This is a genomic window from Paracidovorax anthurii (assembly GCF_003269065.1).
GTDB classification, from domain to species: Bacteria; Pseudomonadota; Gammaproteobacteria; order Burkholderiales; family Burkholderiaceae_C; genus Paracidovorax; species Paracidovorax anthurii.
On record NZ_QLTA01000004.1, the window covers coordinates 1 to 54987 of the forward strand.

General features: G+C 68.9%; 52 protein-coding genes, 1 tRNA gene and 2 pseudogenes (1 of these 55 only partly in view). 29 read left to right on the plus strand and 26 right to left on the minus strand.

The genetic code is table 11. From position 1 onward, the window contains the following. From AX018_RS03175 to AX018_RS24580, 3 genes are all read right to left on the minus strand, one after another. The coding region (locus tag AX018_RS03175; protein WP_146749206.1) for a helix-turn-helix domain-containing protein at positions 1–271 on the minus strand (271 nt) is incomplete at its 3' end. Positions 272–359: 88 nt separating this feature from the next. Then, on the minus strand, positions 360–728 hold the full coding sequence (locus AX018_RS24575) for a hypothetical protein (protein ID WP_146749207.1): 369 nt from the start codon (positions 726–728) through the stop codon (positions 360–362). Positions 729–950: 222 nt separating this feature from the next. Beyond that, positions 951–1538 carry a hypothetical protein gene (locus tag AX018_RS24580; protein ID WP_146749208.1) on the minus strand — a complete coding sequence of 196 codons (588 nt, stop codon included), beginning with the start codon at positions 1536–1538 and terminating at the stop codon, positions 951–953. A 650-nt stretch (positions 1539–2188) separates the two neighbouring features. Between AX018_RS24580 and AX018_RS03180 the strand changes: the two genes are divergently transcribed. Continuing rightward, the gene (locus AX018_RS03180; RefSeq protein WP_111875877.1) at positions 2189–2407 is read left to right on the plus strand and encodes a hypothetical protein; all 219 of its coding nucleotides are present in this window, start codon (positions 2189–2191) and stop codon (positions 2405–2407) included. A 64-nt stretch (positions 2408–2471) separates the two neighbouring features. Here AX018_RS03180 and AX018_RS03185 read toward each other — a convergent pair. Continuing rightward, a tRNA-Arg gene (locus tag AX018_RS03185) sits at positions 2472–2548 on the minus strand. Positions 2549–2810: 262 nt separating this feature from the next. On the opposite strand from AX018_RS03185, the gene AX018_RS03190 reads away from it, so the two are divergent. Then, positions 2811–4562, plus strand: coding sequence for a cation:proton antiporter domain-containing protein (locus AX018_RS03190; protein ID WP_111875878.1), 1752 nt, complete (start codon positions 2811–2813; stop codon positions 4560–4562). A gap of 275 nt (positions 4563–4837) precedes the next feature. Here the strand turns inward: AX018_RS03190 and AX018_RS03195 are convergent, their stop codons facing one another. Both AX018_RS03195 and AX018_RS03200 read right to left on the minus strand, forming a co-directional pair. Continuing rightward, a complete protein-coding gene (locus tag AX018_RS03195; RefSeq protein WP_111875879.1) occupies positions 4838–6703 on the minus strand; it encodes a M14 family metallopeptidase in 1866 nt (621 codons plus the stop codon). A gap of 252 nt (positions 6704–6955) precedes the next feature. Further along, positions 6956–8749 (minus strand): DEAD/DEAH box helicase, encoded by a 1794-nt coding sequence (locus AX018_RS03200; RefSeq protein ID WP_111875880.1) that lies wholly within the window; start codon positions 8747–8749, stop codon positions 6956–6958. Positions 8750–9100: 351 nt separating this feature from the next. Between AX018_RS03200 and atpC the strand changes: the two genes are divergently transcribed. From atpC to AX018_RS03215, 3 genes are all read left to right on the plus strand, one after another. After that, positions 9101–9556, plus strand: coding sequence for an ATP synthase F1 subunit epsilon (gene atpC, locus AX018_RS03205; RefSeq protein WP_111875881.1), 456 nt, complete (start codon positions 9101–9103; stop codon positions 9554–9556). 145 nt (positions 9557–9701) lie between these two features. Further along, a complete protein-coding gene (ettA, locus tag AX018_RS03210; protein ID WP_111875882.1) occupies positions 9702–11363 on the plus strand; it encodes an energy-dependent translational throttle protein EttA in 1662 nt (553 codons plus the stop codon). A gap of 64 nt (positions 11364–11427) precedes the next feature. Continuing rightward, a complete protein-coding gene (locus AX018_RS03215; RefSeq protein WP_111875883.1) occupies positions 11428–13746 on the plus strand; it encodes a DUF1631 family protein in 2319 nt (772 codons plus the stop codon). 126 nt (positions 13747–13872) lie between these two features. Here the strand turns inward: AX018_RS03215 and AX018_RS03220 are convergent, their stop codons facing one another. From AX018_RS03220 to AX018_RS25140, 6 genes and pseudogenes are all read right to left on the minus strand, one after another. Next, positions 13873–14838 carry a DMT family transporter gene (locus tag AX018_RS03220; protein ID WP_111875884.1) on the minus strand — a complete coding sequence of 322 codons (966 nt, stop codon included), beginning with the start codon at positions 14836–14838 and terminating at the stop codon, positions 13873–13875. 54 nt (positions 14839–14892) lie between these two features. After that, on the minus strand, positions 14893–15642 hold the full coding sequence (locus tag AX018_RS03225; RefSeq protein WP_111875885.1) for a helix-turn-helix transcriptional regulator: 750 nt from the start codon (positions 15640–15642) through the stop codon (positions 14893–14895). Between the two features lie 75 nt (positions 15643–15717). After that, positions 15718–16653, minus strand: coding sequence for a sulfotransferase domain-containing protein (locus tag AX018_RS03230; protein WP_111875886.1), 936 nt, complete (start codon positions 16651–16653; stop codon positions 15718–15720). A 69-nt stretch (positions 16654–16722) separates the two neighbouring features. Further along, entirely contained in the window at positions 16723–17304 is a 582-nt protein-coding gene (locus tag AX018_RS25880; RefSeq protein WP_170146169.1) for a cytochrome P450, read from the minus strand. Positions 17305–17455: 151 nt separating this feature from the next. Then, positions 17456–18043: pseudogene (locus tag AX018_RS25980) on the minus strand (cytochrome P450); the annotation flags it as partial. A 142-nt stretch (positions 18044–18185) separates the two neighbouring features. Next, entirely contained in the window at positions 18186–18353 is a 168-nt protein-coding gene (locus tag AX018_RS25140) for a hypothetical protein (RefSeq protein ID WP_170146170.1), read from the minus strand. Positions 18354–18593: 240 nt separating this feature from the next. Between AX018_RS25140 and AX018_RS03245 the strand changes: the two genes are divergently transcribed. Beyond that, on the plus strand, positions 18594–19262 hold the full coding sequence (locus tag AX018_RS03245; RefSeq protein WP_111876001.1) for a class I SAM-dependent DNA methyltransferase: 669 nt from the start codon (positions 18594–18596) through the stop codon (positions 19260–19262). Between the two features lie 5 nt (positions 19263–19267). Beyond that, positions 19268–19948 carry a sulfotransferase family protein gene (locus AX018_RS03250; protein WP_111875888.1) on the plus strand — a complete coding sequence of 227 codons (681 nt, stop codon included), beginning with the start codon at positions 19268–19270 and terminating at the stop codon, positions 19946–19948. Positions 19949–19967: 19 nt separating this feature from the next. Here AX018_RS03250 and AX018_RS03255 read toward each other — a convergent pair whose 3' ends face one another. Both AX018_RS03255 and AX018_RS03260 read right to left on the minus strand, forming a co-directional pair. Beyond that, positions 19968–21401, minus strand: coding sequence for a TAXI family TRAP transporter solute-binding subunit (locus AX018_RS03255; protein ID WP_111876002.1), 1434 nt, complete (start codon positions 21399–21401; stop codon positions 19968–19970). Further along, positions 21398–22441 (minus strand): P1 family peptidase, encoded by a 1044-nt coding sequence (locus AX018_RS03260; protein ID WP_111875889.1) that lies wholly within the window; start codon positions 22439–22441, stop codon positions 21398–21400. The genes AX018_RS03255 and AX018_RS03260 overlap by 4 nt, the downstream gene beginning before the upstream one ends. 622 nt (positions 22442–23063) lie before the next feature. On the opposite strand from AX018_RS03260, the gene AX018_RS24590 reads away from it, so the two are divergent. Continuing rightward, a complete protein-coding gene (locus AX018_RS24590; protein ID WP_146749210.1) occupies positions 23064–23618 on the plus strand; it encodes a hypothetical protein in 555 nt (184 codons plus the stop codon). A gap of 62 nt (positions 23619–23680) precedes the next feature. Further along, positions 23681–24055, plus strand: a pseudogene (locus AX018_RS03265) (transposase); the annotation flags it as partial. Between the two features lie 523 nt (positions 24056–24578). Here the strand turns inward: AX018_RS03265 and AX018_RS03270 are convergent. The 9 genes from AX018_RS03270 to AX018_RS03310 all read right to left on the minus strand — a co-directional run bounded on the left by AX018_RS03270 (position 24579) and on the right by AX018_RS03310 (position 33415). Then, positions 24579–25073, minus strand: a complete 495-nt coding sequence (locus tag AX018_RS03270; protein WP_111875890.1) for a hypothetical protein — start codon at positions 25071–25073, stop codon at positions 24579–24581. A 175-nt stretch (positions 25074–25248) separates the two neighbouring features. After that, positions 25249–25602: a cupin domain-containing protein gene (locus AX018_RS03275; protein WP_111875891.1), complete on the minus strand. Its 354-nt coding sequence runs from the start codon at positions 25600–25602 to the stop codon at positions 25249–25251. A gap of 176 nt (positions 25603–25778) precedes the next feature. Beyond that, positions 25779–26297, minus strand: a complete 519-nt coding sequence (locus tag AX018_RS03280) for a DUF411 domain-containing protein (RefSeq protein ID WP_111875892.1) — start codon at positions 26295–26297, stop codon at positions 25779–25781. 186 nt (positions 26298–26483) lie between these two features. Continuing rightward, a complete protein-coding gene (locus tag AX018_RS03285) occupies positions 26484–27902 on the minus strand; it encodes a multicopper oxidase family protein (protein WP_111875893.1) in 1419 nt (472 codons plus the stop codon). Positions 27903–27904: 2 nt separating this feature from the next. Continuing rightward, positions 27905–29380 (minus strand): TolC family protein, encoded by a 1476-nt coding sequence (locus AX018_RS03290; protein WP_111875894.1) that lies wholly within the window; start codon positions 29378–29380, stop codon positions 27905–27907. Then, positions 29377–29781, minus strand: a complete 405-nt coding sequence (locus AX018_RS24595) for a hypothetical protein (RefSeq protein ID WP_146749211.1) — start codon at positions 29779–29781, stop codon at positions 29377–29379. Before AX018_RS24595 ends, AX018_RS03290 begins: the two co-directional genes overlap by 4 nt. 100 nt (positions 29782–29881) lie before the next feature. Continuing rightward, positions 29882–30313 (minus strand): hypothetical protein, encoded by a 432-nt coding sequence (locus AX018_RS03300; protein WP_111875896.1) that lies wholly within the window; start codon positions 30311–30313, stop codon positions 29882–29884. Positions 30314–30380: 67 nt separating this feature from the next. Then, entirely contained in the window at positions 30381–31010 is a 630-nt protein-coding gene (locus tag AX018_RS03305; protein WP_111875897.1) for a YitT family protein, read from the minus strand. 302 nt (positions 31011–31312) lie between these two features. Continuing rightward, entirely contained in the window at positions 31313–33415 is a 2103-nt protein-coding gene (locus AX018_RS03310; RefSeq protein ID WP_111875898.1) for a heavy metal translocating P-type ATPase, read from the minus strand. A 92-nt stretch (positions 33416–33507) separates the two neighbouring features. On the opposite strand from AX018_RS03310, the gene AX018_RS03315 reads away from it, so the two are divergent. From AX018_RS03315 to AX018_RS03330, 4 genes are all read left to right on the plus strand, one after another. Further along, positions 33508–33972, plus strand: coding sequence for a Cd(II)/Pb(II)-responsive transcriptional regulator (locus AX018_RS03315; RefSeq protein ID WP_111875899.1), 465 nt, complete (start codon positions 33508–33510; stop codon positions 33970–33972). Positions 33973–34078: 106 nt separating this feature from the next. After that, a complete protein-coding gene (locus tag AX018_RS03320; RefSeq protein WP_245951411.1) occupies positions 34079–34885 on the plus strand; it encodes an MlaE family ABC transporter permease in 807 nt (268 codons plus the stop codon). 25 nt (positions 34886–34910) lie between these two features. Continuing rightward, positions 34911–35927 (plus strand): MlaD family protein, encoded by a 1017-nt coding sequence (locus tag AX018_RS03325; protein ID WP_211322357.1) that lies wholly within the window; start codon positions 34911–34913, stop codon positions 35925–35927. Between the two features lie 47 nt (positions 35928–35974). Then, on the plus strand, positions 35975–36628 hold the full coding sequence (locus AX018_RS03330) for a hypothetical protein (RefSeq protein ID WP_111876005.1): 654 nt from the start codon (positions 35975–35977) through the stop codon (positions 36626–36628). A gap of 63 nt (positions 36629–36691) precedes the next feature. Here the strand turns inward: AX018_RS03330 and AX018_RS03335 are convergent, their stop codons facing one another. From AX018_RS03335 to AX018_RS03345, 3 genes are all read right to left on the minus strand, one after another. Further along, positions 36692–36874 carry a hypothetical protein gene (locus AX018_RS03335; protein WP_111875900.1) on the minus strand — a complete coding sequence of 61 codons (183 nt, stop codon included), beginning with the start codon at positions 36872–36874 and terminating at the stop codon, positions 36692–36694. A gap of 197 nt (positions 36875–37071) precedes the next feature. Beyond that, positions 37072–38610 carry an NAD(P)H-hydrate dehydratase gene (locus AX018_RS03340; protein ID WP_111876006.1) on the minus strand — a complete coding sequence of 513 codons (1539 nt, stop codon included), beginning with the start codon at positions 38608–38610 and terminating at the stop codon, positions 37072–37074. Between the two features lie 64 nt (positions 38611–38674). After that, a complete protein-coding gene (locus AX018_RS03345) occupies positions 38675–39922 on the minus strand; it encodes an FAD-dependent oxidoreductase (RefSeq protein WP_111876007.1) in 1248 nt (415 codons plus the stop codon). Positions 39923–40206: 284 nt separating this feature from the next. Here AX018_RS03345 and rpsB point away from each other — a divergent pair, with 284 nt between their 5' ends. The 16 genes from rpsB to AX018_RS03425 all read left to right on the plus strand — a co-directional run. After that, entirely contained in the window at positions 40207–40959 is a 753-nt protein-coding gene (rpsB, locus tag AX018_RS03350; protein WP_111875901.1) for a 30S ribosomal protein S2, read from the plus strand. 108 nt (positions 40960–41067) lie between these two features. Further along, on the plus strand, positions 41068–41991 hold the full coding sequence (gene tsf, locus AX018_RS03355; protein ID WP_111875902.1) for a translation elongation factor Ts: 924 nt from the start codon (positions 41068–41070) through the stop codon (positions 41989–41991). A 50-nt stretch (positions 41992–42041) separates the two neighbouring features. After that, positions 42042–42764, plus strand: a complete 723-nt coding sequence (gene pyrH / locus AX018_RS03360; protein WP_111875903.1) for a UMP kinase — start codon at positions 42042–42044, stop codon at positions 42762–42764. A gap of 69 nt (positions 42765–42833) precedes the next feature. Continuing rightward, positions 42834–43394: a ribosome recycling factor gene (gene frr / locus AX018_RS03365; RefSeq protein ID WP_111875904.1), complete on the plus strand. Its 561-nt coding sequence runs from the start codon at positions 42834–42836 to the stop codon at positions 43392–43394. Between the two features lie 37 nt (positions 43395–43431). Further along, positions 43432–44169: a polyprenyl diphosphate synthase gene (gene uppS / locus AX018_RS03370; RefSeq protein WP_415841991.1), complete on the plus strand. Its 738-nt coding sequence runs from the start codon at positions 43432–43434 to the stop codon at positions 44167–44169. A gap of 13 nt (positions 44170–44182) precedes the next feature. After that, positions 44183–45037, plus strand: coding sequence for a phosphatidate cytidylyltransferase (locus tag AX018_RS03375; RefSeq protein WP_111875906.1), 855 nt, complete (start codon positions 44183–44185; stop codon positions 45035–45037). Further along, positions 45034–46212, plus strand: coding sequence for a 1-deoxy-D-xylulose-5-phosphate reductoisomerase (ispC, locus tag AX018_RS03380; RefSeq protein WP_111875907.1), 1179 nt, complete (start codon positions 45034–45036; stop codon positions 46210–46212). The genes AX018_RS03375 and ispC overlap by 4 nt, the downstream gene beginning before the upstream one ends. A gap of 34 nt (positions 46213–46246) precedes the next feature. Then, the gene (gene rseP / locus AX018_RS03385; protein WP_111875908.1) at positions 46247–47614 is read left to right on the plus strand and encodes an RIP metalloprotease RseP; all 1368 of its coding nucleotides are present in this window, start codon (positions 46247–46249) and stop codon (positions 47612–47614) included. A gap of 43 nt (positions 47615–47657) precedes the next feature. Continuing rightward, positions 47658–49955: an outer membrane protein assembly factor BamA gene (gene bamA, locus AX018_RS03390; RefSeq protein WP_111875909.1), complete on the plus strand. Its 2298-nt coding sequence runs from the start codon at positions 47658–47660 to the stop codon at positions 49953–49955. Further along, positions 49955–50482, plus strand: coding sequence for an OmpH/Skp family outer membrane protein (locus AX018_RS03395; RefSeq protein ID WP_111875910.1), 528 nt, complete (start codon positions 49955–49957; stop codon positions 50480–50482). Before bamA ends, AX018_RS03395 begins: the two co-directional genes overlap by 1 nt. A 42-nt stretch (positions 50483–50524) precedes the next feature. Beyond that, on the plus strand, positions 50525–51526 hold the full coding sequence (gene lpxD, locus AX018_RS03400) for a UDP-3-O-(3-hydroxymyristoyl)glucosamine N-acyltransferase (RefSeq protein WP_111875911.1): 1002 nt from the start codon (positions 50525–50527) through the stop codon (positions 51524–51526). Then, the gene (gene fabZ, locus AX018_RS03405) at positions 51523–51963 is read left to right on the plus strand and encodes a 3-hydroxyacyl-ACP dehydratase FabZ (RefSeq protein ID WP_111875912.1); all 441 of its coding nucleotides are present in this window, start codon (positions 51523–51525) and stop codon (positions 51961–51963) included. Before lpxD ends, fabZ begins: the two co-directional genes overlap by 4 nt. Positions 51964–52010: 47 nt before the next feature. Beyond that, positions 52011–52832 carry an acyl-ACP--UDP-N-acetylglucosamine O-acyltransferase gene (gene lpxA, locus AX018_RS03410; RefSeq protein WP_111875913.1) on the plus strand — a complete coding sequence of 274 codons (822 nt, stop codon included), beginning with the start codon at positions 52011–52013 and terminating at the stop codon, positions 52830–52832. Next, positions 52832–54022 (plus strand): lipid-A-disaccharide synthase, encoded by a 1191-nt coding sequence (lpxB, locus tag AX018_RS03415; RefSeq protein WP_111875914.1) that lies wholly within the window; start codon positions 52832–52834, stop codon positions 54020–54022. The genes lpxA and lpxB overlap by 1 nt, the downstream gene beginning before the upstream one ends. Next, positions 53994–54650 (plus strand): ribonuclease HII, encoded by a 657-nt coding sequence (gene rnhB, locus AX018_RS03420; protein ID WP_111875915.1) that lies wholly within the window; start codon positions 53994–53996, stop codon positions 54648–54650. Before lpxB ends, rnhB begins: the two co-directional genes overlap by 29 nt. After that, positions 54647–54987, plus strand: partial view of a TrmH family RNA methyltransferase gene (locus tag AX018_RS03425; RefSeq protein ID WP_111875916.1) — the beginning only. The gene runs 478 nt beyond the window's last position; the window shows 341 of its 819 coding nt (coding positions 1–341); its start codon is at positions 54647–54649; the stop codon falls past the right edge of the window. The genes rnhB and AX018_RS03425 overlap by 4 nt, the downstream gene beginning before the upstream one ends.

A 54987-nucleotide genomic window follows, 5' to 3' on the forward strand; every position in this document is an offset into this window, starting at 1 on the left:
AGCCCAGCATGTGGGCTACCAGTGGCCACAGCGGCCCATCGGGATCGAGCTTGGCCGCAGGGCGTGTTGCTCGGCGTCGCGCCACACAGGCCGCTTGTGCCGTCTTCCATGCGTAGCCGCCATCGTGCTGGTTGCGCCGCAATTCACGGCTCAGGCTCGCCGCGCTGCGTCCCAAGCTCCGGCCGATGAATCGCACGCTCCGTCCTTGCTCTTTCAGCGTCTGCAGCATCACCCGCTCTTCAGGCTGCAACTGCTGGAATCTTCTCGTCATCTTCACACCCTACCTCATGGGCCAGGTGTTGCATTTCAGATTTGAGACCGCCTTCCATAACCAAAGCAATCATAGGTTGATTTTCCCTTTATCGGGCCTGCCTTAGCTGCTTTCTCGCTTCCAATCTTGCATACCAGTCCTGCCCTTTCGACCCCGTCCTATCACGAATGCTGGTCTTAAGGTCATGAGTTTTTGCATTAAGGTCTTTTACCTTGGCTTCAAACTGATTTCGCTGGACTTCTATTTCATCCCTATCACCGAACAGCTTTGCCCTCAATTCTTGAAGGCTTGATATTTCAGCCTGAATTTCAGACTTCTCACCAAAATCCCTAGATACCCTTTTCTTAGAAAAGAGTAGATCCAATTGCTCTTTTGTTTTTCTAATAGCTTCGCCTATTTTCCTTTGCGATACTCGTGCATCTTTTAGGAGTGAATATGCTTGGTCAGCAACCTTCATGCACGAAAAATGCATGTCGACGAGCACTTTGAAGTCGTATGAATTTCTGGCATCAGATAAGTGATTCTGAATCTGATTTTCATGCCACTCAATGCTCCGCTTAACCTCTTCCCGCTTTGACCGCCATCGTTCTCTTTCTGCTCCGGCTTGCTCTTGAAGCTCGTTGTAAATCCATACCCCAGCCCCAATGAGAGCCAATCCCGCTATTATTGGTAGCATAAATTATTGGCCGCCGTCGCTAAAGGTCAGTATCAACTCACTGCGAGGCATAGCCTCAAGAGCCTTCTGAGTGTTCTTCGCTATCAAATCTAATTTGACTATACTTTGCTCTCCAATATTCTTGAGTGACTCCGTGAACATCGCTATTGTTGTGTGCGAAAGCTGCTTTTCCTCAAGGGAAAGATCTGGATCCGATATATTCTTCACCAAATTATCAATGCAATCCAGAATTCTTTTCTTTTCAAGGTGTGAATTTTCCAAATCTCTACTAACAACCTGAAGAGCCATATGCAAAGCCACTCGCCGCTCTTCTAGCAATTGAAGCCCGGCACGTAGGGCGGCATCAATTTGGTGATGCCTAATTCCCGCTTCAGCCTCAATTCGCTCTTGTTCTGTCTCCAGGATTTTTACCTGGTGCTTGTAATAGACAAGCTGGGCAATTGTTTCAGATGCGAATTGCAAAGGATTTAGGCTTTTCATGAAGCCCATAAATCCGTTTCTATCAAATTCAAGTGGCTTGCTCTCTTTCACCTCTTGAATTAGCTTTCCGGGAAGTTTTTCTTGTTTCTGCGGAAGGTTCTTGCTCTTCATGTAAATTATCCTCTGATGGTTGGCTTGACATAAGAAGCGTATCAAAGTCCAGTTTCTGTGTCTGCTAACTATTCCTCGTTCACTTGCCACCCAACTTGATGAGTAGGGTTCCCACCTCTGCCGTAGGGTCGCCGTTCCTGAGACTCACATGCACCGTGCTTGTTCGTGGGAGTACGGTAGACTGCCTGTAGCACCTTCTAGGGCAGGGGGTGTAGCACTTTTTCTGTTGTTTTTCGTCCGCTCTGATTGGAAAACTCTTTTATAAACAATGGCTTGGCAACAATCTGGATTTACTCCCATCAGCCACCCCAGATCAGCAAAGGCGCTGCAACTTCCAAGGTTGCAGCGCCTTTTGTCTTTCATGCGTTGAAACAGCCTGGAGCGGGCAAGGTGCGGGGCATCGGCGGTCCCCGAAGGCCTGGCCGGCCCTGAGGCAGGCAAAGCTCCGCATCCTGGCCGCACAGACGGAGCGCCCGATGCTTGCCCATTCGCAGGGGAATGCACATGGCGTTCGGGCGCACCCTGCGGGATGCCTGCCATGCAGGACAGGGGCTTACAGCCTGTACCCGGTATGTCCCACTCCTGACAGAAGGCCTCGGGCTCCTAATAAAGCCCGAGGCCTTTCCATTTCATGAAAGCAGGAGTCCGCGATGCACGCCTATCCGTTTCTGTCCATGGCCATTCCTCCCGCGGAGCCTGCAGAGCAGGGCGGCATCCAGATGGGGCAGCACGACGTTCCCCTGGGGCCGATGCAGGCGGGCGATCGCGACCCTTGCCCCGACATGGGAGACATCCCGGACGGCCTGGAAAGATCGGATGTGCAGTTGTGCGATGCGGAGATCTTGATGACCCGCCAGTCGATGGGCTGAGGAGGGCGTGGGGCCGCCCTGCCGGAATCTTTTGATGCGGGAGGGCCTGCGTGGCGTGGCAGTGTGGCCTGCCCGGAGGGACTCGAACCCCCGACCTATTGCTTAGAAGGCAATTGCTCTATCCAGTTGAGCTACGGGCAGACGGCGTGGATGCGCGCCACGAAACGGCATCCATCGGCTGAGGCGGCGCTTGCCTTCCGTGCCGCGAAGGCCGCGGAGCGGTGCAGCGCCTCGATGCCCCGCCACTGCGGCAGGCATCGTGCTCAGGGGCTGAATCATACCCGGGCCACCACCGACCCAAGCGCGTGCCGCACTTTGCACGATGCCACCGCTTGCGGTTATAACGGGGTGGCCCGCCCTTGCCCGCGCTCCGTGCGCTGTCTGCCAAAGCCCCTTCTTTGACATGCCCCACAGCGTCTCCCTCATCCACACCATCGCCGTAGGCCTCGGGCTTGCGCTTGCCCTGGGTTTTCTCGCGACCCGGCTCCGCCTGCCCGCGCTGGTCGGCTACCTGCTGGCGGGCGTGGCGATCGGGCCCTACACCCCGGGCTTCGTGGCCGATGGCGCGATGGCCAGCCAATTGGCCGAGATCGGGGTGATGCTGCTCATGTTCGGCGTCGGGCTGCATTTCTCATTGGGGGATCTGCTGGCGGTGCGAAAGATCGCCTTGCCGGGCGCGATCGTGCAGATGGCCGTGGCGACGCTGCTCGGCATGGGGCTGGCTTCCTGGTGGGGCTGGGGCCTGGGGGGGGCCCTGGTGTTCGGCCTCTCGCTCTCGGTGGCCAGCACCGTGGTGCTGCTGCGCGCTCTGGAGTCGCTCGGCATCCTGGATTCGTACACCGGGCGCATCGCGGTCGGATGGCTGGTCGTGGAAGACCTGGCGATGGTGCTCGTGCTGGTGCTCCTGCCACCGCTGGCCGGATGGCTGGGCGGCACGGCTGCGGGTCAGGTCGTGGCGGGGCCTGCGCTCTGGAAGACCCTGGGCTGGACCCTGGCGCAGGTCGGAGGGTTCGTGGCGGTGATGCTGCTCGTGGGGCGCCGGGTGTTCCCCTGGCTGCTGTGGCAGGTCGCGCGCACCGGCTCGCGCGAGCTCTTCACGCTGTGCGTGGTGGCGGCGGCAGTGGGGATCGCCTTCGGCTCCGCGGCGCTGTTCGGGGTGTCCTTCGCGCTGGGGGCTTTCTTCGCAGGCATGGTGATGCGCGAGTCGGAGTTCAGCCACCGCGCCGCACAGGAATCGCTGCCGCTGCGCGATGCATTCGCGGTGCTGTTCTTCGTGTCGGTGGGCATGCTCTTCGATCCCTGGGTGCTGGTCCAGCGGCCGTTCCAGGTGCTGGCCGTGGTGGCCATCATCATCCTGGGCAAGACGTTCGCGGCCGCCGCGCTGGTGCTGGCGTTCCGGTATCCGCTGAACACGGCGCTGACGGTGTCGGCCAGCCTGGCGCAGATCGGCGAGTTCTCCTTCATCCTGGTCGGGCTGGGGGCTTCCCTGGGCATGCTGCCGCCCGAGGGCGCGAGCCTGGTGCTGGCCGGGGCGCTGATCTCCATCGCGCTCAATCCCGTGCTGTTCCGCGCGATCGCGCCCTTGCAGGACTGGCTGCGGGCCCGCTCGGCCTGGGCCCGCAAGCTGGAGCAGCGCGACGACCCGCTGGCGGAGCTGCCGGTCAGCACGCACCAGCGCTATCTGGCGCGCCAGGTGGTGCTGGTGGGCTACGGCCGGGTGGGGCGCCGGATCGCGGCGGCGCTCTCGGCCCGCGACATCCCCTTCGTGGTGGCCGAGCAGAACCGCGAAATCGTCGAATCGCTGCGGGAGGCCGGCATGGCCGCCGTCGCCGGGGACGCCGTGGACCCCGCCGTGCTGATCCAGGCGCACATCGCCCGCGCGCACATGCTGGTGATCGCCACCCCGGACACGCTGGACGTGCGGCAGATCGTGGAGACGGCGCGCACGCTCAATCCGGCGATCGAAACCGTGGTGCGCAGCCACAACGAGGAAGAGGCCCAATTGCTCGAAAAAGAGGGCGTGGGCAAGGTCTTCCTGGGCGAGGAGGCGCTGGCGGTGGCCATGACCTCGCACGTGGTGGCTGTGGCCGGATCGCAGGAGCGGTGGGGCACGACGGCGCCGGGCGCGCTGGATGAGCACCACGCGTCGGTCTGATCCGGAGCTGCCTCCGATCGGGTGCCGCCAGGGATCGCTGCGCCGTTGCGCTGGAAGGGCGCCCGGAATGGCCCTGGGGCATCTCGGGTGCCCTTTTCTTGGTCAAATCCGCTTCATGTCGCCGGATTTTCTACATAGTTCGCTATATTTTTAGGAGCATTGGGCTTCGCCTGCTTCCGGCGGGGGCTTGAGGGGCCACCGCCCGCGTGCGCCGTCGGCCCGGCCCGGGGCCGGGCCGTGGTGCCCTGCGCGGCGTCATGCCTGGCGGAAGGGCATCAATCGGGTTCCTCGAAGACCAGCGCCGGCGTGGACATCACCCGCGCGGTGTCGGCAAGGCCTTCGATGATCCGGTTCGCGAAATAGCTGTTCTGCGTGTCGGGTTCGAGTGCGGCCACGGCGAGGTTCGCGAGCGGCTGGTTGAGCGGCACGTAGTAGCTGCCCGCCGGCGCATCGATGGCGGTGCGCACGGGGGCGACCTGCACCCGCACGATGTCGGCCGGGCCGGCCACCGTGCCGCGCACGTCCTGGCGCGGGGCGGTGTCCCGCGCGGTTTCGCGGAAGGTGTCGGCCAGCAGGGAGCCCTGCTCGGCCACGCGCATCACCTGCAGGCCCAGCAGCCGCAGCCGCTCCACGGCGGTGGTGGCCGTGGGCGCGAGCCAGTAGCCGCAAGGGCGGGGCCGGGCGGAGAGCGTGCGCAGCTCCAGGGAGGAGTTCCAGTCCACGCGCACGGTCTTGTCCGCGCCCGTCTCGGGGTCGAGCATGAGCAGGTCGCGCTGGGTGGCGGTGGGGCCGGCTTCGATGGTGACCTCGCCGCGGCAGGCCTGGGCGGCGGTGTCGCGCGCCACGAAGGAGCGCACCTGCTCCAGGTTGGGCGCGCGCTCGGCCGTGCTGCGCAGCGCGCTCGTGACGGCGGTCACCTGCGTGTGCACGCGCCGCTGAATGTGCAGCCGGTCGATGCCCACGCCCCGGGTTTCGATGAGCAGGCTCACGGCGTTCTTGAGGCCATTGACGTTGCGGCCGGTGTCGGGCTGGGTGCCGCCCATGGACACGCGCCGGTCGGCCGGGTCGGTAGACGTGGTGTAGTACCACTCGCTGGTCAGGCCCTGGCCTTGCAGGGCCGCCACCATGGGCTGGTGGTACCACTCGCGCGAGGCCTTGGTGAGGAACTCGGGCATGTTGGCCGTGGTGGCGTATTGCAGCAGGGCGTCGTAGCGCTGGATGGCGCCGAACTTTTCAAGGAAGCGGCCCGCCACGGTGTATTCGTGCGCGTCGATGATGGCGATGGGGCGGTAGTCGCGCACCAGCCGCGCCAGCGCCTGGGCCTCCGGCGTGGAGAGCAGCAGGTGGTCGCGGTTCATGTCGGTGCCGTTGGCCGTCACCCGCGTGCCGGCTTCCGCGCCGTCCGGATTTGCACGCGGCACGACCACGACGTTGATGCGGTCGAGCAGGGGTTCGAGCAGGCCCTGGGTCAACTCGCGCGCGATGACCAGCAGCGCCTCGGCGCCCGCGGGCTCGTCGCCGTGCTGCTGGCCGATCAGCACCACGGTGGGGCGGCCGTTCGCATCCAGGTCCGCCAGTGCCGTGCCGGCGCCGTGCGTGGCGACCAGTGCCTCCAGGGGAGCCCCGCGCTGCGAGCGGCCCAGCTCGATCACGCTGGCCTTGGTGGCTCCACCCGTCGCCTGGGATGCCAGGCGGTGCAGCCACTGGGAGGCCTCGGCGTTGGTGGTGAAGGCGCGGCGGCCCTCCGCGAGGCCCGGGGTGTCGTAGCGCACGGCCGGATCGGGAAAGCGCGCGGCGACGGCGGCGCTGTAGGGCAGGGGGCCGGCGGGCGGCTGGGCCGCGGGAGCCGGCGCGGCGGCCGGTTGAGGGAGAAGGGGGCTGGACGTCACCGGCGAGGTGACGACCTCGGCGCGCGTGGTGCCCAGCGGGGGCGGCACGGCCCGCTCCTGCGCGGCGCGGGGAGCAGGCTGTGTGCCGGATGGCACCGGCGTGGGCGCGGTGGCGGGCCATGGAGGCAGCGGCGTGCTGCCGCAACCCGCCACCAGCACGGCGATGGCCAGTGCCATGCCCGCCCAGGCGCCGGGTCTGGCGGCGAGTGCGGAAGGCAGGAAGGGGCGGAGGGCAACGAGGGGCTGGTTCATGGGAATCGGGGCCGCATTCGGCCGGCTGTGGCGGGCGGGGCCGATGTTACCCGGCGTTGCAGCCGGTGCCTGTCGGCGGGAATCCCGCACGGGCCCATGGCCCGCGTGGCGGGGGATGTCCGACCGCCGCCGTGCGGGCCGGATCGATGCGGGGCACCCCGGAATGCACAACGGCGCGGTGCCGGCGGGTGAGCACCGATACCGCGCCGTGGGGCGCCACAGGTTGGACGGCCTGCAGACCGTTGCGTGAGATCAGCGGCCGAAAGAGCCGCCGCCGCGGGGGCCGCGTCCACCGCCGCCTCCGCCGCCGCTGCGGCCACCACCGTAGCCGCCACCACCACCGCCGCCGCTGCGGAAGCCGCCGCCGCGCCGGCCGCGGTCGGCCATGCTGTCCACGCTGGTGCGCATGGGGTCGGGCTGGCCTCCACCGCTGCCCTGGCGGCTGGGGCCGAGGTGCGTGCCGAGCTGGGTGCCCAGGTGTGCATTCTCGCGGCGCGGCTGCATGTCGTCGGAGCGGTAGCCACCGCCACCGCCTTCACTCCGGGCGGGGCGGTTGCCGCGCCCGGCGGGGGCGCCGCCGTTGCCGCGGGGCGGATGACCGCCATTGCCCGATCGCGCGGGGGCGCCGTTGGCATTCGCGTGGCCCTGCGGGCCGCCGCGGCCGCGCTGGGATTTGCCGCCGCCACCTGCGTTGCCACCATCACCCTGCGGGCCGCGCTGGCCGCCGGCCTTGCCGCCGCCCGAGCGTTCGCCCTGGGCGGCCTTGTTGGTGCGGATGCGCTCCATCATCTCGGTGCGCGCGGCCTTGGCGGCCGCCTGCATGACCTCGCGGCTCGGCGGCTTGCCGGCGCCGCCCCAGATGGTCTGGCGGCCCATGGCGATGGGCTCGGCCTTCTCGTCGGGCTCGGGGCCGAAGCCGTCGAGCAGCTGCACGGGGATCTCCTGCTTGGTGAAGCGCTCGATCTCCATCATGAAGCCTTCCTCGTCCATGCAGACCAGGCTCACGGCCTCGCCGCTCGCGCCCGCGCGGCCGGTGCGGCCGATGCGGTGCACGTAGTCTTCGGGCACGTTGGGGATTTCGTAGTTGACGACGTGCGGCAGCTCGTCGATGTCGATGCCGCGCGCGGCGATGTCGGTGGCCACCAGGGCGCGGATGTCGCCGGTCTTGAAGCCCGAGAGGGCCTGCGTGCGGGCGCTCTGGCTCTTGTTGCCGTGCAGCGCCATGGCGGTGACGCCGTTCTTGGTGAGGAACTCGGCCACGTTGTTGGCGCCGAACTTGGTGCGCGTGAACACCAGCACCTGGCTCCAGTTGTGCTGCTGGATGATGTGCAGCAGCACCTGCTTTTTCTTGCCGCGGCCCACGGGGTGGATCACCTGGGTGATGCGCTGCACCGTGGTGTTGCGCGGCGTGACCTGGATGCTCTGCGGATTGCGCAGCAGGCTGTTGGCGAGTTCGCGGATCTCATCGCTGAACGTGGCCGAGAACAGCAGGCTCTGCTTGTCGCGCGGCACCAGGGCCAGCACCTTCTTCACGTCGTGGATGAAGCCCATGTCCAGCATGCGGTCGGCTTCGTCCAGCACCAGGATCTCGACGGTGGACAGGTCCAGGAAGCCTTGCTGCTGCAGGTCCAGCAGGCGGCCGGGGGTGGCCACCAGCACGTCCACGCCGCGCTTGATGCGGTCGATCTGCGGGTTCATGCCGACGCCGCCGAAGACCACGGTGGAGTGGATGTCGAGGTACTTGCCGTAGGCGCGCACGGATTCCTCGACCTGGGCGGCCAGCTCGCGCGTGGGGGTCAGCACCAGCGCGCGGATGCCCTTGCCGCCGAACTTGGACCGGGGCACCGTGCCCTGCGAGAGGCGGTGCAGCATGGGCAGCGTGAAGGCGGCGGTCTTGCCGGTGCCGGTCTGGGCGCCGGCGAGCAGGTCGTGCCCTTCGAGGACCGCGGGGATGGCCTGTGCCTGGATGGGCGTGGGATTCTCGTAGCCCTGCTCATGCACGGCTTTCAGAATGGCGGGGGCCAGATTCAGTTCGTCAAAAGTCATTCAAGGAAACGCCCTCTCCGGGCGCGGGGGGCATCGGCCTGTCGCAAGGCCCGGAGGGATTGCGTCCAGTCAAGGCAGATGGGATTCACGAACGGGAGCCAGAACACCGCGTGGCGGCTTCCTCGTCCCCAGCAGGTTGCTGAGGCCGCCGGTCACTGGAGCCGACGGCTGGGTCGCTATTGTGGCATGAGATGTGATGCGTCGCAGAGCTTGGCCGCATGCATCGCTCGGCTGCCGCGCAGGGCCGAGGCAGGGGGGCGTAGACTGGCGCCTCGAATGAAACGATGTGGCGGGGCGGCGCCATCGGGGTTTTCCCGGCGCCATTCCGCCTGTGAGAACGGATCAAAAAAGATGTCTTCTGCGGAATCGAGCCCGGCACCCGGAGGCCAGGGCGGGGCACTCCATCTGGAGATCGCCCACATGGAGGGGCTGGTGTGGGCCGGGCCCGTGCGCGTGGCGAGCCTGCCGGGCACCGAGGGGGCGTTCGGCGTGCTGCGCGGCCACACGCCGCTGCTCACACGGCTGCGCGAGGGGTTCGTGCACATCGAAACGGCGGGTGGCGAGCATGTGCAGGTGTTCGTCTCGGGCGGCTATGCCGAGATCCAGCCCTCCCGCGTGACCGTGCTGGCGGATACCGCCGTGCGCAGCGCCGACCTCGATGCCGCGCGCGCGGAGGCGGCGCGGCAGGGGGCCGCAAGCATGCTGGGCGGCGAGCTGGCCCGGATCGACCATGCGCTGCTGCATGCCGAGCTGGCGCGCGCCGCCGCGCAGTGGACCCACGAAGCCCGCAAGCTCTCCGGGCGCTAGAGCGGCCGCCCGCCCCGGGGCCCGCGCCGGCCGACGCGGGCGAGGCAAAGCATCCGATAATCGTTGGTGACGCGCCCGCCGCGCGGCCCTCTGCCGGCCGCCCCGCGCACCGGCGGCGCAACCCCATCCCTAGGAAAGAAAGCCAATGGCCCAGTACGTTTATTCGATGAACCGTGTCAGCAAGACCGTGCCCCCGAAGCGGCAGATCTTGAAGGACATCTCCCTCTCTTTCTTCCCCGGCGCCAAGATCGGCGTGCTGGGCCTCAACGGCTCGGGCAAGTCCACCCTGCTGAAGATCATGGCCGGCGTGGACAAGGAGATCGAGGGCGAGGCCATCCCCATGCCGGGCCTGAAGATCGGTTATCTGCCGCAGGAGCCGCAGCTCAACCCGGACCACACCGTGCGCGCAAGCGTCGAGGAAGCCATGGGCGAGGTCTTCGAGGCCAAGGCCAAGCTCGAGGACGTGTATGCCGCCTATGCCGAGCCCGACGCCGATTTCGACGCGCTGGCCGCCGAGCAGGCCCGTCTCGAAGCCATCATCGCCACGGCCGGCACCGACTCCGAGCACCAGCTTGAAATCGCCGCCGACGCGCTGCGCCTGCCGCCCTGGGAAGCCACCGTGGGCGTGCTCTCCGGTGGTGAGAAGCGCCGCATCGCGCTGTGCCGCCTGCTGCTGTCCAAGCCCGACATGCTGCTGCTCGACGAGCCCACCAACCACCTGGACGCCGAAAGCGTGGACTGGCTGGAGCAGTTCCTGCACCGCTTCCCGGGCACCGTCGTGGCCATCACCCACGACCGCTACTTCCTCGACAACGCGGCCGAGTGGATCCTGGAACTGGACCGTGGCCACGGCATCCCCTACAAGGGCAACTACAGCACCTGGCTGGACCAGAAGCAGGCCCGCCTGGAGTCCGAGCAGAAGGGCGAGGAGGCCCGCGCCAAGGCCCTGAAGAAGGAACTGGAGTGGGTGCGCCAGAACGCCAAGGGCCGGCAGGCCAAGAGCAAGGCGCGTATCGCCCGCTTCGAGGAACTGAGCGACTTCGAATACCAGAAGCGCAACGAGACGCAGGAAATCTTCATCCCCGTCGCCGACCGCCTGGGCACGCAGGTCATCGAGTTCAAGAACGTCACCAAGTCGTTCGGCGACCGCGTGCTGATCGACAACCTCTCGATGAACATCCCGGCCGGCGCCATCGTCGGCATCATCGGCCCGAACGGGGCCGGCAAGTCCACGCTGTTCAAGCTGATCGCCGGCCGCGAGCAGCCCGACAGTGGCGACGTGGTGATCGGCTCCACGGTCAAGATGGCCTACGTCGACCAGAGCCGCGACGCGCTCTCGGACGAGAAGACCGTGTGGGAGGACATCTCCGGCGGCCTGGACATCATCAACATCGGCAAGTTCCAGATGGCGAGCCGGGCTTATGCGGGCCGCTTCAACTTCAACGGCGGCGACCAGCAAAAGCGCGTGGGCAGCCTGTCGGGCGGCGAGCGCGGCCGGCTGCACCTGGCCAAGACGCTGATCGCGGGCGGCAACGTGCTGCTGCTCGATGAACCCTCGAACGACCTGGACGTGGAAACCCTGCGCGCGCTGGAAGACGCGCTGCTCGAATACGCGGGCACCGTGCTGGTCATCAGCCACGACCGCTGGTTCCTCGACCGTATCGCGACGCACATCCTGGCCGCCGAAGGCGATAGCCAATGGGTGTTTTTCGATGGAAACTACCAGGAATACGAGGCCGACAAGAAGAAGCGCCTGGGCGAGGAGGGAGCCAAGCCCAAGCGGGTGCGCTACAAGGCACTGAAGTGAGCGCCGGCCGCCGCCGTTGACCTCCCCACCGTCCGATAGCGCCGCCACCTCCCTCCACCGCGCCATGTCCGCTCCCGCCTCCAGCGCCAAATCGGCGTTCCGTGCCTGTGTCGTCGCGGCCATCCGCGACGGCGAGACGCTGATGGGGGCGCTGCTCGACGCCACGCAGGCGGCGCTGGGCGCGCAGGAGTCGACCGCGCGCGATCTGCGGCGGCGCGACGCGCTGGCCGATGCGCAGCGCCTGCTCAAGCAGCAGGCCGCCGCCCTCGCCAAGGCGTACCCGATGGCGCTGCTGGAAATCTTCGCCGAAGGCCCCGCCACCGCGCGGCCGCGCCCGGTGGATGCCTCGGGCCTGGATTTCGGCGAGCTGTCGCTGATGGACGAGGCCGAGGTGCTGGCCCAGGTGGAGCTGTCGCGGGCGCAGCAGGCCGCGTTGCACGCCACGGAAGGCGTGCTGGCGGAGCTCAACACGCTGGTGAGCGCGGCTCAGGGCCTGCGCAGCGTGCAGCCCGACCGCAACCCGCTGCGGCCGGAGAACTACATCCGCGCACTGCAGCGGGTGGTGGGCGACACGGGCGTGGCGCCCGAGATGCGCGCGATCTGGATGGCGCCGATGCGCGATGCGCTCGGCACGTTGCTGCAGGGCGCCTACCGCCGCGCGGTGGAGCGCCTGCGCGAGGACGGGGTGCAGCCGGTGGGATACGCCGTCGCCGGCGGGGCCGGCACGGGCCGGGGCGAGGCATCGCGCTGGCAAGGCGCGCAGGCCAGGTACGACGCCGACATGCCGACACAGGCCGCCGCGTGGGACGGCCATGGCGTGGGGGCGGGCTGGAGCGCAGCGGCGGGCGCGTCCCTGCCGATGCCCCTGGCACCCGAAGCCGAAGAGGCCTTGCTCACCGTGGCGATGCTGCGGCAGATGCTGGTACAGCCGGTGTCCATGCCGGTGCCACTGGGCGTGATGGCGCGCGCGGCGCTGGCATCGCGGCCGGGGCCGCTGCCCTCAGGGGGCGCAGCCCCGGGCATGGCGCTGCCGCAGGGCGGCCATCTCATCGCTGCGGCGGCCGAGGCCATGGAAGACATCGCGGAGCTGGAGCGGATCGTGGGCCGCCTCTCCGGCAGTCTGCCGGCGCCGCTGGGCGCACCCGACAGCACCGGCATCGGTCCCGTGTCCATGCCGCAGGTCGCCGCTGCGCCCGGCGAGCCGGCCGCCCCCGCCCCCGCGCGGGCGCGCTCCCGCACGGCCAGCGAGGTGGTGAGCCGGATGATGGACAACATCTCGCGGGACGACCGGCTGCTGCCGCCCGTGCAGCGCGCATTGCAGAACCTGCGGCCCGCGCTCCAGCGGCTGGTGCGCCATGACCGCCGCTTCTTCACCGACGACCAGCACCCGGCGCGGCGGCTGCTCGATGCATTGACGCAGCGCGCGCTGTCCTTCGATTCGGAGGACACGGACGGCTTCAGCGGATTCGCGCGGCTCATGGAAATGGCCGTGGACCACCTGGCCAATGGCGACACGCGCCAGGCCGAGGCTTTCGAGGTGACCCTGGCGGGGCTGGAGGCCGGCTGGGCCGAGCAGGACCGCAAGCGCCGCGAGCGCGAGGAGGCCGCCCGCGCCGTGGCGCTGGAGCTGACCCGCCGCGAGGCCCTGGCGCGGCGCGTGGCCGCCGACATCCGCGCGCTGGCCGAGACGGACGACGTGCCCGCCGACATCGTGGATTTCGCGGCGGGCCCCTGGGCCGACGTCATCGCGCGCGCGCAGATGGCGCAGGCCGCCGGCACCCAGGGCGCGGAGCGAAGCGATCCGGGCGGCTATCTGGCGATGGTGCCCGAACTGTTCTGGCTCGCGCAGCCGGCCCTGGCGGCCCGCGACCCCGAGCGCCTCGCGGAGACCGCCCCGCGCATGCTGGGTACGCTGCGCCAGGGACTGGACAGCGTGGGCCACGCCGAAGACATGACCCAGGCCATCCTGGAGCGGGTGGCCGCAATGCACCAGTCGGCCGCCGACCATGCCGTGCGCCATGCGGCGGTGCCGGATTTCGGGCCCGACACGGGCGAAACCCTGTACGGGCCGGGTGCGGAGCCCGGCGAGGCGGAGCAAGGCTCCACGTCCGATGCCCCCGATGCCTCCGACGATTCCAGCGGCACGGCCCTGGCGCTGGGGACCTGGGTGGAGCTGGTCACCAACCACCGCGCGGTGCAGACGCAGCTCACCTGGGCCAGCCCGCACAACACGCTCTTCCTCTTCACGGCGCCCGATGGCAGCACGCAGTCGATGACGCGCCGCATGCGCGACAAGCTCATGGGCGAGGGGGCGCTGAAGGTGCTGCCCGGGCCGCCGCCATCGCTGCGCGGCAGGGGCGGCAAGGGCGGCAAGCCGCGTTGATGCCGAAAGGCATCGGGCGGCCGCTCGCCTGACTCTGGCCGCATTGGCATCCGGTGGCCTTGGCGTGGCCATCCCCACTCGCGGGGGATGCTGCGGCCCGGCGGGCTTGCGGGCGCCAGCCGGCCCTTACTGGGGATGGGGCTCGATGGCGCGCCGGGGCCGGTGCGCATGCACGCAAAGCAGCACGCTGGCCACCACGCAGCCCATGGCCAGCAACTCCCAGCGGGTGGGCAGGCGTTGCTCCCACAGGAAGCCGTACAGCAGCGCGAACAGCGTCTCGAACAGGATCATCTGCCCCACCATGGTCAGGGGCAGCAGCCGGCTCATGCGGTTCCAGAAGGCATTGCCGGCGATGGAGGCGGCCAGCGCCACGCCCGTCACCACCGCGGCCAGCCGCCACCACTCCGCCGCGGCATGGGTGGCGCTGTCCGTCAGCAGGGCGAGGGGCAGCAGCAGCAGCGCCTGGGCGCCGGTGACCACGCCGGTGGCGAGGTTCCAGTCCTGCACGGACACCTGGGGCAGGCGCGCCAGCTGGCGGCTGTTGCCCACGGCATAGCAGGTCCACGAGGCCAGCGCGCCGACCGCGCACAGCAGGCCCGCGAGCCCCCCGCCCGGTGCGTCGCCGCCCAGCGACTGCCAGGCAATGCACGCGATGCCGACCAGCCCGCACAGCAGCGAAGGCGCGAGCCGGCGCAGCGCGACGGCATGCTGCTCGCGGCTGCCGATCACGGTCACCGCCACCGGCAGGAAGCCGATCACCAGCGAGGTCATCGCGATGCCGCCGCGCTGCACGGCGCTGGCCAGCAGCACGTAGTACAGGGTGTTGCCCAGCAGGCTCAGCCGGCACAGCGTCCACCAGTCGCGGCGGCCCAGCCGGGACGAAAGCACCCTCCAGCGCGGCACCAGCAGCGCGGCGGCGAACAGGCCATAGGCCAGGAATCGCCCCACCGCCAGTTGCAGCGGCGTGAAGCCGCGCGCCAGCTCCGGCATGAGGAACACCAGGCCCCAGAGCGCGCCGGCGGCGACGCCGCAGCCGATGCCGACCAGGGTGCGGCGGTCCGTCGCCGCCGGGGAAACTGCAAGAGGGGTCATGTCCATAGTGTTGCCGCGCGGCCCGCCGGGCGTCTCGGCCCGGGCTGCCGTGTTTTAGGCCCGGTCTCTTGCCCGGCGCCGCCAGGCGGCCGGGGTCAGGCCGGTGGTGCGCCGCATCGCGCGGGTCAGCGCGTTCTGGTCGGAATAGCCGGCCGCCAGCGCCAGCTCGGCGATCGGGCGGTCGGTGGTGGACAGCCATTCGCGCACGCGCTGCAGCCGCAGCTGCGACAGCCAGGCCGCGGGCGTGGTGTCCAGCTCGGCGCGGAACAGCGCGTGCAGCCGGCTCACGCTCAGGCATGCTTCGCGCGCCATGTCCTCGTTCGTCCAGGGGCGCGCCGGGTCCGCCTGCATCCGCGCCATCAGCGCCGCCAGCCGCGTCTGCGGCCGGGGCGCCTCGCCGGCCAGCGCATCCAGCATCAGCGGTATCCAGTGCCGGGCCTGCCCGGCCGCGGCCGGGCCCGCCTGCAGCGTCAACCCCATGTAATCGATCAGCCGCTGCGCGGCCGGCGATACCGCCAGGAAGGGGCGGGCCGCCATGCGCTCGGCGTAGGCGCCGGGCAACTCCGTGCCGTCCAGGTCCAGCACCAGCGCGCGGTTGGCACCCTGGCCGGCCTGCGAGTGGCGCATGCCGGGCTCGACGAAGGCCGCGTGCCCTTGCTGCAGCAGCCCCTCGCGCCCGCCGATGTCCAGCTGCAGCCGCCCCGCCAGCGGCAGCACCAGCTGCGCGAAATCGTGGCGGTGCTCGTCAACCTGCGCGGCATAGCTGCGCAGGTTCAGGGCGAACGGGGGGCGGGAAGGCGGCATGGGCAAGATATAGCACAGGCCGGCGGCCGTGGTCTGCCGGGGAGGGCGGCAGCCTTTCAGATCATGAACACGTTCTCAGGCCCGTGCGGATGTGCTTCGCAGGTTTTCCGTGTCGCCGCTGACCAGCCAGTGGGCGCAATCGCTCCCCAACTCGGCCACGGCACGCCGTTCGTAGCGCTGGCTGGCTTCCGGCGGGAGGGTGCCGCGCCACCGCCCGTTCTGTCCTTGGTGGAAGAAGGCCTTGCCCCCGTCTTTCCAGAGGCCCGTACCCTGCGGAACATATCTGGCCGCATTTTCCTTCATGTATTGGAAACCGCAGTGCGACAGGATGCTGTCCCGCCGGGATTCTTCGATGGGGGTGCCGATGAATTCCGCGATTTTCCGGACTTCACCCGGCAAATCGTCGAGAAGGCGCGAGAAGTGGATGAATAGCACGTTGGGCAGATCACGGATGGCCCACCATGAACGGATATTTTCCCAGAAGGGCCAGAATGGATGCCCATTCTTTTCCAGCCAGTCATCGAAGTATTCGACGACGGAGGATGACGGGGGCTGAATGACCCGCAGGCGACCCGAGGGGTTTCCATCTTTGTCCAGCGTGGCCTGGGCATTCTGGCTGAGCGCCAGTTGGTGGGCGTACAGGCTCCACGCGATGTCGCGCCCGTCGCGGCCGATGTAGAGATACTTCGCCTGGCCGGAGAACACCAGGGACTCCGCGGGGAGGTGCGTCTTGATGAAGCGCCGGTGGTCCTGGGATTCGAAAAGCCGGATCTTGGTCGCCTTGTCCGGGTGCACGGAATCGAGCCAGGGCGATATTTTCGAGACGTCGATCTCCTCGGCCCCGTTGAATATCAACTGGGAGACGATCTGCTGCAAGAGCGTGGTTCCGGCCTTGGCATAACTGGCAATCACGATGTCGCCATCGCGGTATTTGAAATCATTCCAGGCGGTGGAGTCGAAGAATCGATTCTCATATTCCCGAAGCTTTCGGGGGAGATGGGTGCGGGTCATGGGGATTTCCTGCTGGGATGGGAGGGGCGATCGCCGGTCGTTGTGGGGAGGAGGGCCGAACCTGGGGAGTCAAGGCCTGGGGGTGACCCGTATTTGCACGCCCAGGGGGCGCAGGACCAGCGCCGGATAGGGGCGAACCTGCGTTCCGGGCTCCAGTTCCAGGCGGAAGGAATGGACGATGGCGGCAACGACCATGGTCATCTGGTGCATGGAGAAATGGTCCCCGATGCATTTCCGGGACCCGCTCCCGAATGGAAGGTAGGCATATCGCGATGACTCCTCCAGGCCGCCGTCCAGCCAGCGGTCCGGCAGGAACTCATCGGGATCGTGGAAGAACCGTGGGTCCCGGTGGGTCGCCCAGGGGCTGATGGTGAGCGTCGTACCCTTGGGTATGCGGAATCCGCCGAGCCGATCCTCGCGGATCGCAATCCGCCCGGTCATCCATGCCGGGGGGTACAGCCGCAGGGCCTCCTTCATGACCGCGTTCGCGCAGGCCAGCCGAGAAACGTCGAGGGCCGGGACGGAGAACGTGTCGCCCGCCGCCGCGCGGACCTCGTCGGCCAGTTTCTGCTGGGTGCCGGCATGGAGCGCAAGCAGGTAGAAAACCCAGGTCAATGCATCGGCCATCGGCTCCAGCCCCGACATGATCATGGTGGCCAATTCGTCGCGGAGCCATCCCGACCTTCCGCTGGCGTCGTGTTCCAGCAGGGTGCCCAGAAGGCAGGGCTGGTGGGGGGGCGGCATCGCGGTATCGCGCAATGATCCGGTCCATGGCCCGGTCCAGGTCGAGGCGTGCGCGGCGCAGGCGAAGGTTGTCGGGCGTGGGAACGAACGACGGGAACCTGATCTGGCTGCGCGTCAGGGCCATGATGGCGTCCACCGTTTGCACGACCTGGAGGGCCTCGCCCTCCTCGATCTGCGCTCCGAGCAGAAAAGTGCTGCCGGTCTTCATGCACAGGCGCTGCATCTCCTGCCGCATGTCGAGGCCAGGAGGCTCCTGGCGCCAGGCGTGGATGAACGAATGCAGCACGGCCGCCGTGCGTCCGATGCCGTCGTTGACCGGCGTTTTATGGAAGACCGGCTGCAGCGCGCGCTTCTTGTCTTGCCAGTCCGTGCCCGAACTGTTCATCACCGAGGCGGGAAATGCCGAATGGTTCTTGTGCCTGTCGCCGGGATCTGTCTTTTCGTAGGTGCCATCCTTGTTGTGGAGCACCTGCCGGATGAGGTCGGGGTGATTGACCAGATAGGCATCCTTGGACATCCGCACCACGTCGCCATATTCCCGCGAGCATTTCAGCAGGAATTTCAGCGGGTCCTCGGTGAACTCCACGATGTTGCCAATGAAGGGCTGGCCTTTGGGCCCTGGCGGAATATTCTTGTCGTTCTCCATGGGGCCATGGTCCCGCCGCGTTGTCGGGAGCGGAGATTTCTCGGAATCTTCAAGGAGGTTGCGGAGTGCCACGCAAGGGAATTGCGAAGAACTGGTAATGGTGTGCCCCAGGGGAAGTAATCTTCCCCTGGGTGGGCGAATATCAGTAGGTGTAGATATAGCCCATCTTGTTGCCGCGCAGGACGCGGGCCAGCTTGGCCAGCGTATAGATCATGGTCTTCATATTGAGTCCCTCGTGTGATTGAAATATGCGGATATGGCGCCAATGACGACGCCGCCGCGAGGCTACCACGGAGGTCGGTGGATTCAAGGTGTGGAGCTTTCCCCGCGGGCATGGGGTGATCAATAAGAATTTCTTGCTGATATAAATGAAAATTATCTGAACACACTGCGGGTTTGCATATTATTTTCCCCTCTCAATCGGACCATGAATGTCAAAGAGGGTTGAATCTTGCAGATTTCTCAAAAGGCCGGATACGATTCATTCGCGGATTTCTACGATGCCTGGCACGACCGGGCCCCCCAGAAAACCAAGGCCGATTGCGTGGAGATGCTCGCGGAGATCGCCGGGGACGGCCCCGCCCTGGAATTGGCGATCGGCACCGGCAGGATCGCGTTGCCCTTGGCCATGAAAGGCGTGCGGGTCTCCGGGGTCGATAACTCCCCTGGCATGCTCGAAAAGCTCCATGCAAAGCCCGGCGCCGACCAATTGACCACGACGGTGTGCGGGAATTTCGCGGATGTTCCCCTGGAGGGCCCCTTTGGCCTCATCTACGCGGTGTTCTCGTTCGGCTATCTGCTGACGCAGGCGGAGCAGGTGCGCTGTTTCATGAATGTGAAAAAGCGGCTGGCGCGCGGCGGGGCATTCGTGATCCAGACGGCCGTGCCCGGCGCCCGGATCTTCAGCGGATCGAGCAACGTGGACAACATCTTCGATGTGCCCTCCATGGAGGAGAGCGCGGGCCAGGACGCCACCGTGCTCCAGTGCTCGAAAGCGGATCTGGTCCAGCAGATCATCGACCAGCGGATGATCGTCCTGGGCGACGGGATGCCGAAGATCCACACCGATCGATGGAGGTACGTGTGGCCTTCGGAGCTGGACTTGATGGCACAGATCGCCGGGCTGACACTGCATGCCCGCTGGGGGGGATGGACGCGGGAGCCATTCACGTCGAAGAGCCCGACCCAGGTGTCCGTCTACCAGCGCCTGGACGCCTGAGCGGCATGACCCTGGAAATCATCGGCGCCGGCCTGGGACGCACCGGCACGCTGTCGCTGAAGCTGGCGCTGGAGCATCTGGGCTTCGGCCCCTGCTACCACGCCATGGAGGTCGCGGCCACCGCGAGGCGGTCCGTTCCGCTGTGGAATGGTGCGATACGCGGCACGCCCGATTGGGACGCTCTTTTCGACGGCTATGCGGCCACCGTCGATTACCCGGGCTGCTGCTTCTGGCGCGAATTGCTGGACCACTGTCCGCAGGCCCGGGTGATCCTGTCGGTGCGCGATCCGGACGACTGGTTCGATTCGGTGAGCGAGACGATCTTTTCCCAGGTGCGCGGCAATCCGCTGCTGGGCGAGCAGGGGGCGGAAATCAGCAGGTTCCTGAGGCGCGATTTCGGAGACCGCATCGGTGACCGTGCATTCATGACCCGCTATTTCGAGCGCTGGAACCAGGCGGTGATCGAGGCCGTCCCGGCGGGGCGCCTGCTGGTCTTCTCGGCGGGAGAGGGGTGGGAGCCCCTGTGCCGCTTTCTCGGGGTGCCGGTGCCCGGCGTGCCCTATCCCCGCGAGCACGCGCGCGGCGCAGCGAGCGGCGGCGACCGCCGCGTGCCATCGGACCCGGCCGAACTGGAAGTGCGCATGCGCGGCTATCTCGATCGGCTGAGCCACAGCGCCTTCGGTTGATCCGGCCCGGCCCGGTGCGCTATGCCCCTTCCCGGGCACCGGCTGCGGCCGGTGGCGGATCGGACACCCCGCCGGCTGCCGTGGCGGATGTGGCGGACGCTTTGGCCTGGAGCTTCTGCCGCACGATCTGCACGTGGTGCCTGAGCGCATACAGCTCGTCCGCATACGACAGCGGCACGCTCACCTTCTCCACCTGCGCTTCGAGCCGGTCGAGCTGGGCGTGCAGCTCCTGCGGCGGCGTGCTGCCGACTTCCATTTCGTCCTCGATCTCGCGCAGGCGGCCATACCAGCGGAAGACGCGCGAGCGCACGCGGAACTGGTAGAGCGGCGGCACCACGCGCGAGAGCGGCAGCATCGCGGCCAGCAGCACGCCCAGCACCAGCCACATGCGCTCGACGAGGTTGGCGATCCAGAAGGGCAGGTAGCGCTGCAGCAGCGGCGGCTGGCCGTTGATGGCGCGCTCGCCCTCGGCGGCGATGGGCAGCTCGCTGTGGCGCGTGTTCGGAAAATCCCGCGCGCGGTTGAACCAGCCGGCGCCGCCGTGCAGCGTCTGCGCGTTCTGCGCGAAGAGCTGCAGCAGCGCGGGGTGCGTACCCTCGCGCGCCAGCAGCGAGGTGGTGGAGGCGACGAGGCGCACGTCGGCGGGCGGCACGTTGGCCGCCAGATCGGCCACGCCGCGCGGCAGCGTCACGGGCGTGAGGAACGTGAAGAGCCGGCCATAGGCCTCGTTCTGCGGAAAGTCCAGCAGCCGCACGCCGGGGGTCTGCAGCAGCATCTGCACCATCAGCGATTCGGGCGCGGAGGCGAACACCAGCGCATCGAGCCGGCCCGCGAGGAACTCGACCGTGGCCGGCGTCTGGCCGAGCCGCGTGAGCGTGAGCTGGCGCGGCTCCAGATGGTTGGCTTCGAGCAGCTTTTCCATGAGCGTGGGCAGGCCGCTGCCCGGCGTGCCCACGTTCACGCGCAGGCCGCGCAGCTGGCCCAGGCCGTCTAGCCGCGCGCGGCCCGCGTGGCGGTGCACGGCGTCGGCGCGGTAGAAGATCCACACGGGTTCCACGAACAGGCTGCCCAGCGATACCAGGGCCTCGGCATCGCCCTCGCGCAGCTCGCCCGTGCCGCCCTGCACGAAGGCCAGATCGGCCTGGCCGTCGCGCAGCAACTGCAGATTGGCCGACGAGCCCTCGCTCTCCAGCAGCACCACCTCGATGCCCTCGGCCGCCAGCGCCGCCCGATAGCGCTGGCCGAATTCGGCATACGCGCTCTGCGCCGGCCCCGTGGCCAGCGTGACCCGGCGCGGCGGGTTGGGCTGCAGCCACCCATAGGCCAGCACCACCAACCCCACGGCCAGGAAGGCGAGCGGCCCGGCCGACAGCAGCAGGTCGCGCACGTTCAGCAAGGCGGTGCGCACGCGCCGGGCCGCGGTGCGCGACCGCGCGGCAAGCATGACGTTCATGGCCAGCCCGCTCCCCACGGCGCCGTGCCGGCCAGATCGGCCGCGCAGGGCAGGTGCAGCCCCTCGGGCGTGGTGAGCGCCCGGGCCGCCAGCACCGCGCGCAGCGTGGCGCGCGCCGTGGCCTCGGCCGCCATGGTGGCCAGCACCATCATGCCCAGCGGCTTGCCCGCGAGCCCCGTGCCCAGCGCAAAGAGCGTGTCGCCATCCGAGAGCGTGTGTACCGGGTTGATGGCCCGCGCCAGCCCGTCGTGCGCGCACACGGCCAGCCGCCGCGCCTGCGCCTTGGTGATGACGGCATCGGTGGCCACCACGCCGATGGTGGTGTTGGTGCCGGCCAGCAGCGGGTGCGGCGCTTCCCCGGCCAGCAGGGCGCGGCGCGTGTCGCGCAACTGCCGGCCATCGGCCGTGCGCGCGCCCGCCACGGGGCGGCCCGTCTCCGGGTCCACCACGTCGCCCACCGCGTTGCAGGCCACCAGCGCGCCCACCGTCACGCCATCCACCGTGACCGACGCGCTGCCGATACCGCCTTTCATCGCATGCGGCATTCCGAAGAGCTTGCCCACCGCCGCCCCGGCGCCCGCACCCACGCAGCCCTCGGCCACCGCCGCGCGCGACGCGGCCTCGCAGGCCGCATAGCCTGCCGCCGCATCGGGCCGGATGCGCGCATCGCCCACATGCAGGTCGAACAGCACCGCCGCCGGCACCAGCGGCACGCGCGCCGCGCCCACGTCGAAGCCCACCCCGCGCTCCTCCAGCCACCGCACCGCGCCCGTGGCCGCGTCCAGCCCGAAGGCGCTGCCCCCGGCCAGCACCACGGCATGGATGCGGTCCACGAGGTGCGTGGGCTCCAGCAGATCGGTCTCGCGCGTGCCGGGGGCCGCGCCGCGCACGTCCACGCCGGCCACGGCGCCCGCGCGTGCGATGACGACGGTGCAGCCGGTGGGGCGGTGGGGGGAGGTGGCGTGGCCGACTTCGATGCCGGCGACGCGGGTGAGGGAGCCGGGGTCTGGGGAGACGGTGGCAGGGGGCAGGGCGGGCATGCGGAGGTCAGCGGGTGGCTGGGCGAACGGGCGAGCGGGCGAGGGTGTCACCATAGCGCATGAATGAATGGGTGAGCGGCGCATGCGGAAGGGCGGGGCGCAAGGTGGCTGGATTCCGCCACGGTCCGAGGCCGTCATCGTGGCTCTTGGCTTGATCGGGTCATGGCGGCTTACTTCGGGGTTGCAGCGCAGCGTGGTTTTGTCGGGGGCTTCTGTTCGTCACCTCGGAATCTGCCATGAGGTGTATGCAGTTAGGACGGCTTTACGCCTCGCTGCAGTCGCTCAAGATGCCAGTGGCTACAACGGCTTTGCAGCGTTTGCTGACGATGGATGTAGCTAAGCGCACTGACGCTGCATGCTAGAAAACGGCTGTTTGGTTCGGAGCCCGGGGCTGGCTGTCAACGACGGCTGTCCGGTGTACTGCGGGTCACAGGGCTTCCGCGACTCAAAGTGTGTACGCCATCGACCGCGCTCCCATCGCCTGTACTGGCGGTTTCGACCCAGAGCAGTTGTTCACAATACCCCGGTGAACGCCTGCAGTGCGCTAGGAGAGGACACTCGCCGGAGCCTCGTTTGCAATAAATGGGCTGTCAGTTTAACCAGTTTTATATAGGAGGAAGATTTGAAAAGAATTAAAAGAGAGTACGGATTGGAGCTTGATCCATTTGCTTGTTATAAAATGGAATTTCTCCATAATAAATCAAAAGAAAATTTTGAGTCGACTGAGAAATGGCTTTATCTTGGCGCCAATGATAGAGATCGTGCATTTGCCAAGGTAGGTATAACCATGGGAAATCTAACGACACGCTCATCCAGCTCGGAGAGCCCAGGTTATTATCTGTTTTGTGCTTTTAAGTGCGTAAACAATATAACCAAAAATCAGCTGGAATCTATAGAGGAAGATGCTTTAAGCCATCTTGAAGGAGTATTTCGGCACTCTGATGGTTCGATTAAGCGAGCTTTGCATTATGAATCGGAGTACATCTCAGAATGTTTTTTTGAAGTTGATTTTCTGGATTTTTTTCGCGCACTCCATTACCACCTGTACAAGAATCATCGCAATGATTTCATGCCTTGTGGGTTTGAAAATGATGAGGGTGAATTCTTGGATTGCGAATTTAATCCGCGCATCTCACGCGATGAAATCAATAGATACATAAGAATGATTCTCCAATAGTGCCATTAGAGCGTGTTATGAAACTTGCTCCGTGAGAGCGAGGCCGTGGGTAGAGTTTGCGAATGTCACGCAAGCCCCACCCGATGGACTTCAGCGATAAAGAATGGAGCTTCGCTGCGCCCTACCTGAGACCCTGATGGACCAGCATGCTCCACAGCGCGAGCACGATCTGCGCGAATTCTTTTCAACGCCCTGCGCTGGCTGGTGTGCGCGGGGAGCGCCCAGGCGGACGTTGCCCAACGATCGGCCGCCTTGGGAGGCGGTCTCACCAGCAGAGCCGCCGCTGGCTGGATGCAGGCTACTTCGAAGCGATGGTCTCGGATCTGCGCTCCATCATTCACGTGACACAAGGTCGCCAGGCCCAGCCTAACGCCGCAGTGATGGATGGGCGTACTCGCGAGGGCTGCCCGCGTGCCGGCTACGACGGCTACAAGCGCGGCATCCTTAGCGGCGCGCTTGCCAGAGGTTGATGAGCGACCGCTTTGATCGCACAGCCGCCGCTTGAACCTTCCACACTGAGAGTCGGTAACCAGCCTAAAACGGTCACATAGCACTGGGAGGGGACCGAAGACCTTGACCGATCAATCTGTCTGACTGACATCGGCCTTTCCTGAGGAGTGCTTTCAGACACAAGCCGTACCCCTTCATGGGACTGGCTTATCGCACTGGAAGGATTTGATACTTTCTCCCTCGATGCGGAGGACAGTCAGGCCGACGAAATTGCTGTCTCCCTGCGTCTGCGTGACGGAGTATTGAATCCCCCAACCTCAAACATGAGCGAGTCAGCCGCTACGTCTTCTGACAGGCAATGGCTGGCCGCAAGGATGTCGCCCAACGAGCCGGGAGCCATAGCACGGAGTACAGCGGCACGCGTGTTCACCAAGGCTCCCGTTCCCATTCAAGACCCGCAGTTTCACCACTGGCCGAAGGTGCATCGATGCGTTCTGGCGGCGAGAAGATTCAACGCGCCTGCGCGCGCTGGATGACGGGCTGGGAGCCATCAGGCCGAATCGTGATGGCGCTGATCTCGGGCTCTTCCGTGCCGTTGAAACAGGACGCGGGATTCTCGAACTCGGTTGCGGGAAGAATCTTCTTGCCGTTGAAGAAGATGGTGACCTCGCCGGTAATCCGTGCCCCGCATTGCCCCTGAAGGTTTGCGTTGAACACCACTGGCTTGAGGTGGTAGGTGAACACCCCGTGCGCCTTATGGCACGAGAGTTTCCTGGAAAGAAGCGCCGTGACATAGCAAGGGCCATTGTCGGGGCACTGCTTCGGTCTCAGGAGGCTCCACAAATCCACAGCATGCGCTCGGGCCTGCTTCGATTCTCTGTCCGTGAAGTACCTCACCGTCATGTTCTCGTTCGTGGCACCGCAGTCGAGCGTCACGGCTTGAGCGAAGGCAGTCTTTGACAGGAAGAGGAGCGTTGCCGCAACCCAGGCTCGGTAATGGATCATGCGGCCGATTCTGCCAAACGCTTCGCAACGGCCCGCGTTTCCGAGCCGGGTGAGGGATGGCGCGGCACCGCGTTTGGGCACCGGCGTCAGGAGCAGCGCTGCCAGCCGGTGGCATTGCGGTGCGCCTGGATGCGATGGCGCCCCCGCGGCGGCCCCGCCGACCGCCCCGGCCGTGTCAGGCCATCACCCACACCTTGCGCACCGTCTCGATCGTGCGCCACGTGCCCACGTACCCCGGCTTCATGATGAAGCAGTCGCCGGCCTTGAAGAGCTTCGGCCCATGGCCCTTTTCGGTGATCTCCACCACGCCGGAAAGGATCAGGCAGAACTCCCAGGTCTCGCCCTTGATGGAGTGGTTGAGGCCTGGCGTGGATTCCCACACGCCCGCGCGAACGGCGCCGTCCTTGGCGCTGTCGATGTCCCAGTTGCGGCAGACGATGTCGCCCTCGATCACGCGGTCGGCTGGGGGGCGGTATTCGCGCGCCTCGCCGAGCTGGTCGAAGGGGAAGGAAACGAGCAAGTCGGACATGGCGCAAGACCCGGCAAGGGAAGAGTGTTGGAGGAGGCTCCGATGCTAGGCGCGCACGCCGCCGGTGCGGTGCCGAAAAGGCCGGCGCGAACGGGCGCACATGCGCTATTGGGGCCGCGCCCCGGCGCAATCTGCCGCTGTGGGCGTGGGGCGCGCGGCGGCACGCGTCATGCGCGTCATGCGGGGGCCTTGCCGGCCTGCGCGGGGTAGCTCGTGAACACGCGGGTGCTGCCGTCGCGCGCGACGAGCAGCACGTCGTAGGCGTCGCGGCGGCCGCCATAGATCGCGCCGTCCATGCCGGGCGAGCCCACGGGCATGCCGGGCACGGCCAGGCCCAGGGCCTGGGGCTTTTCGCGCAGCAGGCGCCGCACGTCGGCGGCGGGTACGTGGCCTTCGATGAGGTAGCCGCCGACGAGGGCCGTGTGGCACGAGCCCAGGCGGTCGGGCAGGCCCAGGCGCTTGCGCACGGCGGTGTTGCCCGTTTCGTGCACGGTGGGCGCGAAGCCGTTGGCGCGCAGGTGGTCCACCCAGTCCTGGCAGCAGCCGCAGCTCGGGTCTTTCCAGACTTCGAGCGGGGTGGGCGGGGCGCTGGCCTGGGCCCGGGCGGGCAGGGCGGTGGCGGCGGCACTGGCCGCCGCGGCGGCGAGCAGGGCGCGGCGGCGCAGGGGGGCGGAATGCGGGGTGGTTTGGTGCATGGCAGGGCTCCTGGAAAGGTGCGGGATGGCGGGTGCGCGGCGGGCCGGGGGGAAGGGCTCGCCCTGCCCAGGAGGCCGCCAGAGGGCTCCCAGGGCGTGGATAGGTGATGAAAAGTCTTCCATGTCGCCGTATTTGCTATGGAGTTTGCTATTTATTTCGTAGCGATTGCGGGCTGGCCCGCCCGTTCAGTGGTGGGCATGGCCGGGCTTGCGCACGTTGGCGCGGTCGGTAGCGCGGTCCGGGGCGGAAGGCGCGGCGCCTGTGGGCGGGTGGGCGTGCGCGGGGGGCAGGCCGGCCGGTTCGCCCTGCCATTCGCGCGCCACGGTGCCGGGCGGATGCGCGTAGTCGCCGGGGTCGCGCCAGTCGCCGCGCGCCAGGCCCTCGCGCACCTTGAGCACGCTGAACATGCCGCCCATCTCCAGCGGGCCGAAGGGGCCGGTGCCGGCCATCATGGGCAGGGTGTTGTCGGGCAGGGGCATTTCCATGGCGCCCATGTCGGCCATGCCGCGTTCGCCCATGGCCATGTAGTCGGGCACGATCTTGCGGATCTTTCCCGCGAGGTCCTCATGCTGAACGCCGATCATGGTGGGCACGTCGTGGCCCATGGCGCCCATGGTGTGGTGGCTCTTGTGGCAGTGCACGGCCCAGTCGCCCGGCTCGTCGGCGATAAATTCGATCTGCCGCATCTGGCCCACGGCGATGTCGGTGGTCACCTCGGGCCAGCGGGCCGAGGGGGGCACGGTGCCGCCGTCGGTGCCCGTCACCTCGAACTCGTGGCCGTGCACATGGATGGGGTGGTTGGTCATGGTGAGGTTGCCCACGCGCAGCCGCACGCGTTCGCCGCGCCCGGCCACGATGGGGTCGATGCCGGGGAAGACGCGGCTGTTCCACGACCAGATGTTGAAGTCGGTCATCTCATTCACGCGCGGCGTGCGGCTGCCGGGCTCCACCGCGAAGGCGCCCAGCAGGAAGGCGACGTCGCGGTGCGCCGTGGCGATCTGCGGGTGCCGGCCGCGCGCGTCCAGGCGCGGGTGGGTGATCCACAGGCCCATGAGGCCCATGGCCATCTGCACCATCTCGTCGGCGTGCGGGTGGTACATGAAGGTGCCGGGCCGCCGCGCGGTGAACTCGTAGACGAAGGTCTTGCCGGCGGGAATGGCCGGCTGGGTGAGGCCCGAGACGCCGTCCATGCCGCAGGGCAGGCGCTGGCCGTGCCAGTGCACGCTGGTGTGCTCGGGCAGGCGGTTGGTGACGAAGATGCGCACGCGGTCGCCCTCGACCACCTCGATGGTGGGGCCGGGGCTCTGCCCGTTGTAGCCCCAGAGGTTGACGCTGAAGCCGGGTGCGAACTCGCGCACCACGGGCTCGGCGACGAGGTGGAATTCCTTGACGCCGTCGTTCATGCGCCAGGGCAGGCTCCAGCCGTTGAGGGTGACCACGGGGTGGAAGGGCCGGCCGTCGGGGGGCGGCGGCGGCACCCGGGTGCCCGGGCCCTGCTGGCTGGCGGCCTCGGGCAGGGCGGCGAGGGCGGCGCGGCCCACGGAGGCGGCCGAGAGCGCGGCCACGGCCGTGGCCGCGCCGGCGAAGAAGTTTCTGCGTTGCATGGTCAGTGGCCCGCGCCGGCCGGGGCCGCGCTGGCGAGGGAGGGGTTGGACGGGGAGGCGATCGCGGCGCCGGGCGATGCGGCGGCGAGCGCGAATTGCAGGTCGGTGTCCGCGAGCCAGAAGTCGCGCCGCGCCGCCACGGCGTCGGCCACGGCCTGGGTGCTCTGCCGCGCCTCGGCGAGCAGCTCCCAGACGCTGGCGAGCATGCCGTTGTAGCGCAGCAGGGTCTCGTCCTGGATCAGGCGGCGCAGGGGCACCACGGTGTCCGACTGCTCGCGCGCCAGCTCCCAGGCGGTGCGGTAGGCGAGCCAGCGCGTGCGCACCTCGGCGCGCGCCTGCAGGGCCGTCTGCTGCAGCAGCGCGGCGTTCTCGCGCACCAGCGCCTGCGCGCGGGCGTTGGCCGCGCCGCCCGCGTCGAAGAGCGGCAGGGGCAGCTCCAGCTCCCAGCCGCGCTGCACCTCGGCGTGGCCGCCGGTGCCGTTGGTGCCGCGCCCGGTGGTGGTGTTGCGCTGGTAGCCCAGGCCGATCTCGCCGAACACCTGGCCGGCGCGGGCGAAGCCCTGCTGGTCGGCCACGCGGTCCAGCGCGAGCCGGGCGGCGCGCACGTCCAGGCGCTCGCGCAGCGCCTGCCGCTCCAGCGCGTCGGCCTCCATCGGCGCGCCGGGCGGATCGGGCAGGCGCGCGGGCAGCGCGATGGCCGCGGCCTGGGCGCCCCAGAGGCCGAGCGTGAGCGCGAGCGTTTCGCGCGCCGTGGCATCGGCCAGCCGCGCCTGGGCGAGCCGCGCGCGCGCATCGGCCAGCACGGCCTGCTCGCGCGCCTGCTGCAGCCGGCTCCAGTGGCCGACGCGGGCCATGCGGCGGGCCAGCTCGGCGCCGGCCTCGGCGGCCTCGTGCATGCGCTCGTGCGCGGCCAGCGTCTCCTGCGCGGCCACGGCGCGCAGCCAGGCGCGCCGCGCGTCGCTGGCCAGCCGCGCGGCATCGGTGGCGGCGGCCAGGGTGTCCTGCTCGCGTTCGCTGCCCTGCCAGCGGCCGCGCCAGGGCAGGGTGACGAGGTCGATCAGCCCGAAGGTGATCGAGCGCTCGATCTCGCGCTCGTGCGGTTTGGTGAGTCGGCCGAGCATCAGCACCGGGTTGGCCGGGGTGAGCGCCTGCACGCGCTCCGCGTCCCGCACGCCGAGCCGGGCCAGGCGGGCCTGCAGGCCGGGATTGCGCAGCAGGGCGATGCGCACGGCCGCATCCTGCGTGAGCGGCGCGGCCAGCCAGCGCGCGACGGCGTCGTCGGCCGCCTGCCGCGCGGCCGGGTCGGGCGAGGGCAGTTGCGCGCCGTCGGCGCCGGCGGCGCGGCCCTGCAGCGCGGCCTGCACGCCACCGCGCAGGCCGTCGGGCGAGACGCTGGCGCAGCCCGCGAGCAGCAGGGCGGTGGCGGCGAGGGCGCAGCGGCGCAGGGCGGTGGGCGGCTTCGGGGTCGTGCGGGTCATGGCTGGTGCCCTCCGTGCGGATCGGGGGCGCTGTCCAGGGCGGTGCCGTGGCTGGCATGGCCGGCATGGCCCTGATGAGCGCCGTGGCTGCCATGGCCGCCCAGGCGCGGCGCGGATGGCTGTTCGGCCGGGGTGTCAGGGGCGGCGCCGGCGTGTCCGTGCGGGGCCGCGTCCAAGGCTGCGTGGGCGGCGCGCCAGTCCACGGGAGGGCCCTCGGCGGGCCAGGCGGGCAGCGCCGCATGGCGCGGCGCGGGGCTGGGCGCATCCGCCCGGGCGGCATCGGGCGCGGGCTGCTGCGCCAGCGCCGGGAGGGGCGCCAGCAGCGCGGCGGCGAACGGGAGAGTGGCGGCGAAAGAAAAAAGGGAACGTAAGGAACGGGCTGGGGGCCACGGCGTGCGCATGGTGGCATCTCCTGGTCTCGGGGAACGGAACGCGGCCGCGGGCGCGCGCCGCCTGCAAGGGGCGGCTCGGCCGGCGCGGACGCACTTCGGGCGTCGAGGCTCAGGCGATGGGGGGCTTGGTGGCCCGCGCGGGCAGCGCGCTCGCGAAGCGGGTGGCGGCCAGGGCCCGGGGGCCGCCGCCGTGGGGGGGGGCGCCGATGGCGGCCGGGGGTGGGGTGATGACCGCGGTGTGGCAGATCTCGCAGTCGGCGCAGGCCGCGTGCGGCGCGTGGGCCGTGTGGGTATCGCAGTCCGGCGCGGAGAGCGCGCCGCCGGCCGTGTGGCAGGCGGGCAGGCCCGCTCCGGCATCGGTATCGGCATGGTGGCCGCCATGCCCTTCGCCGTGGTGCGCCTGTGCGGCGGCGCCGTGCGCCGGGGCGGCCGGCTGCCCGTGCGCCATGCCCACGGCCATCTGCGTCGCCATGGCCGGGCCCACGAGGCCGCGCAGGGCCACGAGCACGATCAGGGCAAGGAAGACGACGGAGCGGCGCATGGGCGGCAATGATACGGGGGGAGCGTCTTGACCTTTCGCGGCGGCGGGGCGATGCGGCCCCGCCGGCTCAAACGGCCATGTACCGCCCGGGCCGGTGGTTCATCGCCAGCACGAGGTTGAGCACCACCGCGCCCACGATGGACCACAGCACGCGCCCGGGCTCCACGGTGAACAGCGCGAGCAGCACGATGGCGCAGTCCACGCCCATCTGCACCTTGCCCGCGCGCCAGCCGTGGCGGTCCTGCAGGTACAGCGCCAGGATGCCCACGCCGCCCAGGCTGCAGCGGTGGCGGAACAGCACCAGGAAGCCGGTGCCGGTGATGATCCCGCCCGCCACGGCCGCGTAGAGCGGCTGCAGCGCCGAGAGCTGCAGGAAGCGCGACTGCGCCTCGGTCAGCACCGACAGCAGCAGCACCGCCGCGAAGGTCTTGAGCGTGAAGGCCCGGCCCATCCTGCGCCACGCCAGCCAGTAGAAGGGCAGGTTCAGCAGGAAGAACCACTTGCCGAAGCCCGTGCCCGTGGCGTAGTGCAGCAGGAAGGCCAGCCCCGCCGTGCCGCCCGTGAGCAGCCCGGCGCTGGTGAAGAAGGCCACGCCGATCGAGATCAGCAGCACGCCCGAGAAGAGGGCCAGGGTGTCTTCGGTGGCGGTGTGCGGAACCATGGGCGGTGCGGGCGGTGGGCTGAGGGTCTGGCTCATGGCAGGGTGGAGACAAGGGGTGGCAGGGACGGGCGCGGCGCCAGGCGCGCAGCCCGCGATTGCACCATGCAGGCCCCGGAGGGGGATTGTGGTGCATCAAGCCGGCTCCGGCATGCGGGAGTGCGATGCTCTGCTTTTGATAGCGAACTACGTAGAAAATACGCCGACATGGACCGGATTTTAGGGTAAGCCCTGATCTCTGGGCGTGGGCGGAGGCGGTTTCCGGGGCGCGGCATGCCCCGGGGCCCTGCAAGACCCGCGCCAGCCGCGCGGGGCGGGCAGGGCGGGCAGGGCGGGTGGCGTCAGCGCTTCGCGCCGCCCTGGGCCCCGCGCAGCATGCGCAGCCCGTTGGCCACCACCAGCAGGCTGGCGCCCATGTCGGCGAACACGGCCATCCACATCGTGGCCTGCCCGAACAGCGCGAGGACGAAGAACACCGACTTGATGCCCAGCGCCAGCGCGATGTTCTGCCACAGCACGGCGTGCGTGCGGCGCGAGAGGCGCACCGTCTCGGCCACGCGGCGCAGGTCGTCGTTCATGATGACCACGTCGGCGGTCTCCATCGCCACGTCGGTGCCGGCCGCGCCCATGGCGAAGCCGATGTCGGCCTTGGCGAGCGCGGGCGCATCGTTGATGCCGTCGCCCGCCATGGCCGTCATGCCGTGCTTTTGCTGCAGCGCGGCGATGGCCGAGAGCTTCTGCTCGGGCAGCAGGCCGGCCTGCACCTCGTCGATGCCGGCCTCGCGCGCGGCGGCCTGCGCGGCGGCGGCATGGTCGCCGGTCAGCATCACGGGGGTGATGCCCAGTGCGCGCAGGTCGGCCACGGCCTCGGCGGCCTGGGGGCGCAGTGTGTCGGCCACGGCGAAGAGCGCGTGCACGGCCTCGCCGTTGCCCAGCAGCGTCACGCTGCGGCCCTGGGCCTCGTGGGCGCTGGCGGCGGCCTCCACCGCGTCGGTCCACAGGCCGCGCTCCTGCGCGAGGCGGCGGTTGCCCAGGAACCAGGGGGCGCCGTTCACGCGCGCTTCCACGCCGCGGCCGGGCAGGGCGGCGAAGTCCTGCACGACGGGCAGGTCCGTCGGGGCATCGCCGAGGCCGGCCGCGATGGCCTTGGAGACGGGGTGGTCCGAGCGGCCCGCGAGCGCCGCCGCCACGTCGGGCGCGCCGTCGCCGCCGAAGCGCTCGCGGCCCACCAGCACCGGGCGGCCGGCCGTCACCGTGCCCGTCTTGTCGAAGGCCACGGCGCGCACGCCGCGCGCCAGCTCCAGCCAGTTGCCGCCCTTGATGAGGATGCCGCGCCGCGCGCCGGCCGCCAGGCCGCTCACCACCGTCACCGGCGTGGCGATGACCAGGGCGCAGGGGCAGGCGATCACCAGCAGCACCAGCGCGCGGTAGATGGCGTCCAGCCACGCCCAGCCGAGCAGCAGCGGGGCGCCCACGGCCACGGCGGCTGCGACCACGAAGACGGCGGGCGTATAGATGGCGGCGAAGCGGTCCACGAAGCGCTGCATGGGTGCGCGCGCGCCCTGGGCCTCCTCCACCGCCCGGATGATGCGGTCCAGCGTGGTGTGGCCGGCGGCGGCGGTCACGCGCAGCTGCAGCTCGGACTGGGCGTTGAGCGTGCCCGCGTAGAGGCTGTCGCCGGGGGCCTTGTCCACGGCCAGGCTCTCGCCCGTCACGCTGGATTCGTCCACCGCGCCGCGGCCCTCCAGCACCACGCCGTCCAGCGGCACGCGCGCGCCGGGGCGCAGGCGCAGCACGGCGCCCACCGGCACCTCTGCCGCGGGCACCGTGCGCCAGCGGCCGTCCTCGCCGCGCAGCTCGGCCTGGTCGGGGCTCAGCGCCAGCAGCGCGCCGATGGCGTCGCGCGCGCGGCCCACGGCGCGGTCCTCGATGCGCTCGGCCAGCGCATAGAGCGCCATCACCATGGCCGCCTCGGGCCACTGCCCGATCAGGAAGGCGCCGGTCACGGCCACGGACATCAGCGCGGTGATGCCGAGCTGGCCGCGCATCAGCGCGCGCAGGCCGCTGCGGTACACGCCCAGCCCGGCCAGCAGGATCGCCACCGCCGCCAGGGCCATGCCGCCGATCTCCCAGGGCAGGGTGGCGGGTGCCAGCAGGTCCAGCAGCTCCGCGCCGAAGGCGGCCGCCAGCGAGGCGCCGAGCCGCCCCCAGCCGGGCAGCACGCCGTGGTCATGGTCGTGGCCGTGGCTGTCGCCACCGGCGGCGGCGCGCGGCGCGCCGGCGCGGTCGGAACCATGGTCGTGGTCGTGATCGTGGCTGGTGGAGGGGGCTTCGGTGCGCGCGGCGCCGGGTTCGGGGGCGCAGCTTCCCGCGCCGCAGCCGCACGCGACATCGATGCGCGGGCGGTTCGCCGGGATGGGGTTCGTGGAGGCAGGCTGTGCCATGGCTTTTTCCTTCGAGATGGGCAATTTCCGACAGACCCCGTGGCGGGGCCGTGCCATGATTGAAAACCTTCAAGCCGCTTCAAGGTCAAGCCGTGTCCGCCGCAAGCCCCTACCACCGTATCGGCGATGCCGCCCGCCTCTCGGGCGTGCCCGCCGCCAACATCCGCTATTACGAGAAGGAAGGCCTGCTGCCCGCCCAGGCGCGCGCCGACAACCGCTACCGCCTCTACAGCGACGACGAGGTCCACCGCCTGCGCTTCATCCGCCTGTGCCGCGCCATGGACATGTCGCTCGACGAGGTGCGCACCCTGCTCGCGCTCGGCCAGGGCCCGGGCGCGGCCGCCGACCATGCCGCCTGCGCCACGGTGGACGGGCACCTGCTGCACGTGCGCACCCGCCTGCAGGAGCTGCAGGCGCTGGAGGCCCAGCTCATCTCGCTGCGCGGCCGCTGCGACGGCACGGACGGCAGCCGCTGCCACGTGATCGACGCCCTGCACGCGCGGGCCGACGCCGAGCCCCTGCCGCTGCCCGATCCGCCGCACCGCCGCCACGTGTGAATCAGGAGCATGTTTGCTATTGAATGCATAGCTGAAGAGATAGAGGAATCAACGACGTGGCCCTTGTTTCATGCATGGCGTGCGGATGCGTCACTATGATGGGCGCATGATGGCCGGCCCCCGCCTGCAGAGCCCCCCCGCGCTCCCCGACCGCCTCTGGCGCGCCGCGCGCGGCTGGGCGGTGGCGTGGTGGCGCATCGTCCACCTGGGCGCGGTGGCGGCGGTGCTCATGCTCTCGCCCTCCAGCTACGGGCGCGCCACGCGCGCGCGGCTCGCGCGGCACATGTACCTGGACACGGCGCCGATCCTGCCGGGCTTCACCGCGCTGGTCGCGCTCATCTGCCTGGTCGTCACGCGCATCGTCGTCGTCACCGCCCTGAGCTACGGGCTGTCGCGCTATGCGCTGGAGATGGTCATCCGCGTGCTCGTGCTGGAACTCATCCCGCTCATGGCCGCGCTCTTCGTGGCCCTGCGCGCCACCATTCCCAACGGCACCCGGCTCGCGCTCATGCGCCAGTCCGGGCACTGGGAGGCCCTGCGCGCGCGCGGCGCCGACCCGGTGCGCGTGGAACTGCTGCCCCGCGTGGTGGCGGGCATCTACGCCAGCATCACGCTGGCGGCGCTGTCCTGCGTGGTGGCGCTGGCCATGGCCTACCTGGGCGTGTACGGCCTGAGCGCGGCGGGCGTGTCCGCCTACACCCGCATGTTCGGGCAGGTCTTCACGCCGCCCGTCACCCTGCTGTTCGTGCTCAAGACGCTGCTCTTCAGCCTGGCGGTGGCGCTCATCCCCATGGCCTCGGGCCTGCATGCGGCGGACCGGGCGGGCGGGGGCTCCGAACTCGGCGGCCTCGCGCGCATGTTCGCCGTCCTGCTGCTGATCGAGATCGCCTCGCTCCTGGGCAACTACTACTGACCCGAACCCCATCGGGCCCCCCGCGATGAACGATTCCCTTCCCCCTCCGCCTCCGCCTCCGCCTCCGCCGGACGCGGCCGACCCGTCCGAGGCGCTGCTGCGCCCCGTGGCCCACCTGGAGCGCAAGGCCGCGGCCCTGCTGCTCTTCACGCTGGCGCTCATCGTCGGCTCGGGGCTCTACCTGCTCTATGCGCGCGGCGTGTTCGAGCCCACGCAGCAGCTCGTGCTCACGGCCGACGACTCCGAAGGCGTGGTCGCGGGCATGGACATGACCTTCTCGGGCTTTCCCATCGGCCGCGTGCGCCGCACCGAGCTGGCCGAGGACGGCAATGTGCGCATCCTCATCGACGTGCCGCGCAAGGATGCGCACTGGCTGCGCGAATCCAGCGTGTTCACCCTGGTGCGCGGCATCGTGGGCGGCACCACCATCAAGGCCTACAGCGGCATCCTGACCGACCCGCCCCTGCCGGACGGCGCCGTGCGCCCGGTGCTGCGCGGCGACGCCACGGCCGAGATCCCGCAGCTCATGGCCGCCGCGCGCGAGCTGCTCTCCAACCTGCAGGCGCTCACGGCTCAGGACGCCGCCCTGGGCGGCACGCTCGCCAACGTGCGCACGCTCACCGAGCGGCTCAATGCCCCGGGCGGGGCGCTCGGCGTGCTCATGGGCAGCGAGGCCGAGGCGAAGAAGATCACCACCACGCTCGACCGTACCAACCAGCTCCTCGCGCGCATCGACGGCATGGCCGCGAAGGCCGACCGGCAGGTGTTCGGCGCGGGCGGCGAGGCGGGCCTCGTGGCCGACGTGCGCGCCACCGTCACCCAGCTCAACGGCCTGCTCGCCGACACCCGCCGCAGCCTCGCCAAGGTGGACGCCGTGCTGGCCGAGGCCCAGGCCATCGGCGCCAACGCCCGCGAGGCCACCACCGACCTCGGCGCCCTGCGTGCCGACGTGGAAAGCAACCTGCGCAAGGTCGAGAGCCTGGTCAACGAGATCCAGCGCAAATGGCCCTTCGCGCGCGACACCGACATCCGGCTGCCATGACGCAAGACACACCCTCCCAGGCCCCGCGCCCGGCCCGCTTCCGCCGCATGGCGGGGCTGGCCGCCACGGCCATCGCCGCCGCGCTGCTCGCGGGTTGCGCCCGGCAGCCCCCCGTGCCCGACTGGCGCCTGAACGCCCACGACGCCGCCACCCGGGCCACCGAGGCCTACCTGTCCGGCGCCGACCGCGTGGCCGCCCAGGAATGGAGCCGCGCCCGCGCGGAGGTCGCGCGCACCGCCCGGCCCGACCTGCTCGCGCGCACCGTCCTGCTGGAATGCGCCGCGCGCGTCGCCAGCCTGGACGCCACCGGGTGCCCGGCCTTCGAGCCGCTGCGCGCGGACGCCGCCGACGCGGAGCGGGCCTATGCGGACTACCTGGAAGGCCGCGCCGGGCCTGCGGCGGCGCAGCAGTTGCCGCCGGCGCAGCGCGCGGTCCTGGCGGGCGGCGCCCCGGCCCTGGCGGGGGTGGAAGACCCGCTCGCGCGCCTGGTGGCGGCGGGGGCCCTGGTGCGCCGGGGGGGCGGCACGGCCGAGGTGGCCCGGGTGGCGATCGACACCGCATCCGCCCAGGGCTGGCGCCGCCCGCTCATGGCGTGGCTGCTGCATGCCTCGGCGCTGGCGGCCGGGCGGGGCGATACGGTGGAGGCCGAGGCGCTACGGCGGCGCCTGGCGGTGCTGGAACGTGGAGGAGAGCCCCGCTGATCCGGGGGCGAGGCGTTGTCGGGGCCTGCCGGTTTCGGGGCGGAAGGCCCCGGCGGACGGTGATCAGGGCGCGAAGGCGTCGGACGGCAGGATCTGGTTCAGGTGTTCCGGGATGCTCACCAGCGAGTCGGCCGCCTGCACGGCCTCGTCGGGCACCAGGGTCATGGCCGTGGCGGCGACCGCCAGCAACACCGTGGCGGTGAAGGCCGCGAACGCGCGGGGGCCGGTAAAACGGTTGCGTTGCATGGCAGGGTCCTTGGAGCGGTTGGGAGGGGTGGGCCGGTGCGGAGATGCCCTTGGCCGCGATTACACCTCGGCCCGAAGATTCCGTCTGTCGGACAGGAGCGCATGGACGTGTGTTGCAACGGGGGTTACCCTTTGTTTCGTCTGTCGGAATTTTGTGGGCGAGCCCACCTGCCCAAGCGGCGGCCCGGAGCCGGCGGTCAGCCCGGCGCAAGCCGCCGCGCAAGGGCCGAAGCCGTCAGGGTTTCGCCCTCGGGCCAGCGGTCGGCCGCGAGGCCGTGGGCGTGGCAGGCCGCCAGGGCGGCCTCCAGGCCCGCCTGGGGCGCGGACCCTCGGGCCGCCCAGTACGCCCCCAGCAGCCCCGCGAGCACGTCGCCCGTCCCGCCGGTCGCCAGGCGCGCATTGCCGGTCGGATTGATCCACGCGGCCCCATCCGGCGCCGCGACGATGCTGCCCGACCCCTTGAGCACCACGGTGCAGCCGGAGTGTTCGGCCAGCCGCCGGGCCGCGCCGAGCCGGTCCGCCTGGACGGCCGCCGTCGTGGTGCCGAGCAGCCGGGCCGCTTCCAGGGGGTGGGGCGTGAGCACGGAGGGCAGGCCGCCATGCCCGCGTGCCCGAAGCTGCGCCGCCAGTGCCGCGTCGGCAGCCACCGCGTTCAGGCCGTCGGCGTCCAGCACCAGCCGGGGCGCCGCCGCCAGCACGCGCGGCAGCACGCCGCGAACCGCCTCCCCGCCGCCGCAGCCGCACACCACGGTGGCGTCGCCGAGCGGCAACGCCTCGAAGCGGCGCAGCATGCACTCGGGCTGCGCCGGGTCCACCGCCAGCCCGTCGCCATCGCCCTCCAGCAGCGCCACCATGACCCGCCCGGCGCCGCCATGCAGCGCGGCCGAGGCGGCCAGCAGCGCGGCCCCGGTCATGCCCATGCCGCGGGCGCTTTTCGCCTCGCCGCCCACCACCGCGACATCGCCATGGCTGCCCTTGTGGCTCGCGTGGGCACGCGGCGGCCGCTGAGCGGGGGCGGCGAGCCGGGCCGTCGCCGTCTCGCCGTGCGCATCTGCCTCCACCCCCAGGTCGTCCAGCCACACGGTGCCGGCCGCGTCACGCCCCAGTCCGGTGAACCAGCCGGGCTTGGCCGTGAGCAGTGCCAGGGTGTGGCGCGCCGCTGGGGCAGTGGTGGTCGGGGAGGGCTCCAGCCCCGGCAGGTACTGCCCGGTGTCGGCCAGCAGGCCCGACGGGCCGTCCACGCAGAGCAGCGGAGCCGGGCTCTCCCGCAGCACCGCCAGCAGCGCCGCCAGCCGGGCATCGGGCGGCTGCCCGGCGCCCGGCCGGGGCGCCAGGCCGATGCCCAGCAGCGCATCGATGCAAAGGTCGCCGGGGCCCAGGCCCGGCGGTGGCCCGCCCGTGAAGGGCACACCCGCCGCAACCGCGCGCTCCCAGGCGCGGCGGGCGTCCCTGGGGGCCTTGCCTAGCGTGCCGAGCCAGGTCACCTGCACCGCGCGGCCCTGGCGGTGCAGGTGCAGCGCGGCTTCCAGCCCGTCGCCACCGTTGTTGCCCGCCCCGCAGGCGATCCAGGTGCGCCGCGCATGGGGCGCAAGGGCCAGCGCCAGGCGGGCCACGGCCCGGCCCGCGCGCTCCATCAGCGTGCCGGGAGGCAGCGCCTCCAGGGCGGCGCGCTCGATGCGGCGCGTCGCGGCGGTATCGAAGAGGGCGTGGGGGGCGTCGGGGGTGATGCGGTGCATGGGGCGGAACGCGCGGTGGCCGGGGCCGGCCATTGTGGCGCGCCCGCCACCCGTCCCTGCGGGGTCAGAACCGCCGCAACCCCAGGGGCTGGACATCCACGCCCGGGGCGCGGTGGGCGATGAGGTCCCCCAGCACCCGCGCGCTCCCGCAGGCCAGCGCCCAACCGCAGGCCCCGTGCCCGGCATTGATCCAGAGGCCCGGCACGCCGCTGGCGCCCACCACGGGAACGCCGTCCGGCAGCATCGGGCGGGCGCCGCGCCAGGTCTGCACCTGGGGCGAGGACCACTGCGCACCGCCCGGGAACCATCCGGAGGCCGCGTTGTAGAGCGTTTGCAGCGTGGGGGCGTGCGGAGTGCCGTTGCCCGCGCCCAGCTCGGCGCCGCCGGCCACGCGCACCCGCTGCCCCTGCCGCGAGATGGTCAGCCCGTGCACCGGGTCGATGACGGTGCCTTGCGGAGCATGCGTTTCTTCCCGCAGGGGCGCGCTGATGGTGTAGCCGTGCAGCGCAGCGATGGGCAGCGGCACGCCCAGGGGGCGCAGCAGCGCGCTGCCGGCCAGCCCCGCGCACACCACGACCGCATCGAAGCGGCGCGCGTCGCCCTCGCCGGCCAGCTGCACGCCCGCGGGCGCGCCGCGCAATGCCGCTACTTGTGCCTGGAAGACGAATTGCGCCCCTCGCTCCTGCGCCGCATAGCGCAGCATCTGCGCGAACAGCCGGCAGTTGCCCGCCTCGCCGCCGGGCACGTGCAGCGCGCCGGCGAGCGGATTGTCCGAAGCGAGGCCCGGTTCGACGAGGTGGGCCGTGTCGGCATCCACGTCCAGCACGTTCACGCCCAGGTCGCGCAGGATCCGCAGGGCGGGCTGGATCCGCTCCACGTCGGCCGCCGAGCGCAGCGGCACGAGCACGCCCCGGCTGGTTTCCGGATCGAGTTCCAGGGCCTCGGCCACCTGCCGCGTGCGGGCCAGGCTGTATTCGCCGAACCGGGCGAGGGTGGCGATGGCGAGCGGGGCCGCGGGGCTTTTACCCGCGCGCCGGCGGCGCCAGAGCCATCGCAGATCGGAGACGCCGGCGCCCTGGGCGAGCCGCAGCGCCGCCTGGGGGCCCCAGAGCCGCTGGCGCGCCGCGCCTCCGATGCCGGGCGCGGCCCAGGGGATCAGGGGGGCGGGCGACAGCAGGCCCGCATTCGCGAAGCTCGCTTCCTCGGCCGCGGCGCCGCGCTGCTCGAAAACCGTGACCTCATGGCCGTCGCTGGCCAGTTCGTAGGCGGTGGCGGTGCCGATGATTCCGGCACCGACGATGGCGATATGCATGGTGGATTGGAAGGACCGCCAGCCCCGCAGGGACATCCTGGGGCGGGCTCGGGCGGCCATGGGTTCTTGTCGTGTTCCGGAGGCGCGCGGAACGCCTTCAGGCATTCGGGGGAGGGCGCGCGACTCGATATGCTAGAATCTCGGGGTTTTGCTGGTTATGGGCGCCTCGTGGGCGCAAATTCTGGCGAAATCAATCGCAAACCGGCCTTTTCAAGGTGCTGCCTCCAAAAAATGCGGGGCGGTTAGCGGGGCCGGATTTTAGACCCAACCTTCGGAGAATTCTCATGTCCGTCACCATGCGCGAAATGCTGGAAGCCGGTGTCCACTTCGGTCACCAAACCCGCTTCTGGAACCCCAAGATGGCCCCCTACATCTTCGGCCATCGCAACAAGATCCACATCATCAACCTGGAAAAGTCGCTGCCGCTGTTCCAGGAGGCGCAGAAGTTCGCCAAGCAGCTCACCGCCAACCGCGGCACCATCCTGATGGTCGGCACCAAGCGCCAGGCCCGCGAGATCCTGGCCACCGAGGCGCAGCGCGCCGGCGTGCCCTACGTCGACCAGCGCTGGCTGGGCGGCATGCTCACCAACTTCAAGACCGTCAAGACCTCCATCAAGCGCCTCAAGGACATGAAGGCCCAGCAGGAAGCCGGCCTCGAATCCATGAGCAAGAAGGAACAGCTCACCTTCACCCGCGAGATCGAGAAGCTCGAAAAGGACATCGGCGGCATCCAGGACATGACGGCCCTGCCTGACGCCATCTTCATCATCGACGTCGGCTTCCACAAGATCGCCGTCGCCGAAGCCAAGAAGCTGGGCATCCCGCTGATCGGCGTGGTGGACTCCAACCATTCGCCCGAAGGCATCGACTACGTGATCCCCGGCAACGACGACTCGGCCAAGGCCGTGGCGCTGTATGCCCGCGGCATCGCCGACGCGATCCTCGAAGGCCGCGCCAATGCCGTGAACGAGGTGGTCAAGGCTGTTGCCACCGAAGGCTCGGACGAATTCGTGGAAGTGGAAGAAACCGCTGCCTGATGGCCCGGCCGCGCGACCTGTCGCGAATGAAAGAGGGGCTCCTGGTTAGCCCCCTTTTTTTTAGCCTTGAATCTTGTAACGAACTGAACTGAGACTGGAGAACTACCGATGGCTGCTATTACCGCAAGCATGGTCGCCGAACTGCGCGCCAAGACCGATGCCCCCATGATGGAATGCAAGAAGGCCCTGACCGAGGCCGAGGGCGATCTGGCCAAGGCGGAAGAGCTGCTGCGCGTCAAGCTGGGTACCAAGGCTGGCAAGGCGGCCGCGCGCATCACCGCCGAAGGCGTGGTGGCGAGCTTCATCGACGGCACCACGGGTGGCCTGATCGAAGTCAACAGCGAAACCGATTTCGTCAGCAAGAACGACAGTTTCATCGCCCTGGCCAAGGCCGCGGCCGAGCTGGTCGCCAAGCACAACCCCGCCAATGTGGAAGCCCTGGGCGCGTTGTCCTATAGCCAGGACGGCTTCGGTCCCACGCTGGAAGACGTGCGCAAGGGCCTGATCGGCAAGATCGGCGAGAACATGACCTTCCGCCGCTTCAAGCATTTCGGCGGCGCTGGCAAGCTGGCCTCGTACCTGCACGGCACGCGCATCGGCGTGGTGGTGGAATTCGACGGCGACGAAACCGCCGCCAAGGACGTGGCGATGCACATCGCCGCCATGAAGCCCGTGGCCCTGACCAGCGCCGAAGTGCCCGCCGACCTGATCGAGAAGGAACGCTCGGTCGCCGCCGCCAAGGCCGCCGAAGACAAGGCCAAGGCCGAGGCCGAAGGCAAGCCGGTGCAGTCCGACGAGATCGTTGCCAAGCGCATCGAAGGCGGCGTGCAGAAGTACCTGAAGGAAGTGTCCCTGTTCAACCAGGCCTTCGTGAAGAATGACAAGCAGACCGTCGAGCAGATGCTCAAGGCTGCCGGCACCACGGTGAAGGGCTTCACGCTGTACGTCGTGGGCGAAGGCATCGAGAAGAAGGTGGACGACTTCGCTGCCGAAGTGGCTGCCCAGGTGGCTGCCGCCAAGGCCGCAGCCTGATCCTCCGCGCCATCACCGCCCCCACAACCATTCCTTCCGGAGAAATGCCCATGACCCTCGCCGCTCCAGCCCACAAGCGCATCCTGCTCAAGTTGTCTGGAGAAGCTCTCATGGGCGATGACGCCTTCGGCATCAACCGGACCACCATCGTGCGCATGGTGGAGGAGATCGCCGAGGTGACGCGCCTGGGGGTGCAGGTCGCGGTGGTGATCGGCGGGGGCAACATCTTCCGCGGCGTGGCGGGCGGCTCCGTCGGAATGGACCGCGCCACGGCCGATTACATGGGCATGCTCGCCACGGTGATGAACGCCCTGGCGCTGGCCGATGCCATGGACAAGCAGGGCCTCATCGCCCGCGTCATGTCCGCGATCGGCATCGAGCAGGTGGTCGAGCCCTATGTCCGGCCCAAGGCGCTGCAGTACCTCGAAGAGGGCAAGGTGGTGGTTTTCGCGGCCGGCACCGGCAATCCCTTCTTCACGACGGATACCGCCGCGGCCCTGAGAGGCGCAGAGATCGGCGCCGAGGTCGTGCTCAAGGCCACCAAGGTGGATGGCGTGTATACCGCCGATCCCAAGAAGGACCCCACGGCGACGCGCTATGCCCAGCTCACGTTCGACGAGGCCATGGCACGCAATCTGGGCATCCTGGATGCCACGGCCTTCGCGCTCTGCCGCGACCAGAAGCTGCCCATCCGCGTCTTCTCCATCGTGAAGCACGGCGCCCTCAAGCGCGTGGTGATGGGCGAGGACGAGGGCACGCTGGTGTACGCTTGAAGGCTGGCTGACTGCGGCCATGGGTTGAACCATGGATCGACAATCCAGCGGGCCTGCACAGGAGAACACATGACCATTGCCGACATCAAGAAAAATACCGAAACCAAGATGGATCAGTCCATCGTGGCCTTCAAGAACAACCTCTCCAAGATCCGCACGGGGCGTGCCAATCCGGCACTGCTGGATGCCGTGCAGGTCGAGTATTACGGCTCCATGGTGCCTTTGTCGCAGGTGGCCAACGTGTCGCTGCTCGACGCGCGCACCATCAGCGTGCAGCCCTGGGAAAAGGGCATGGGCGCGAAGATCGAGAAGGCCATCCGCGAAAGCGATCTGGGTTTGAACCCCGCCTCCATGGGCGACCTCATCCGGGTTCCGATGCCTCCGATGAGCGAAGAGCGCCGCAAGGAAATGACCAAGCTGGCGCGCAACGAGAGCGAAGGCGCGAAGGTCGCCGTGCGCAACCTGCGCCGCGATGCCAACGAAGCCGTCAAGAAGCTTGTCAAGGACAAGCTGGCCTCGGAGGATGAGCAAAAGCGCGCAGAGGCCGATATCCAGAAGGTGACCGACAAGCACATCGCCGAGGTGGACACGCTCGTGGCCGCCAAGGAACAGGAAATCATGGCGGTCTGATCGTCCCCGTCACGCACGGGCTCGATCGATGCTTTCCATGTCCACCCCCTTCTCCGTTCCGCACCATATCGCCATCGTCATGGATGGCAATGGACGCTGGGCCACGCGCCGGTTCCTGCCGCGCCTTGCGGGGCACAAGCAGGGCGTGGACGCGCTGCGGCGTTGCGCGCGCGACTGCGTGGAACGTGGCGTGGCCGTGCTGACGGTGTTCGCTTTCTCCTCCGAGAATTGGAACCGTCCCGCCGAAGAAGTGTCGGGCCTGATGGATCTGCTGGCCAAGGCGTTGGCGCGCGAAGTTCCGCAATTGCAGAAGGACGGTGTCCGCCTGCATTTCGTGGGCGAGAAGACCACGCTCTCGGACAAGGTCCGGGCGGGCCTGCTCCAGGCGGAGGAGGCCACGGCGCGAAACAGCCGGCTGGTGCTCAACGTGTGTTTCAACTATGGTGGCCGGTGGGATATCGCACAGGCCGCCGCCACCCTCGCTGCGCGCGGAGAGGTGATCACCGAGGCCAGTTTGCACACTGCCATGGGGCTGGCCCATGTTCCGGATCCGGATCTCGTGATCCGTACCGGGGGTGAGATGCGCATCAGCAATTTCCTGCTCTGGCAATGCGCCTATTCAGAGCTCTACTTCAGCGACCGACTCTGGCCTGATTTCGATGCGAAGGCCCTGGACGAGGCCATTGCCGCCTATGGAGCGCGGGAGCGCCGTTTCGGCAAGACCTCCGAGCAGTTGCTGCCGAAGGCGGCATCCATCTCACCGTTGCGTGCCTGAAGGGGCTTCTTCCATGCTGGTACAGCGCATCCTCACCGCCATCGTGCTGCTGGCCATCCTGCTGCCCGCGCTTTTCGCACCCTCTCCCGTGCCTTTCACGGGGGTCGTGCTGGTCCTGATGGCGGCGGGGGCCTGGGAATGGGGGCGCCTACAGGGCTATGGCAACCTGGGGGCGATGGCCGTGGGCGGCGTCTGCGTTGTGCTTTGCGGGCTCAGTTGGTCACTGGGATGGACGCACAGGCCCCAGCCGTGGCTCTGGAGCGTCGCGGGTGCCCTGTGGGTGCTGTGCGGCGGCTGGCTTCTGCGCAGCGGTGTGGCGGGCTGGCCGCGCATTCCCCATGCCGTGCGGCTGGTGGGGGGCGTGCTGGCCCTCTGGGTGGCCTGGCTGGCGGTGGTGCAGGCCCGCGCGATCGGGATCAATTTTCTTTTGTCCATCCTGGTGCTGGTATGGGTGGCCGATGTGTTCGCCTATTTCGCCGGGCGTGCGTTCGGGCTGCGTTTCACGAAGGCCAAGCTGGCTCCGTCCATCAGCCCTGGCAAGAGCTGGGAGGGTGTCTGGGGAGGCATGGCGGGTGTTGCCGTTCTGGCCGTGGCCTGGGTGGCGGCCGATGCCGCGTGGCAGGCCGCCGTGCCCAGCTTCTATGCGCGGCTTGCCGCTCAGGGATGGTGGTTGCTGGCCATTGGCGCGGCGTTCATGGCCGCCATGAGCGTGGTGGGCGATCTGGTCGAATCGCTGGTCAAGCGCAGTGTCGGCGTCAAGGACAGCAGTGGTCTGCTGCCGGGGCATGGCGGCGTGCTCGATCGGGTCGATGCGCTTTTGCCGACGCTGCCCCTGGCCATGATGCTGACCTCTTTCGCTTCGCCATGAAACAACGCATTACCGTCCTGGGCTCCACGGGGTCCATCGGAACCAGCACGCTGGACGTCGTCTCGCGGCATCCGGATCGCTACGAAGTCTTTGCGCTCAGCGCCGCGACCCAGGTGGACGCGATGGTGGCGCAATGCCAGCGTTTTCTTCCGCGGTTCGCGGTCATGGCCAGCAGTGCCCACGCGCGCCTCCTGCGTGAGCGGCTCCAGGCGCATGGCGTGCCGACCCAGGTCCTGGATACGCCGGATGCCCTGGACACCATCGCGTCGCATGCCGAGGTGGATGCCGTGATGGCGGCCATCGTCGGGGCCGCGGGCTTGAGGCCCTGCCTGGCGGCCGCGCGTGCCGGCAAGCGGTTGTTGCTGGCGAACAAAGAGGCGCTCGTGGTGGGCGGCGAGGTCTTCATGGCCGCGGTCCGCGAAGGCGGTGCCACGCTGCTGCCCATCGACAGCGAACACTCCGCGATCTTCCAATGCCTGCCGGAAGATGCGGCTTCGTGGCCGCGGCGCGTGGATCACATCCTTTTGACGGCCTCGGGCGGGCCTTTCCGCACCCGCGAGCCCGCCACGCTGCGCGATGTGACGCCCGAACAGGCATGCGCCCACCCCAATTTCTCCATGGGCCGCAAGATCTCCGTGGATTCGGCCACGATGATGAACAAGGCCCTGGAGGTGATCGAGGCCCGGTGGCTTTTCAATCTTGCCCCCGAGCAGATCAAGGTGGTCATCCATCCGCAGCAGATCATCCACTCGATGGTGCAGTTCAAGGATGCCTCCGTGCTGGCGCAGCTCGGAACGCCCGACATGCGCGTGCCCATCGCCTGCGGCCTCGCGTGGCCCGAGCGCATCGAAAGCGGAACGCCGAAACTCGATTTCGGCAGCCTCGCCGCACTGACGTTCGAGGAAGCCGACGCGGTGCGCTTTCCAGGGCTGCACCTGTCCTGGCAGGCCTTGCGCGCCGCACCCGGCACCACCGCGGTGCTCAATGCGGCGAACGAGGTGGCGGTGGCTTCTTTCCTGGAGCGGCGCATCCGCTTCGATCAAATCCATCGGCTGAATCTTGCAACTTTGGAGGCGGTGGCTCCCTCCAATCCCGATTCGCTGGGTGCGCTGCTGGATCTGGATGCCCGGGCACGTTCCGTGGCCCGCCACAGCGCGGAACGTCTCGCGGCCTGACCCGCGCGCCATCTCCTCAGCACAGGAGTGCCTCATGCTTCTCACGATCGTTGCCTTCATCGTCGCCCTCGGGTTGCTCATCGCGGTGCACGAATATGGCCATTACCGCGTCGCGGTGGCTTGCGGCGTCAAGGTGCTGCGTTTCTCGGTGGGCTTCGGCAAGCCGTTGCTGCGCTGGCAGCCGAAGGGCTCGCCCACCGAATTCGTCATCGGCGCGTTTCCGCTGGGCGGGTATGTGCGCATGCTCGACGAGCGCGAGGCCCCGGTGGACGATGCCGAGCGGCATCTGGCCTTCAATTACCAGCCGCTGCGTTCGCGCGCGGCCATTGTCGCGGCCGGCCCGATCGCCAACCTGCTGCTGGCGATCCTGCTGTATGCGGTGGTGAACTGGGTGGGAGTGGAAGAGCCCAGGGCCGTCCTGGCCAGCCCCGCGGCAGGGTCGGTTGCGTACCAGGCCGGACTGCGCGGAGGGGAACTCGTGGTGGCCGGGGCCATGGGAGCGGAAGAGTCCGAGCCCGTTCGTTCCTTCGAGGATCTGCGCTGGATGCTCACGCGGGGCGCGCTCGACAACCAGGACGTGCGCCTGCAGATCGAACCCGTGCCGGGCGCGCCGCGCCGGGAGCTGGTGCTGGCGCTGAGGGATTTCGACGCACGGCAGGCCGATGCGCAGCTGTTTCGCAAGATCGGCGTGCTGGGGCCCTGGACACGGCCCGTGATCGGCGAGGTGGTGGCGGGAGGCGCGGCCCAGCGGTCGGGTCTGCGTGAAGGAGATACCGTTCTGCAGGTGGGCCAGACCGCCGTGGTGGATGGTCTGCAGTTGCGCGAACTGATCCGTGCCTCGGTGCGCAACGGTGTCGCGCTGACCCAGCCGTGGCGCGTGGAGCGCGCGGGCCAGGTGCTTTCGCTGGATGTCACGCCCGAGGTCGTGCGCCAGGAGGGCGCGGCGCCTGCCGGGCGCGTGGGGGCCTACGTGGGCGCCTTGCCGGAGATGGTCACGGTCCGGCATGGGCCGCTCGAAGGGTTGTGGAGCGGCGTGGTCAGGACCTGGGAGGTGTCTGCGATCACGCTGCGCATGATGGGGCGCATGCTGGTGGGCGAGGCATCGCTCAAGAACCTGAGCGGGCCGCTCACCATCGCGGACTACGCGGGCCGCTCGGCCAGCATGGGCTTGACCCAGTATCTCGTGTTCCTGGCCCTGATCAGCGTGAGCCTGGGGGTGCTGAACCTGCTGCCGCTGCCGGTCCTCGATGGCGGGCACCTGATGTATTATCTTTGGGAAGGCGTGACCGGCAAGGGCGTTTCCGACGCCTGGATGGAGCGATTGCAAAGGGGCGGCGTTGCATTGCTCCTGGTCATGATGTCCATCGCCCTCTTCAACGATGTCACCCGGCTTTTTGGCTAACCTTTCGCCGCATGGATCCGCCATGTCGGCATCAGCTTCACTCATGAAAAAACACATCAATCGCCTGGGCGTGCGCACGGCATGCGCCGTGGCCGCCATGGTTTTCGTCGCGCAGGCGGCCTGGGCCCTTGAACCTTTCAAGGTCCAGGACATCCGGGTGGAAGGTCTGCAACGCGTGGAGCCGGGCACCGTCTTCGCTTCCATGCCGCTGCGTGTGGGCGACGACTACAACGATGAAAAGGGCGCAGCCGCCATCCGCGCGCTTTTCGCGCTGGGGCTGTTCAAGGATATTCGGCTGGAGGCCAGCGGCAATGTGCTGGTCGTCGTGGTGGAAGAGCGTCCCACCATCGCCGATGTCGATTTCGCCGGCACGCGCGAGTTCGACAAGGACACGCTCAAGAAGGCCATGCGGGACGTGGGCCTGACCGAGGGCCGCCCCTATGACAAGGCGCTGACCGACCGGGCCGAGCAGGAACTCAAGCGCCAGTACATCAACAAGAGCCTCTACGGCGCCGAGGTGGTGACCACGGTCACGCCCATCGAGCGCAATCGCGTCAACCTCACTTTCACGGTGACCGAGGGCGAGCCCGCCAAGATCAAGGAAATCCACGTCGTCGGTGCCAAGGCCTTCAGCGAGTCCACGCTCAAGGGCCTGTTCGACCAGGACACCGGCGGCTGGCTGAGCTGGTACACCAAGTCCGACCGCTACTCCCGCACCAAGCTGAATGCCGACCTGGAGACGCTGCGTTCCTACTACCTCGCGCGCGGGTATCTGGAGTTCCGCATCGACTCCACGCAGGTGGCCATCTCGCCGGACAAGCAGGACATCACGATCACCGTGAACGTCACCGAAGGCGAGCGCTACGTGGTGTCGGGCGTCAAGCTGGAAGGCAATTACCTGGAGCGCGATGACGAGTTCAAGTCGCTCATCACGATCCAGCCGGGCGAGCCCTACAACGCCGACCGGGTGACCGAGACCACCAAGGCTTTCACGGACCACTTCGGCAATTTCGGCTTCGCCTTCGCGCGCGTGGAGGCGGTGCCCGAAATCGACCGCGAGAACAACCGCGTGGCGCTGGTGCTGCGCGCGGAGCCCTCGCGCCGCGCCTACGTGCGCCGCATTGCGGTGAGCGGCAACAACCGCACGCGCGACGAAGTCGTCCGCCGCGAATTCCGCCAGTACGAGGCCTCCTGGTATGACGGCGACAAGATCCGCCTGTCCCGCGACCGCGTGGACCGCCTGGGCTTCTTCACCGAGGTGAACGTCGAGACGCAGGAAGTGCCGGGCTCGCCCGACCAGGTCGATCTGGTGGTGAACGTGGCCGAGAAGCCCACGGGTTCGCTGCAACTGGGGGCCGGCTTCTCCAGCGCCGAGAAGGTGTCGGTCTCCTTCAGCATCAAGCAGGAGAACGTGTTCGGTTCGGGCAACTACCTGGGTGTGGACGTGAACACGAGCAAGTACCGCCGCACGCTCGTGTTCAGCACGACCAATCCCTACTTCACCCAGGACGGCATCTCCCGCACGCTGGACCTGTACTACCGCACCGACAAACCTTACGAGGACCAGGGCGGCAACTACGAGCTGATCACCGCCGGCACGAGCGTGCGTTTCGGCATTCCCTTCAGCGAGACCGACACCGTGTTCTTCGGCGGTGGGCTGGAGCAGACCCGCATCAAGCTGGGCACCAACATCCCCGCGGCGTACCTGTCCTATGCGACGACCTACGGCGCCAGCAGCACGGCCATTCCCCTGACCATCGGCTGGTCGCGGGATGACCGCGACAGCGCGCTGGCACCCAATTCGGGCCGCTACCAGCGCCTGAATTCGGACTGGTCGGTGGCGGGCGATGCGCGCTACGTGCGGGCCAACTACCAGTTCCAGCAGTACGTGCCGCTGAACAAGAAGTTCACCGTGGCGTTCAATTCCGAGTTCGGCTGGGGCAAGGGCCTGAATGGCCGGCCTTTCCCGGTGTTCAAGAACTTCTACTCCGGCGGCCTGGGCTCGGTGCGCGGTTTCGACCAGGGCACGCTGGGTCCGCGCGATGTCACGGGCGCGTCCCTGGGGGGACCGAAGAAGGTCACGCTCAATGCAGAGCTCATCGCGCCGTTCCCGGGCGCGGGCAACGACCGTACGCTGCGTGTGTTCACCTTCGTGGATGCGGGCAACGTCTACGGCGAAGACGAAAAGGTGACTTTCAGTGACATGCGTGTCTCTGCGGGTCTGGGCCTGAGCTGGATTTCCCCGCTCGGCCCGCTTCGCCTCGCTTTTGCGCAACCGGTGCGCAAGTTCGCCGGCGATAGAATCCAGAAACTGCAATTCCAGATCGGAACGTCTTTCTAATGAAATCCCTTTCCCGCCATATTCCCCTGGTCCTTCTGCTCGGCACGCTCTGCGCCGCCGTGCCCGCTCAGGCACAGGAGTTCAAGGCCGGCTTCGTCAACACCGACCGCATCTTCCGCGAGGCCAGCACGGCCAAGGCTGCGCAGGCCAAGCTGGAGCAGGAGTTTTCCAAGCGCGAAAAAGACCTGATCGATCAGGGCAACGCGCTCAAGTCCGCGACCGAGAAGTTCGAGCGCGAGGCACCCACGATGGCCGAGAGCCAGCGCACCGCACGCCAGCGCCAGTTGTCTGACCAGGACCGTGATTTCCAGCGCAAGCGCCGTGAGTTCCAGGACGATCTGGCCGCGCGCAAGAACGAGGAACTGGGCCAGGTGCTGGAGCGCGCCAACAAGGCCGTCAAGCAGGTGGCCGAGGCCGAGAAGTACGACGTGATCCTTCAGGAAGCCGTCTACATCAATCCCAAGCACGACATCACCGACAAGGTGATCAAGGCGCTCAATGCCACTGCGGGCGCTGGTGCCAAGTGATCGCGGCTGCCGCAGCACCATGGTTCGCGCGGGGCGCATCTCGTGAGTTTGCGTCTCCGGCAGATTGTTGAGGCGCTGGGCGGCACGATCGAAGGCGGTGACCAGGATGTGGAGATCCTTCGCATCGCGCCGCTGGAATCCGCGGGGCCGGGAGACCTCTCCTTCCTGAGCAACCCGCGCTACCAGCAGCAACTGGCCGCCTCCCGGGCGGCCTGTGTCATTGTGGCCCCCGCATTGCGCGAGGCCGCCGTGGCGCGGGGTGCGTGCATCGTGGCGGACGACCCCTATGCGTACTTCGCGCGCGTCACGCAGTTGTGGAAGCGGCAGCATCGCCGGGTCGCCGCGCCTGGGGTGCATCCGTCCGCCGTGGTGGACCCGGAGGCCTTTGTGCATCCTTCCGCCACGGTCGGTCCCTTGTGCGTGGTGGAGCGGGGCGCCCATGTCGGCGCGGGTTCCGTGCTCGCATCGCGCGTCACGATCGGGCAGGATTGCCGCATCGGCGACCGCTGCCTGCTGCATCCCGGCGTGGTGATCGGCGCCGATGGCTTCGGGTTCGCCCCCGAGGCGGGTGCATGGGTCAAGATCGAGCAACTGGGGGCCGTGCGCATCGGCAACGATGTCGAGATCGGGGCCAACACCTGCATCGACCGCGGGGCGCTGGACGACACGGTCATCGAGGACGGCGTGAAGCTCGACAACCTCATCCAGATCGGCCACAACGTGCGCATCGGCAAGCACACGGCCATGGCGGGCTGCTCGGGCGTGGCCGGCAGCGCCCGGATCGGCGCGCATTGCACCGTGGGCGGTGGCGCCATCGTGCTGGGCCACCTGGAGCTGGCCGACCGGGTCCACGTGTCCGCTGCCACCGTCGTCACGCGGTCCATCACGCGGCCGGGCGTGTACACCGGCATGTTCCCCATCGACGAGAATGCGAAGTGGGAAAAGAACGCGGCCACGCTCAAGCAGTTGCACTCGCTGCGCGAACGCATCAAAGCCCTCGAAGAACAGATACAGAAAAACGGTCAGACCGCTCAATTCCAATGATGGACATCCACCAAATCCTCAAGCTTTTGCCGCACCGCTACCCCTTCCTGCTGGTGGACCGAGTGGTCGAGCTCGAGAGAGGCCAACGCATCCAGGCGATCAAGAACGTCACCATCAACGAGCCCTTCTTCACGGGGCATTTCCCGAACCGTCCGGTGATGCCGGGCGTGCTGATGCTGGAAGCGCTCGCGCAGGCCGCCGGCCTGCTGTCCTTTGACATGATGGGCGAGGCGCCCGGCGACGACAAGGTCTTCTATTTCGTCGGCATCGACGGCGCGCGCTTCAAGCGCCCCGTGGAGCCGGGCGACCAGCTCATCCTCGATGTGCGCCTCGATCGCACCAAAGGCGGCATCTACAAGTTCACCGGAGTCGCGCGCGTGGGCGACAACGTGGCTTGCGAGGCCGAGATCATGTGCACCATGCGCACGGTGGGCTGAGTGCCGGGGATTTCGCAGCGGAACCGGCCAGGGCAGGGCGGCAAGCGATGACGGCGATCACCACCACGCCCGCGCAGGCGGGCAGCGGCATCCACCCCACGGCGGTCGTGCATCCGGAGGCGCGGATCGATGCGTCCGCAGGCATCGGCCCGTACGCGGTCATCGGGCCGCACGTCACGATCGGCCCCGGCACCAGCGTGGGCGCGCATTGCGTGATCGAGGGCCGGACCACGATCGGCCGCGACAACCGGATCTTCCAGTTCGCGTCGCTCGGCGCGGCGCCGCAGGACAAGAAGCACGCGGGCGAGCCCACGCGGCTGGAGATCGGCGACCGCAACACGATCCGCGAGTTCTGCACCTTCAACACCGGCACGGTACAGGACCGGGGCGTGACCACCATCGGTGACGACAACTGGATCATGGCCTATGTGCACATCGCGCACGACTGCGTGGTGGGCAACCAGACCATCCTGGCCAACAACGCCACGCTCGCGGGCCATGTGCACCTGGGCGATCTGGCCATCATCGGCGGCCTGACCGGCATCCACCAGTTCACGAAGGTGGGCGCGCATGCGATGGCCGGTTTCGCCAGCCACATCTCGCAGGACGTGCCGCCCTTCATGATGGTGGACGGCAATCCGCTGGCCGTGCGCGGGCTCAACCTGGAGGGGCTGCGGCGCCGCGGGTTCTCCCAGGAGCGGATGGCCGCGCTCAAGCAGGCCCACCGGCTGCTGTACCGCCAGGGGCTGACGCTGGAGGCCGCGCGCGCCGAGATCGCGGCCTTGCCAGAGGCCTATCCCGAAGGGGCCGGCGACATCGCGCTGCTGCTCGACTTCATCGCTTCCTCCACGCGCGGGCTCGCGCGCTGATGCCCGTGCCTGGAGAGCCGATCGGATCGGGTGCGCAGCGGGACGGGCGTGCCCTGCGGGTGGCCATGGTGGCGGGCGAAACCTCCGGCGACCTGCTGGCCGGCCTGCTGCTCGATGGACTGCAGGCGCGCTGGCCGCAAGTGGACGGCACCGGCATCGGCGGGCCGCAGATGCAGCGGCGCGGCTTCGATGCCTGGTGGCCGAGCGAGCGGCTCGCGGTCCATGGCTACAGCCTGGAGCTGGTCCGCAAGCTCTGGGGCATCGTGCGCATCCGCCAGCAGTTGCGCGAGCGGTTGCTGGCCGCGCGCCCCGACGTGTTCATCGGCGTGGATGCGCCGGATTTCAACCTGGGGCTGGAAGCGGACCTGCGCGCCGCGGGCATCCCGACGGTGCACTTCGTCTGTCCCTCCATCTGGGCATGGCGCGCGGAGCGCGTGGAGAAGATCCGCCGCAGCGCCGGGCACGTGCTGTGCATTTTTCCGTTCGAGCCGGCGCTGCTCGCCAGCCATGGCATCGATGCGACCTATGTGGGCCATCCGCTCGCCAACGTGATCCCGCTCGTTCCCGACCGCGAGGCCGCGCGGGCACGGCTGGGCCTGGAGCCGGGCGACGAGGTGCTCGCGATCCTGCCGGGGAGCCGCTCGGCGGAGATTTCGTACATCGCCCGTCCGTTCTTCGAGGCGGCGGCCCTGCTGAAGAAGGCCCGGCCGGCCCTCAGGATGGTGGTGCCGGCCGTTCCGGCCCTGCGCTCCCGCATCGAGGCGGCGGTGCGGGATGCCGGCCTGCAGGGCGCGGTGACGGTGGTGGACGGGCAGTCGCACGCGGTGCTCGCGGCTTGCGATTGCACGCTGATCGCCAGCGGCACGGCCACGCTGGAGGCCGCGCTTTTCAAGCGGCCCATGGTGATCGCCTACCACATGCACCCGATCAGCTGGCGGCTCATGCGGCGCAAGCAGTTGCAGCCCTGGGTGGGCCTGCCCAATATCCTGAGCGGCGAATTCGTGGTGCCCGAATTGATCCAGGATGCCGCCACGCCGTCCGCCCTGGCCGCCGCCGTGCTGCAGTGGCTGGACGCACCGGCCGCCACGCGCGAGGCGCTGTCGCAGCGCTTCACCGCGCTGCATGAAGAGTTGCGCCGCGACACCCCCCGATTGGCCGCCGATGCGATCCAGAAAATCCTTGCCCGCTGAGCAGGCCCAGACCCCGTTGCCCTGGCATCCACCGGGCCTCGTCGCCGGCGTGGACGAGGCGGGCCGCGGCCCGCTGGCCGGGCCGGTCGTGGCCGCCGCGGTGATCCTGGACGATCTCCAGCCCATCGCGGGGCTGGCGGATTCCAAGACCCTCACGGCCGCGCGCCGCGAGGCGCTCTACGACGAGATCCGCGCCAAGGCCCTGTGCTGCAGCATCGCCGAGGCCAGCGTCGAGGAGATCGACCAGCTGAACATCCTGCAGGCCACGATGCTCGCCATGCGCCGCGCCGTGCTGGGGCTGCGCCTCAAGCCCGTGCGGGTGCTCGTCGATGGCAACCGGCTGCCCGCGCTGGACGTGCCGGCCGAGGCCATCGTGAAGGGCGATGCCCTGGTGCAGGCGATCTCGGCGGCATCGATCCTTGCGAAGGTGACCCGCGACCGCTGGTGCGCGCAGCTGCACGAGCAGTACCCGCTCTACGGCTTTGCCGCGCACAAGGGCTACGGCACGGCCGAGCACATGGCGGCGCTGCGCGCGCATGGCGTCTGCCCGCAGCATCGCCGCTCGTTCGCGCCCGTGGCGGCCGCCGCCCGTTCCCATGCGCCGCAGGCCCAGGGGGTGCCGGCATGACGGAGCCGCGCCATCCCGCGCCGGCCGCCCCACCGCCGCCCACCTTCATCCAGTCGCGCGACAACGCCTTCGTCAAGGACCTGCGCCGCCTCGCGCAGGACAGCGCCGCCTACCGCCGGCAGGGCCGCATCTGGCTCGAAGGCGATCACCTCTGCCGTGCGGCGCTCGACCGGGGCATCCGGCCGGCCATCGGGGTGTATTCCGAGTCTTTCTGGCCGCATGTCGCTGAAGAATGGACATCTTCTGCTATCAAAAACATAGTGATCGCGGATGCCCTCTGGGTGGATCTGAGCGGCCTGGAGTCGCCCGCGCGCATGGGCTTCGTGGTGCCGGCCCC

Excerpts from the sequence above, each read along its gene's own strand:
- AX018_RS24575 (WP_146749207.1), bottom strand. The coding sequence starts at position 728 with ATGAAGGTTGCTGACCAAGCATATTCACTCCTAAAAGATGCACGAGTA.
- AX018_RS24580 (WP_146749208.1), bottom strand. The coding sequence starts at position 1,538 with ATGAAGAGCAAGAACCTTCCGCAGAAACAAGAAAAACTTCCCGGAAAG.
- AX018_RS03180 (WP_111875877.1), top strand. The coding sequence starts at position 2,189 with ATGCACGCCTATCCGTTTCTGTCCATGGCCATTCCTCCCGCGGAGCCT.
- AX018_RS03190 (WP_111875878.1), top strand. The coding sequence starts at position 2,811 with ATGCCCCACAGCGTCTCCCTCATCCACACCATCGCCGTAGGCCTCGGG.
- AX018_RS03195 (WP_111875879.1), bottom strand. The coding sequence starts at position 6,703 with ATGAACCAGCCCCTCGTTGCCCTCCGCCCCTTCCTGCCTTCCGCACTC.
- AX018_RS03200 (WP_111875880.1), bottom strand. The coding sequence starts at position 8,749 with ATGACTTTTGACGAACTGAATCTGGCCCCCGCCATTCTGAAAGCCGTG.
- atpC (WP_111875881.1), top strand. The coding sequence starts at position 9,101 with ATGTCTTCTGCGGAATCGAGCCCGGCACCCGGAGGCCAGGGCGGGGCA.
- ettA (WP_111875882.1), top strand. The coding sequence starts at position 9,702 with ATGGCCCAGTACGTTTATTCGATGAACCGTGTCAGCAAGACCGTGCCC.
- AX018_RS03215 (WP_111875883.1), top strand. The coding sequence starts at position 11,428 with ATGTCCGCTCCCGCCTCCAGCGCCAAATCGGCGTTCCGTGCCTGTGTC.
- AX018_RS03220 (WP_111875884.1), bottom strand. The coding sequence starts at position 14,838 with ATGACCCCTCTTGCAGTTTCCCCGGCGGCGACGGACCGCCGCACCCTG.
- AX018_RS03225 (WP_111875885.1), bottom strand. The coding sequence starts at position 15,642 with ATGCCGCCTTCCCGCCCCCCGTTCGCCCTGAACCTGCGCAGCTATGCC.
- AX018_RS03230 (WP_111875886.1), bottom strand. The coding sequence starts at position 16,653 with ATGACCCGCACCCATCTCCCCCGAAAGCTTCGGGAATATGAGAATCGA.
- AX018_RS25880 (WP_170146169.1), bottom strand. The coding sequence starts at position 17,304 with ATGATCATGTCGGGGCTGGAGCCGATGGCCGATGCATTGACCTGGGTT.
- AX018_RS03245 (WP_111876001.1), top strand. The coding sequence starts at position 18,594 with ATGCTCGCGGAGATCGCCGGGGACGGCCCCGCCCTGGAATTGGCGATC.
- AX018_RS03250 (WP_111875888.1), top strand. The coding sequence starts at position 19,268 with ATGACCCTGGAAATCATCGGCGCCGGCCTGGGACGCACCGGCACGCTG.
- AX018_RS03255 (WP_111876002.1), bottom strand. The coding sequence starts at position 21,401 with ATGAACGTCATGCTTGCCGCGCGGTCGCGCACCGCGGCCCGGCGCGTG.
- AX018_RS03260 (WP_111875889.1), bottom strand. The coding sequence starts at position 22,441 with ATGCCCGCCCTGCCCCCTGCCACCGTCTCCCCAGACCCCGGCTCCCTC.
- AX018_RS03270 (WP_111875890.1), bottom strand. The coding sequence starts at position 25,073 with ATGATCCATTACCGAGCCTGGGTTGCGGCAACGCTCCTCTTCCTGTCA.
- AX018_RS03275 (WP_111875891.1), bottom strand. The coding sequence starts at position 25,602 with ATGTCCGACTTGCTCGTTTCCTTCCCCTTCGACCAGCTCGGCGAGGCG.
- AX018_RS03280 (WP_111875892.1), bottom strand. The coding sequence starts at position 26,297 with ATGCACCAAACCACCCCGCATTCCGCCCCCCTGCGCCGCCGCGCCCTG.
- AX018_RS03285 (WP_111875893.1), bottom strand. The coding sequence starts at position 27,902 with ATGCAACGCAGAAACTTCTTCGCCGGCGCGGCCACGGCCGTGGCCGCG.
- AX018_RS03290 (WP_111875894.1), bottom strand. The coding sequence starts at position 29,380 with ATGACCCGCACGACCCCGAAGCCGCCCACCGCCCTGCGCCGCTGCGCC.
- AX018_RS24595 (WP_146749211.1), bottom strand. The coding sequence starts at position 29,781 with ATGCGCACGCCGTGGCCCCCAGCCCGTTCCTTACGTTCCCTTTTTTCT.
- AX018_RS03300 (WP_111875896.1), bottom strand. The coding sequence starts at position 30,313 with ATGCGCCGCTCCGTCGTCTTCCTTGCCCTGATCGTGCTCGTGGCCCTG.
- AX018_RS03305 (WP_111875897.1), bottom strand. The coding sequence starts at position 31,010 with ATGAGCCAGACCCTCAGCCCACCGCCCGCACCGCCCATGGTTCCGCAC.
- AX018_RS03310 (WP_111875898.1), bottom strand. The coding sequence starts at position 33,415 with ATGGCACAGCCTGCCTCCACGAACCCCATCCCGGCGAACCGCCCGCGC.
- AX018_RS03320 (WP_245951411.1), top strand. The coding sequence starts at position 34,079 with ATGATGGCCGGCCCCCGCCTGCAGAGCCCCCCCGCGCTCCCCGACCGC.
- AX018_RS03325 (WP_211322357.1), top strand. The coding sequence starts at position 34,911 with ATGAACGATTCCCTTCCCCCTCCGCCTCCGCCTCCGCCTCCGCCGGAC.
- AX018_RS03330 (WP_111876005.1), top strand. The coding sequence starts at position 35,975 with ATGGCGGGGCTGGCCGCCACGGCCATCGCCGCCGCGCTGCTCGCGGGT.
- AX018_RS03335 (WP_111875900.1), bottom strand. The coding sequence starts at position 36,874 with ATGCAACGCAACCGTTTTACCGGCCCCCGCGCGTTCGCGGCCTTCACC.
- AX018_RS03340 (WP_111876006.1), bottom strand. The coding sequence starts at position 38,610 with ATGCACCGCATCACCCCCGACGCCCCCCACGCCCTCTTCGATACCGCC.
- AX018_RS03345 (WP_111876007.1), bottom strand. The coding sequence starts at position 39,922 with ATGCATATCGCCATCGTCGGTGCCGGAATCATCGGCACCGCCACCGCC.
- rpsB (WP_111875901.1), top strand. The coding sequence starts at position 40,207 with ATGTCCGTCACCATGCGCGAAATGCTGGAAGCCGGTGTCCACTTCGGT.
- tsf (WP_111875902.1), top strand. The coding sequence starts at position 41,068 with ATGGCTGCTATTACCGCAAGCATGGTCGCCGAACTGCGCGCCAAGACC.
- pyrH (WP_111875903.1), top strand. The coding sequence starts at position 42,042 with ATGACCCTCGCCGCTCCAGCCCACAAGCGCATCCTGCTCAAGTTGTCT.
- frr (WP_111875904.1), top strand. The coding sequence starts at position 42,834 with ATGACCATTGCCGACATCAAGAAAAATACCGAAACCAAGATGGATCAG.
- uppS (WP_415841991.1), top strand. The coding sequence starts at position 43,432 with ATGTCCACCCCCTTCTCCGTTCCGCACCATATCGCCATCGTCATGGAT.
- AX018_RS03375 (WP_111875906.1), top strand. The coding sequence starts at position 44,183 with ATGCTGGTACAGCGCATCCTCACCGCCATCGTGCTGCTGGCCATCCTG.
- ispC (WP_111875907.1), top strand. The coding sequence starts at position 45,034 with ATGAAACAACGCATTACCGTCCTGGGCTCCACGGGGTCCATCGGAACC.
- rseP (WP_111875908.1), top strand. The coding sequence starts at position 46,247 with ATGCTTCTCACGATCGTTGCCTTCATCGTCGCCCTCGGGTTGCTCATC.
- bamA (WP_111875909.1), top strand. The coding sequence starts at position 47,658 with ATGAAAAAACACATCAATCGCCTGGGCGTGCGCACGGCATGCGCCGTG.
- AX018_RS03395 (WP_111875910.1), top strand. The coding sequence starts at position 49,955 with ATGAAATCCCTTTCCCGCCATATTCCCCTGGTCCTTCTGCTCGGCACG.
- fabZ (WP_111875912.1), top strand. The coding sequence starts at position 51,523 with ATGATGGACATCCACCAAATCCTCAAGCTTTTGCCGCACCGCTACCCC.
- lpxA (WP_111875913.1), top strand. The coding sequence starts at position 52,011 with ATGACGGCGATCACCACCACGCCCGCGCAGGCGGGCAGCGGCATCCAC.
- lpxB (WP_111875914.1), top strand. The coding sequence starts at position 52,832 with ATGCCCGTGCCTGGAGAGCCGATCGGATCGGGTGCGCAGCGGGACGGG.
- rnhB (WP_111875915.1), top strand. The coding sequence starts at position 53,994 with ATGCGATCCAGAAAATCCTTGCCCGCTGAGCAGGCCCAGACCCCGTTG.